This window comes from Burkholderia sp. MSMB2157WGS (assembly GCF_001532755.1).
Classification (GTDB): domain Bacteria; phylum Pseudomonadota; class Gammaproteobacteria; order Burkholderiales; family Burkholderiaceae; genus Burkholderia.
The window spans coordinates 1032085-1089129 of sequence record NZ_LPJG01000030.1 but is presented as its reverse complement, the minus strand read 5'-3'; the positions used below and the strand labels follow the sequence as shown (position 1 = coordinate 1089129).

Genomic DNA, 57045 nt, shown 5'->3' with positions numbered 1-57045 from the left:
GTCGCCACGAACCAGAAAGATCGCTTGCAGTTGTCTGTCGCGCACGAGCGCCGCGATCCCACGGCCTGTTGCCGAATTGCCAGCCGTCACGATGACACCCTTGTGCCCATCCCTTTCGGCTTCGTCGAGAAATGCGAAAGCCGTCATCGCGTTCACGAGCGAGCCGCAATAATCTCGCGCACAAACGTGCTCCGGCAAAATCAGGCACGTGCTGTAGGGCACGTGTGCGCGCTCGGACCACAAGCCGACGCTGCGCGGGCTTCGAGCCAGCGAGCGATAAATCGCCACCTGTTTGCCGAGGTATTTTTGCGGCACACCGTCGCCGACGGAGACGACTCTTCCGGCACCGGATGCGCCCCAGACAGCGTGTTCGCTCAACGGCAACGCAAGACCCGCCGCTGCCGGCCTTGTGAGGAACGTCTTGTCGCCGTGGTTGATGGCTGACGCATCCATGTCGATCAACACATGCTCGGGTGCGGCGTCGAGTGGCGTGGGAATGTCGCGCAGTTCGAGTTCGCGGTCGGGCGTCACACTGAGTGCTTTCATGGTCGGTCGTGTCGGTTGGCTGAACAACCGTGAATCTACGGCGATTTCGATATTGCCGAAACGGCGTGTTCCGACATACCATCAATTCCATTTTGGAATCGCCGGGAAGCCCGCTGATGGATCGTCTGGATGCAATTCGGCTGTTTGTCCGCCTTGTCGAATGCGGCAATTTCTCGGCCGTGGGGCGCGAACATGGAATAGGACAGCCTGCCGTCAGCAAGAAAATCGGTGCGCTCGAAACTCACCTTGGCGCGCAGCTTCTGATGCGCACGTCGCGCAAGGTCATCGTCACCGATGCGGGGCTCGCGTTCTACGAGTCAGCCAAGCAACTCATTGACGATTTTGACGTGCTCGAAGCGTCAGTGGGCGACCGTCAGCGCGCCCCCAAGGGCGTCGTCAGGGTCAACACGGCGCCGGCACACGGACGGCTGTGCATTACCCCGTTGTTGCCGGAATTCTTCAAGCGCTACCCGGACATAAGCGTCGAATTATCGGTTTCCGAGCGGCTGGTCGATCTGGTTGGCGATGGCGTCGATCTTGGCATCCGGCACGGGCAGTTGATGGATTCGTCACTCACCGCCAAAAAACTGACCGACGCGGATTTCCTGCTCGTCGCCAGTTCGGACTACGTTGCCGCACGTGGCGAGCCACAGCGACTTTCCGACCTCGATCGGCACGCGTGCGTGGTATTTTCGAAAGATCGCGAGCCGAAACCGTGGGCGTTCAAGGTCAAAAAGGAAACCGTCTCCTACGTGCCGCACGGCTCGCTGATGACGGGCGACGCCGAACACATCCGGGCGTCCGTTCTATGCGGCCTTGGCATTGCGCAAGCGCCGTCCTGGTTGTTCGAGGAAGACATTCGATCCGGCAAGGTTCGCGTCCTGCTGCCGCAGTTGCAGCCTGAACGCTTCCCCATCCATCTCGTGTACCCCGCAGGCCGACGCCTTCCGATGCGGGTCCGGGTGCTCGTCGAATTTCTGGTTGCGGCCTTCAAGAACGGCAAGCCTTGACTGGTCGGAGCGCCACGGACGAATAAGCCTGCGTTCCCACGCGACATACCGTGGCACGCAGGTCATCGACCTTTACTGCTTCGGCAGCCGCGCGACGTTGCGCGCCAGCAGTTCCTCGATATCGATGCCTTTTTCCGCCAGCAGCGCGGTGACGACGCCGTTCAATTCGCCGAGCGTTTCCTTGACCGATTCCCGGATCGTATCGACGACGACCTGGGTGCTGCGCTCGATCTCGATGTTGACCTTGTCGTTGACGCCCTTCGCATCGAACGTGGTCGCGCGGCGCGTTTCGGGAATCAGCCAGACGTCGAACCAGCCTTCGTCGCGATTGACGTCCGACACGGTGAGGCTGCAGCCGTTGATCGCGATGTAGCCCTTCGCGAACACATAGCGCTTGAATTCGGCCGGCACGCCGATGCGGATCATCCGGTTGTGCTCGGAAGACGCGATGTGCGCGATGGTCCCCGTGAAATCGACATGGCCGGACAGCGGATGCCCGCCGATCTCCGCGCCGTCCTTCGCGGCCCGCTCGACGTTGACGCGCGCGCCGGTCGGGAGGTCGGCCAGCGTCGTGATCCGCAGGCTCGGCAACATCACGTCGAAGTCGATCAGCTCCGGCGAATGGATGGTCGTCACCGTCAGGCAGACGCCGTCGACCGACACGCTCGCGCCGATCTCGATATCGTCGGTGAACCGCTCGGGGAATGCGATGCTGAAGGTCCTCAGCTCGCCGTGATCCTTGATGGCGTCGATGGTGCCGACGCCCTGAACAATGCCTGTAAACATGGTCTGCCTTTCGTCGCGAATTGCCTGGCCGACATGATAAGTGATCCCGGCGGCGAACACGCCGCGGCGCGCGGTCCGGCACCGCCGAGCCAACGCCGCGGACACGAAAAAAGGCCGTGCGCATGGCACGGCCTCGATCCGGAACCGATTGCCGCCGCGTGGCCCCGGCGGCGATGACCGCGCCGCCGGGCCAGGTCGCGACGCGCTTGCATCAAACCTCCGCCGGCTCTCCCAGCGGCCCGGCATTGCGATCCGCCGTGCATCGCGGCGAATCGGCGAGCCCCTTCGCCAGCTCCAGCGCCTGCCGTTCGAACAGCCGGCGATAGATGCCGCCGTCGATGCGGATCAGCGCGTCGTGGTTGCCTTCCTCGATCACCTTGCCGCGATCGAGCACCAGCAGCCGGTCGAGCGCGCGCACGGTCGACAGCCGGTGCGCGACGACGAGCGTCGTGCGGCCGACCATCAGCCGCTCCATCGCCTGCTGGATCAGCAGCTCGCTTTCGCTGTCGAGGCTCGACGTCGCTTCGTCGAGGATCAGGATCGGCGCATCCGCGAGGAACGCGCGCGCGATCGCGACGCGCTGGCGCTCGCCGCCCGACAGCTTGATCCCGCGTTCGCCGACGAGCGTGTCATAGCCGTCCGGCAGCGCGGCGATGAAGTCGTGCGCGCTGGCCAGGCGCGCGGCGCGCTCGATGTCGGCGCGGCTCGCGTCGGGGCGCGCATACGCGATGTTCTCCGCGAGCGTGCGGTGGAACAGCACGGGCTCCTGCTGGACGATCGCGATCTGGCTGCGCAGCGAATCCTGCCGCACCTGCGCGATGTCCTGGCCGTCGATCGTGATGCGGCCGCCCGATACGTCGTACAGGCGCTGGATCAGCTTGATGAACGTCGTCTTGCCCGATCCCGAATGGCCGACGAGGCCCACGCGTTCGCCGGGCGCGATCCGCATCGAGAAATCGTCGTACAGCGGCACCGGATGGTTGCCGTAGCGGAACGTCACGTGCTCGAAGCGGATCTCGCCTTGCCCGATCCGGATGGCCGGCGCGCCGGGGCGATCGTCGATGCCGAGCGGCTGGCGTTCGAGCGCGACGAGTTCTTCCATGTCGTTCACCGAGCGCTGCAGGTTGCGGATGTGCATGCCGACGTCGCGCAGGTAACCCTGCAGCATGAAGAACATCGTCAGCGCGAACGCGATGTCGCCGACGCTCGCCTCGTCGTTCATCCACAGCCGCAGGGCGACGCCGATCATCGCGGCCTGCATCGCGACGAGCATCGCGCCCTGCAACCCGCCGTTGAACGTGCCGCGCACCCACGTGCGGCGCGTGCGCTGCCGCCACTTGCCGATCACGCGTGCGAGCCGCGCTTCCTCGCGCGTTTCCGCGCCGAACGCCTTGACCACCGCGTTGCAGCTCACCGCATCGGCGAGCGCGCCGCCCATGCGCGTGTCCCACAGGTTGCCGAGCCGGGCGGCCGGCGCGACGATGCCGAGCGACACCGCGACCGTCACCGCGATGTACAGCAGCGACCCCGCGCCGACGACGAGCCCCATCACGGGCCAGTGCGTGCCGAGCAGCACGGTCGCGCCGACCAGCATCGCGACCGACGGCAGCAGCGCGATCAGCACGGTGTCGTTGAGCAGGTCGAGCGCCCAGATGCCGCGCGTGATCTTGCGCACGGTCGAGCCCGCGAAGCTGTTCGCATGCCAGTCGGTCGAGAAGCGCTGCACGCGGTGGAACGACGCGGCGGCGATCTCGCTCATCATCTTCAGCGTGAGCGTGATGATGTTCAGGTAGACGCCCTGGCGCAGCACCGTCGCGCCGATGCCGAGCGCGGCGAGCGTGCCGAACGCGACGAGGGCCGAATGCCACGCGGCGGCGCGGTCGGTCAGGCTGCTCGACAGCGCGTCGACGAGGCGGCCGGCGAACAGCGGCGTGAGGACGTCGGCGAGCGCGGCGAGCAGCGCGAGGCTCGCGACCGCGGCGATGCGCGCCGGCTGCTTGCGCCAGTAACGGATGGTGAAGCCGAAGACGGCCTGGAATGCATGGCCGCCCAGATGGGAGGTTTTTCTGGTCATGTATCGTTGCCCGGCGCGTCGCGCGACGGGACTTTCCGGTTCGGAGAACGTCGAAAACGCAACAGCCGGGCCGCGCGAAACACGCGGGCGAAACGAAACGGGCTGTCGGGAAAAGCGCGGCTGACGGGTCAGCGGAAAACTCGGGAGCCGGCGCGGACGGCGGGCTGGATCAGCTGCGCCGCGAGACCACGTTCGGGAAGGCTGCTGGCATTCGGAACATCTGCACCTCCCTGAAGTGAACGGTTGAAAGGACGCCGAAAAGACGTGCAGCGATTTTATCAGGAGTGTCGCGCGCGCCGCAATGTCTGACGAATGCGGCGTTGCAGCGTCGATACGGTTAGTATTCAGGGTTTTGGCCCCTTTTCGCGTACGTTGCGCGATGGCGGGCACGGGCCGCGGCGGACGCATCGATTACACTTCGGCGTCCGCGGCGCGCGACGACGCGCGCCCGCCCGGATCCACTCCGAACCCTTCCCGAGGAAACGATGAGCGACGTTCAGCAAGGCATCCTGGCTCCGATCGATACGGCAGCGCGATACCTCACTTTCACGATGTCGAATGACGGCAATATCGCCGCGGCGCTGGCCGCGCTGCGCGAGATCGTCGACGGACGCGACACGGTCGTCGGCTTCGGGCACGCGCTGGCTGCCTATCTCGGACATCCGGTGCCGGGCCTGACCGACTATCCGGCGTTCGCGGTGAACGACCGGACGCTGCCGGCGACGCCGGCCGACGTGTGGGTCTGGCTGCGCTCGGACGACCGCGGCGAGATCGTGCTGCGCGCACGGGCGATCGAACGCGCGCTCGCGCCGGCGTTCGCGCTGCAGGACGCCGTCGACGGCTTCCGCTATTCGAACGATCGCGACCTGTCCGGCTACGAGGACGGCACCGAGAACCCGGAAGGCGACGACGCGATCGCCGCGGCGATCGTGACGGGGCAGGGCGCGGGGCTCGACGGTTCGAGCTTCGTCGCGGTGCAGCAGTGGGTGCACGATTTCGACCAGATGGAGCGCATTCCGTCGGGTGAGATGGATCACATCATCGGGCGCCGCCGTTCGGACAACGAGGAACTCGACGACGCGCCCGAATTCGCGCACGTGAAGCGCACCGCGCAAGAGAGCTTCGAGCCCGAGGCGTTCATGCTGCGCCGTTCGTCGCCGTGGTCGGACGCGCGCCGCGCGGGCCTCTATTTCGTCGCGTTCGGCTGCTCGTTCCGCGCGTTCGACGTGCAGATGCGCCGGATGAGCGGCGCGGAAGACGGGATCGTCGACGGCCTGTTCCGCTTCACGCGGCCGCTGACGGGCGCGTATTTCTGGTGCCCGCCGATGAAGGACGGCAAGCTGGACCTGTCCGCGCTCGGACTGTAAGCGGCGGGCGGGATCGACGAACGGGCGGGTCGCGCCGGATGCGCGGCCCGCCCGTTTCGTTTTTCAGGCGGCCGGCCATACGGCCTGCCGCGTGCGTCAGTTCAACGTCGTGTCGATCCGCGTGCCGCGCTTGATGAACTGCGTGACCGGCGTCTTCTCGCAGATTTCCGCGAGACGCTGGCGTTGCGCGTCGTCGAGCGGGCCGTCGAGCGTCACGACGCGGCGCACGTACTGCACGCCGTCGCGATCGGCATGCAGCTCGGTGCGCACCGTGATGCGCGCGGCCGGCCACGTCTTGCGCTGCATGTACATGCGCAGCGTCGCGGCCGTGCATTGCGCGAGCCCGGCCAGCACGAACTCGTATGGCGCCGGCCCGCGATCCCGGCCGCCTTCGCGCGGCGCTTCGTCGCCGGTCAGCGCATGCGTGCCGGCCTGCAGCTGGACGACGTAGTCGGGCGCGTCGGCATCGAGGACGGCGGCGGCGTGGATGAGGGACATGGCAAATCTCCGGTAGCGGATCGAGGAAAGAGGGCGCCGTGTAGCGGCGCGCAGCCGCCAGCATACCGTCGCGCTCGCGTGGGCGCGTGCCGCGCCGCTACGTGTCGGCGATACCGGCGCTGCTGCGCACGAGCGCGGCGATGCGTTCGCGCACCCACCGATGCGCGCGGTCGGTGTCGCGCGATTCGTGCCAGTACGCGAGCAGCGGGAACGGCTTGAGCCGCAGCGGCAGCGGCCGCACGGCGATCGGCAGCAGCGCGGCCATGCGCCGCGCATAGGTGTGCGGCAGCGTGACGAGCAGATGGCCGGCCGCGGCGATCTGGCAGGCGGCGAAATAGTGCTGGCAGGTGAGCCGGATGTCGCGCAAGCGCCCGTCGTTGCCGAGCAGGACGTCGAGCGATTGCGGCGCGCCGAGCGACGACACGGCGATATGCTGCGCCGCGAAATAGTCGCCGCGTCGCAGCGGGTCGCGCGCCAGCGGATGATCGCGGCGCATCGCGACGACGAGCGAATCGTCGAGCAGGTGTTCGGTGGCGATGCGCGCGCCGGTCGGCACGCGGCGATCGACGACGAGATCGAGGTTGCCCGACGCCAGTTCGCGTTCGATGTCGGGCACCGCGATGCGGCGGCTGACGAGCCGCAAGCCCGGCGCTTCGTCGGCGAACGCGGCGACGATGCGCGGCAATGCGATGGATTCGAGCACGTCGCGAATGCCGACCGCGATGCTCAGGTCGAGCGTCGCGGGATCGAAGGCGGACGGATCGCGCGCGGTGCCTTGCAGGCCCTTCAGGTGCCGCTGCACGTCCGCGATGATCGACCGCGTGCGCTCGGTCGGCACGACGCGATTGCCCTGGCGCACGAACAGCGGATCGTCGAAATGCGCACGCAGCCGGTTGAGCGCATGCGTGACGGCCGGTTGCGTCAGATGCAGCGCGCGGGCGGCCGCGCCGATGCCGCCATGCACGTAGACGGCGTCGAGCACGCGAAACAGGTTCAGGTCGAGACGGTGATCGGCGGGCACGGAGCGCGGGCGGCGTGGTGAAGGACGGATCGATTCTAAAGGATGCGCAGGCAACGGATGGGCGGCTCGGCATACGCGCCGATCGTGCGCGTTCGATGCGTGTCGACGCCGTTCGCGCCGATACGCGAGCGGCCGCTCGACCGCTGCGCGACGCCATCGAACACGCACGTCGTCACGCATGACGGCCGCGATGGTCGGCCGTATCGTATGCGCGATTCCGTGCCGGCTTACCGGCGGCGCACGGCAGCCTGTAGTAATCCGCCATCATGCTGTCCCCGTCGGCCATTTAGCGCCAAAGGCACTACCCGTTCGGCTAAGATGCCGTCGCTTCATATTTCGGGATAGCCGTCCTGTCGCACGCATTCAAACCAAATATAAGCCTGACAGTTCGACGGTATTAGAAGAAGTCGAACAAGTCGGGGGCTTGGCCAGTGAATGCAGCAGATCAGCGGTGGGTCGTTATCTATTTGAGTACGGGGTTTTCGTTGGCCCAGGCCGCGCGTCTCGGCGAAGCCTTCAACCTGGCGAATCGCCTGCATGGGTACGGCGCGGATTATCAGCTCAAGTACGTATCCGAAAGCGGGGGACTGTTGCAGTCGTCGTCCGGCGTGAGAATCGCGGCCGATCCGCTCGGCGACGAACACAGCCGCCGTGCGCTCGCGTTCTTTCATCTTCATGGCGACCGGGCGGCCGTCAATTGGGACGACGCATTGCAACGGCGCCTGACCGACATTCGCCGGCATGCGCGCTGGATCGTCGACGCGATGGATCTGCCCGCGCTCGCCGCGACGCGGCGGCCGTCGTCGTCGATCGACGGGCGGCCGGGCCGGGCGGGGCGCCGGGCCGCCACGACGATCGAATCGCGGGTCGGCGAAACCGACGTGTTTGCCGCCGCGCTCGACATGTTCCGCGCCGACCTCGGCGACAGCGCCGCGCAGGAGATCGCCAGCAACATGATGCGGCCGGTCGAGCAGCGCTATGTGCAGTCGATGTGGGCGTTCCGCGAACTGAGCGCGAGCCCGTCGATCCGGATGTCCGCGCAGCGGCTGCGCGCGCAGAGCGTGAACCGCGTCTCGATCGCGAACGCCGCGCAGGCGGCCGCGATGAGCGAGCGCAATTTCCTGCGGCGCTTCAAGAAGGAAATCGGCGTGACGCCGACCGAGTTCGTCCAGCACGTGCGGCTCGAACGTGCGTGCCACATGCTGATCCATACGACGCTGCCGGCCGACAAGGTCGCGCGGCGCACCGGGTTCGGCAGCGGCGAGCGGCTCGCGAAGCTGTTTCGCCAGCGCCTGTTGATGTCGCCGACCGAATTCCGCGTCGCCGAGCGGGAAAAGATCCTCGCGCACGGCGCGGCGTCGCCCGGTTCGGACGACGGTCGCGCCGCCGCGTGTTGCGACCACGACGGCGACGGCGACGGGGCGGGTTGCGACGCATGCGCGGCCGAGCGCGGGAAAACGGGCCGGATACCCGTAGAATCGTCGTGTCGCGATCTCGATTCCCGGTTTCCATGCCCTTTCTCCCCACTACCGCCACCGCCCCTTTCTGCCCGTCGGAAGTAAAGGGCAGCATCACGATCGACGCCGCCGCGCCGCGCTGGCGCAAGCTCAGGCGTTTTTTCGGCCCCGGCCTGCTGGTCGCGATCGGCTACATGGATCCCGGCAACTGGGCGACCGATATCCAGGCCGGCTCGCAGTTCGGCTATGCGTTGCTGTGGGTCGTCGCGTTCTCGAGCCTCGCGGCGATCTTCCTGCAGATGCTCGCGGCTCGGCTCGGCCTCGTCGCGGGCAAGGATCTCGCGCAAGCCAGCTACGACCGCTACGGGCGCGTCGGCCGCGTCGTGCAGTGGATCACCGCCGAAGTGTCGATCATCGCGTGCGACATCGCGGAAGTGCTCGGCTGCGCGCTCGCGTTCAAGCTGCTGCTCGGCGTGCCGCTCGCGTGGGGCGTCGTGCTGACCGCGCTCGACACGGTGATCGTGCTCGGCCTGCAGGGCAAGGGGTTCCGGCAGATCGAGGCGATCGTGCTCGGGCTGATCGCGACGATGGCGTTCTGCTTCGTCGCGCAGGTGGCGATCACGCCGCCCGACTGGCATGCGGTGGTCGGCGGGCTCGTGCCGGGCGATCCCGGCCACGACCGCAAGGACGCGATCGTGCTCGCGCTCGGCATCGTCGGCGCGACGATCATGCCGCACAACCTGTATCTGCATTCGTCGGTCGTGCAGACGCGGCACGTCGTCGGCGGCGCGCGCGGCGTGATCCGCGACACGCTCGCGCTCGTGCGCATCGATACCTGCGTGTCGCTGTTCGTCGCGATGCTCGTCAATGCGGCGATCCTCGTCGTCGCGGGTGCGGCATTTCATGCGACCGGCCAGCACAACGTGACCGACATCGAGCAGGCGTACCGGCTGATCACGCCGATCGCGGGCGGCGCGGCCGCGCTGTTGTTCGGCATCGCGCTGCTCGCGTCGGGGCAGAGCTCGACGCTCACCGGCACGATCGCCGGCCAGGTCATCATGGATGGCTTCCTGCATACGAAGATCCCGTGCTACCAGCGCCGGCTGATCACGCGCGGGCTCGCGCTCGTGCCGGCGCTGATCGGCGTGCTGTGGCTCGGCGACGGCTCGGTCGGGCAACTGCTCGTATGGAGCCAGGTGCTGCTGAGCCTGCAGTTGCCGTTCGCGATGTGGCCGCTGATCCGCTCGGTCAGCGACCGCGGCACGATGGGCGAGCATGCGATCGGCCGCGGGATGCAGGTGGCCGCATGGGCGCTGTTCGCCGTGATCACCGGCACGAACCTGCTGTTGATTACCGGTGTCGCGGGCTGATACAGCCTGTCACAGGCTGACACAGGTGCGCTGCGCGCTTGCGGTAAACTGCGGCCTTTCGATCGTCCCCGAAGTTCGTCATGTGGAGTGAAATCAGCAACATCGGCGATGCCGCGCTGACCTTGCCGATCGCGCTGACCTGCGCGGCATGGCTCGCGCTGACCGACTGGCGTCTCGCCGCCCGCTGGGGCGTGCTGCTGGCCGCCGGCATGGGCGTCGTCGGCGCCACGAAAATCCTCTATGCGGGATGCGGCATCGAGCTGCCGCAATTCGATTTCCGCGTGATCAGCGGCCATACGATGCTGTCGACGTCGGTGTGGACGGTCGCGCTGTCGATGCTGTGGCAGGCGTTCCGGCCGGGCAAGGCGCCCGGCATCGCGGCCGGGCTGGCCGTCGGCGCGGTCACGGCCGTCGCGCGCGTGTTCGATCATTCGCACACCGTGCCGGAAGTCGTCGTAGGCTGGATGCTCGGCGCGCTGGTCGCGCTGGTGTTCCTGCGCGGCTACGACGGCGCGCGGCAGCGTGCGTTTTCGCCGCGCGTCGCGGCGGTGTGCCTGCTGCTCGTGTCGGGCATCGCGTACGGGCACCGTGCGCCGTTCCAGCGGATGATCGACACGCACTCGCCGCAGCTCTGCGCGTTCGTGCGCGCGCCGTCGGGCGACGGGTTCTGACGGTCGCCGACGGCGGGCGCTCCGGCGCCGCCTGCTTGGCGCGTTCTCGCCGCCGGCGTTCGTCCGGCGTTTTCCCGCGCATGGCACGATGCCGCGCCGGCTCGTCTTCCCGATTGCATTCTTCTCCGTGCGCAACGCAACGCCCGTCTCCCGTCGATCGGCTGGCCGATGCAATCCATCCGAGCGGCCGCACCGGGCGGTTCGCGCACGGGCGCCGGTACGTGCAAGTCATGAACGACGCCTATGACCGGGCATAACGAAGATTCATTTCATCGATCGGCAGCATTCGCGTACGCTGGCTGTCGTTTCATCGCGGGCAAGCTGCGCGGCCGGTCCGGCGTGCGTCGCGGCCATCTCGATATACTCGCGGGAACCGTGCGTTGCGGCGCCGTGTCGGCGCACCGGCGACCGGCCCAGGTCGGCTGGACCATGCACGCAAACCCCGTCGCGGCAGCGTTGCGCGACGACGATTCACGACAGGAGCAGGTCACATGACAATCGTTTCTCCGCGCCTCGCCGGCAAGTGCGCATACATCACGGGCGTCGCGGGCGGCCTCGGCCGTGCGATCGCGCGCCGGATGGTCGAGCAGGGTGCGCGCGTGTTCCTGACCGACATCGCGGAAGCGGCGGTGCTCGATGCGTTCGCGCAGGAACTCAATGCGGGCCGTACGACGCCGGTCGCGTTCTCCGCGACCCAGGACGTGCGCGACGAAGCGCGCTGGCAGGCGCTGCTCGCGCAGGCGACCGACGCGATGGGCGGGCTGTCGGTGCTCGTCAACAACGCGGGCGTCGGCTCGATCGGTTCGCCCGCGCAAATCGAGCTGGACGAATGGCGGCGCGTGATGGCGATCAATGTCGAGAGCATCGTGCTCGGCTGCAAGCATGCGCTGTCGTACCTGGCCGAGAGCCATCCCGCGTCGATCGTCAACATCTCGTCGGTCGCGGCGTTCAAGGTCGAGCCGGACTTCACCGCGTACAACGCGTCGAAGGCGGCGGTCGCGTCGCTGACGAAGTCGGTCGCGATCGATTGCGCGCGCCGCGAGATCGACGTGCGCTGCAATTCGATTCACCCGGCGTTCATCCGCACGGGGATCGTCGAGCCGCTGTTCCAGTCGCTCGGCGAACGCGACGCGACGCGCAAGCTCGCGCGCGGCATTCCGCTGCGCCGGCTCGGCGAGCCGGACGACGTCGCGCACGCGGCCGTGTATCTCGCATCCGACGAGAGCCGCTTCGTGACGGCCGCCGAACTCGTGATCGACGGCGGCATGTGCGCGGTCTGACACGCATCCCGAACCACGACGATTGGAGGAGAACATCATGTCGACAACCGTGAACCGCCAGCTGCTGCTGAAGACGCGCCCCGAAGGGCGGGTCGGCCGCGAACACTTCTCGCTCGTCGAGACGCCGGTGCCGGCGCTTGCCGACGGCGAGGTGCTCGTGCGCGTGCTGTATCTGTCGATGGACCCGACCAACCGCGTGTGGATGAGCGACGTGCCGCAGTACCTGCCGCCCGTCGCGATCGGCGAGGTGATGCGCGCGCTCGGTATCGGCCGCGTGGTCGCGTCGCGCCATGCGGGTTTCGCGGAAGGCGAGCTCGTGCAGGGGCTCGTCGGCTGGCAGGACTATGCGGTCGTGCCGGCCGAGCAGGCCGCGCAGCTCGTGAAGCTGCCCGCGCAGTCCGGCCTGCCGCTGCCGACGCTGCTCGGCGCGTGCGGGATGAGCGGGCTGACCGCGTACTACGGGCTGACCGACATCGCGCCGGTGCAGCCGGGCGAAACGCTCGTCGTGTCGGCGGCGGCCGGCTCGGTCGGCTCGATCGCCGGGCAGATCGGCAAGATTCACGGCGCACGGGTGGTCGGCATCGCGGGCGGCGCGGACAAGTGCCGCTACCTGACCGAGACGCTCGGCTTCGACGCGGCCGTCGACTACAAGGCCGACGATTTCCGCCAGCAACTGAAGGCGGCGACGCCGGACGGCGTGCACGTGAACTTCGAGAACGTCGGCGGCGAGGTGATGCGCGCGGTGCTGTCGCGGATGGTGATCGGCGGGCGCGTCGCGCTGTGCGGCGTGATCTCGAACTACAACAGCGGCCGCGCGGCCGACGACGTCGGCGTGCTGATCTCGAAGCGGCTGACGATGCGCGGCTTCCTGATCCTCGATTACCGCAAGAGCCGCGAAGCCGTGCAGACGCTCGCGGGCTGGCTGCGCGACGGCCGGCTCAAGGCCGAGGAAACCGTGGCCGACGGTCTCGAAAACGCGCCCGACGTGCTGAACCGCCTGTTCGACGGCGACCATCGCGGCAAGCTCGTGCTGCGCGTCGATCCGAACGCGTGACGGGCGTGCGACTTCGGTCGCATCGGGCCGCGGGGCCGTGTCGACTACGCTGAGTTCGATCGATTCGGCTTCAGTTTCGGACTTGCCCCATATATTGTCCGGGCCGCTCTCCTTACAGTAATTGCCAGCACACGGGCGGCGTGACCGATGCGTCACGCCGCCCGTTTTTTCGGTCACGCGGCAGAGGAGAGGGAACATGCGCAACAACGCGAAGCGATCGGCATCGGCGACGGCAGTGGGCGCCGGCGTCGTGCGGACGATGGTGTTCGGGCTCGGTGTCGTGTTCGCGATGTCGATTGCCATGCCGAACGCGATGGCGGCCGGACAGCCCGCGTCGGATGGCGTCGTGCGGTTCGCCGGTTCGCTCGTCGACCTCTACGACGTGACGCTCGATGCCCCGGCGGGCGTGCAGGTCGACGCGCGGGACGCGGCCGGCGGCGCGGCAACGGCCACGCTCCGGTTCGATGCGCATGGCCGGCGCCTGGCCGGTGCGCAGGTAGCGCTGGTCGGGCCCGACGGCGCGCCGCTCGCGTCGGACGGTGGCGCGGCGGTGCGGGTGACGTGGCGCGATGCGCGCGACGAACGAAGCGTGCCGCTGGCGCCGGGCCGGGCTCATCGCGTCGGCCCGTACGGCGGCGTGATGACGGTCGCGGCGGATGAAGCAACGGGCGCCGTGGCGCCCGTCTTGATCCATATCCGTCATCCGTGACCGGCGATTGCCGCACGCGTGCGGCGCGCCGGCGGCCGGACGCGCGTCATTCGCCCTGTTCGGCGCGCGCGTAGATGTCCCAGCTCGCCATGAACAGCGCGGCGACGAGCGGCCCGATCACGAAGCCGTTGATGCCGAACAACGCCATCCCGCCGAGCGTCGAGATCAGCACGACCCAGTCGGGCATCTTCGTGTCCTTGCCGACGAGGATCGGGCGCAGCAGGTTGTCGACGAGGCCGATCACGCCGACGCAGAACACGACGAGAATTACGCACTTCCAGACCGAGCCGATCATCAGCAGGTAGAGTGCGGCCGGCACCCACACGAGGCCCGCGCCGATCGCGGGCAGCAGCGACAGGAACGCCATCAGCGCGCCCCACAGCACGACGCCCTCGATCCCGAGGATCCAGAAGATCAGGCCGCCGAGCGCGCCCTGCACGAGCGCGACCGCGATGTTGCCCTTCACGGTCGCGCGCACGACCGTCGTGAACTTCGCGAGCAGCAGGTTCTTGTGCTCGTCGTCGAGCGGCAGCGCGCGGCGCACGCGGCGGCCGATCTCGCCGCCGTCGCGCAGCAGGAAGAACACCATGTACAGCATCACGCCGAAGCTCACGATGAACTGGAACGTGTTCTGGCCGATGCTGAGCGCCTGGGTCGCCGCGAACTGGCTGATCTGCGCGGCGCCGTCGGTCAGCTTCTTCTGGATGCCCGGGATGTTGGTCAGCCCGTATTTCTGCAGCAGATGCTGGATCGACGACGGCAGTGCGTGAACGATGTCCTGGAAGTACTGCGAATAGTTCGGCTGCGCGGTCTTGATTTCCTGGTACACGTACGCGATTTCCTGCACGAGCGTGCCCGCCACGAACACGAGCGGCAGGATCACGATCAGGATGATCAACGACAACGTGACGAGCGCGGCCAGGTTGCGCCGCTTGCCGAAGCGCGCGGCCAGCCAGCGCTGCACGGGCTGGAACAGGATCGCGAGAATGGTGCCCCAGAACACGGCGCCGAAGAACGGTGCGAGGATCCAGCAGAGTCCGACGGTGACCGCGAACAGCAGGAAATAGAAGAATTTTTGGTGATCTTGTCCGCTATCCATGGGTGACATTCGCGCAGATTGATGCGTGGTTTGATTGAATTTCGTCGCCCCGTGCGCGATCGATTCGCGAACGTCACGGGTTCGCGGCGAAACGCGTTGCGGGGCGGCCCACGCGGAGTATGCCCGCAAAGGTGCCGCCATCATAGCCGCTGCGTGGGAGACATGCGAAAACGCCGCGGCCGGGGCCGCGGCGCTGCCGGGAAGCGAACGCGGTGCGAGGCCGCGTGCCGCGTCGTCAGATGTGGAGCTTGGTGACCTTCGTGCCGTTCACCGACAGGTCGCCCATCAGGCCCGCGTTGGTCAGGACCAGCACTTCCACCGGTGCGGTGGCCGTGTTGGTGTCGACCGCGCCGTTCGCGCCGACCTTCACGACCGCGACCGACGCGTCGGCGCCGGCCGACCAGCCTTCCGACTTGCGGAACGAGTCGAGCGCATCCTGCGTCATGAACAGGAACACGACCGCCTTCGACTGCGCGCCGGCCTGCAGCCCGACCGACAGCGACGACGTGTTGTAGTAGCCGACGGTACTGCCGCCGACGCGCAGCGCGCCGTTGCCGGACTGGGCGCCGACGATGAAGCCGGCTTGCAGCACGTTCGGGAACACGAGGACGCCGCGTGCTTTCGAGACCAGATCGCGCGAGCCCGGCACCGTCGAATACAGGCGCGACAGCGTGGCATTCACGCTGGCGTCGATCGACTGGCGTTTCGACGCGCTGGCCGCCGCGCTATCGGGTTTGTCGGACGTGGTCGTGCAGCCGGCGAGGGCGAGGCTGCCGAGCATCACGGCAGCGGCGGCTTTCATGGCGAGGGATTTCTGCATGGCGGTTTCTCCTTCGTTGTCTGATTGAGAGCGGACGGTGCGGGCGACGGTGCGGGCAGCCCCGTTCAACGGCGGGAAAGGAGCAGCCCCGCGACGAACGCGAGGCCCGCGACGACGCCGGCGGTCTGCCACGGATTCTCGTGCACGACCTGCGACATGCGTTCGGCCGAATCGCGCAGCCGGGCGGCCGCGCTGCCCGACGCGTAGTCGAGCGCGCCGCGCGCTTCGTCGATCCGGGACTGGATGCGTTTGCGCAAGGCGGCGATATCGCCATCGCCGTCGTTTTTCAACAAATCTTCCAGTTCGTCGACCAGCCCACGCAGATCGTCGCTCACGTCGGCTTGCAGGTCGCGGGCGGCGGAGCGGGTCGTACGGCCAACGCGTCGGCCGGTGCGGCGGATATCGGACAGGCCGCGGTCCAGCTTGTGTTCGATCGAGTCGGTAAGCGCCATGGTGTTTATCCTCCTTCGATTCCAGGCTAATTTGAAGATAAGACGAATCGCAGCAACTAGTGTGATTCACTTGATCCGCTCGAGTTTCGAGACAAATTTTCAATTCGTCGGCGGGATTGCCCGGGCGCCCCGTCACGCGGGGCGGAGCGGCGGTTGAAAAAATTTCGCGTCTCGGCCGACGCAGCGTGTCGAACAGCGGATCGCAGTGAAAGCCCGGTAAATATGGCGTTGCCGGGCCATCAGGTAAATAGTGCCGTTGCAGGTCGCGTACTGATGCAATTGCACTAATCGACGCCAGATCGAGGCGCACGATTCGTGCCCGGTGCCGATCGCCCACCGCTGCCGTCCAGCGCGACGTCGATGACGACGGGATCGTGGTCGGACGAGCGGTAGGCGTCGGGCGCGTAATAAGCAGCCCGTCGCGCGGACGTTTTGTAATCGGGCACGGGTTGCAGGACGAGCGGTTCGTCCGCGTTGATGTGCCAGAACTGCACGGCCTTCACGCGCGCGGCGAGCGGCGGCGTGGCAAGTGCGTGGTCGAGATTGCCGGCTTCGCCGCGAAATACGTAGCTGTACGCAGCATCGCCGACGAAGCGGGCAACCAGGTTCGCATAGCCGCGCGCTTCGAGCGTGCGAATCGGGTCTTCCTTCGCATAACTGTTCAGATCGCCGATCAGCAGCACGCCGTCGGCCGCGACGCCCGTCGGCGACGTGGCGAGCCAGTCGGCGACGCGCGCGGCCGCCTGGGTACGCGCCGCGTTCCAGCAGCCCTGGCCGTCGGACTGGTCGAGATTGGCGCCGCTCGCATGCGGGCAGTTCTTCGACTTCAGGTGATTGACCGCGACCGTGAACGCGCGCGTGCCGCCGATGCGCCGGAACGTCTGCGCGAGCGGCGGGCGGTGCCGGCCGCCGAGTGCGACGGTGGCGGCGCGCCCGACCGGCTCGACCGTGCGGCTGTCGTACAGCAGCGCGACCGCGATCGCGTCGCGGCCCAGCCGCGCGGTGCCGGGATCGACCGCGCGCCAGCCGGCGCCGAGTTGCGCGGCCAGACGCCTCGCGGCGCTCGCGTCGCCGTAGCCGTTGTTCGCGATTTCCATCAGCCCGATCACGTCGGCGCGCAGCGCGCGCAACGCCGCGACGATCTTCGCTTCCTGCCGCGCGAACGCGGCAGGCGTTTTCGCGCCGCGGTCGGCCGGCGCGTCGAATCCGCCGCCGCGGCCGTCGCCGTTGAAATAGTTGAAGACGTTGAACGATACGACGCGCACGTCGGCGTCGGGATGCCGGGCCGGTGCCGCGGTACGCGGGTTCGCGGCGGCCTCGAACACCGGCGCCGTGCCGGCCACCGGTTGCAGCCGCCATGCGCCGTAGCGCCACTCGAGCACGCCTTCTATGCCGCGTACCGTGTAGCCCGCGCGCAGCGTGTTGGCGGCGCTCAGCGCGGGCGGCGGATAGCGGACGGTCGCCGGGTCGCGGCGGCTCGAACCGTCGTCGAGCACGATGCGGTTCAGTGCGTTGGCTGCGGCCTGGGCGGCAGCATCGGCCGGCAATGCGACCTGGGTCGGTATGCGCAGCCGGCCGTTGCTCAGCACGATGCTGCCGTAGCGGCCGAGTTCGTAGGTATCGCTGACCGTCAGCGTTTGCGGCAGGCGTACGCGCATGGCTTCGTGCGCGGCCAGGACGGCGGGCGACGCGACCGGCAGCGCGAGCGTGGCCGGCGTGACCGTCTGCCCGCGTGCGCAGACGGTCACGCGGCCCGACAGGGTGAACTGCGTCCGGCCGTATTGCTCGTCGACCTTGCCGGTCAGATGCACGAGATCGCCGGGCTCGGCGCGCGCGTTCGGCGCGTGGACGAACAGGCCCTCGGGGACGCCCGGCCGGCGCTGCCGTTGCGCGTCGGCCTGCTGGACGAAGAAGCCGCCCAGGCCGCCGGCGCCGCCGAACGCCGCGGTGACGACCGCTTCGATCGACGTCGTTTGCCCGGCGAGCGGCGACGGCCGGCCGGCGCGGCGGATCTCGGCAATCGCCGTGGTCGCGCCGCCGCAGCCGCTGCTGACCGGCAGCGCGGCGACGGCCGGCCAGGCGAAGAGCGGTGCGCAGAGCATGGCGGACAACGCCGCGAACGGCGCAACGGCGAACAGGGGGAGCGGGCGTGACATGAGACGGTCCACAGGATGAAAATCCGACGGTTCGGGACCGCATCTTGAAGGCAAACTGTCAGGCTGCGACCGAAATGGCCGTCCGGCCAGTGCCGGTTGGCCAACGATGCGGCAAGCCGCCCCGCGGCTGTTACGCTTTCGCATCGGCCGTCGCATGCCGCTCGCCCGGCGCATGCCGCGGCGCCCCGTCCCCACAGGAGAAATCCATGTCTTACATGCTGTTGATTGTCGAACCGACCGAGCAGCGCGCCGAGCGCACGCTCGACGAAGGTCAGGCGCTTTATGCGCGCATGGTCGATTTCGCCGAGTCGCTGAAGGCGCGCGGCGTGCTGCGCGGCGTCGAGTCGCTGGAGCGGTCCGAGCGCGGCACGCGCGTGCAGGTGCGCGACGGCGAGACGCGCCTGCTCGACGGCCCGTTCGCGGAGGCGAAGGAGATGATCGGAGGCTTCTTCCTCGTCGACGTCGACACGCGCGAGGAAGCGATCGAGATCGCGCGCCAGTGCCCGGCTGCGCAATGGTGCACGGTCGAGGTGCGCGCGGTCGGCCCGTGCTTCCTGTGAGCGTCGCGACTCGGTATTTACCCTGATATGTCGTGGCGCGTGTCGATCCGGCCGTCTTCCGCCCGTCGTCCGGGTAAGGCGCCGCGGAACGGGCGCCGCTTTCCACCGACGACGAGGAGTAAACGATGCGATTCATGATCATGATCCGGGCGAACGCCGTCAGCGAATCCGACGCGTTGCCGGACAACCGGCTGGTCGAGGCCATGACGGTCTATCACGAGGAACTGGCGAAGGCCGGCGTGCTGCTCGACGCCAACGGCCTGAGGTCGAGCGCCCATGGTTGGCGCGTGCGCTACACGGGCGGCAAGGGCACGGTGATCGACGGCCCGTTCGCCGAAACGAAGGAACTGATCGCCGGCTATACGCTGATCCAGGTGCGTTCGCGCGACGAAGCGCTCGAATGGACGCGCCGGTTTCCCGCGCCGTTCGGCGCCGAGCTCGATTGCGAGATCGAGGTGCGGCCGCTGTTCGAGCTCGACGACCTGACGCCGAGCGACGCGGTCGAGCGGTTCCGCGATCTCCACGTCGGCCGTCGCCACGCCTGAACCAACCTCACAGGGAGCACCCGTCATGCACAAGATGGTTTTCATCAATCTGCCGGTAGCCGACCTGCCGCGCGCGAAGACGTTCTACCAGGCGCTCGGCTTCGAGGTCGTGCCGGCCTATACCAACGATCAGGCCGCCTGCATCCGGATCAGCGACGCGATCTTCGCGATGCTGCTCGTGCGGCCGTTCTTCCAGACCTTCACCGACAAGACCATCATCGATCCGGCGACGCACATCCAGGTGTTGTCGTGCCTGTCGTGCGACAGCCGCGCCGAAGTCGACGCGATCGTCGCGAAGGCGCTGGCGGCGGGCGGGGCCGCGCCGCAGGCGCCGCGCGAGTACCCGAACATGTACGGCCACGGGTTCACCGATCCGGACGGCCACACGTGGGAACTGATGGCCATGCCGCTGGACGCGTCCGCCCAGGGGCAGGCGTCGTGACGCGTGAGGCGACTCATCGTGCGATCGAAGCGGTCTGGCGAATCGAGGCGCCGAAGATCATCGCGCGCGCCGCGCGCGTGGTGCGCGACGTCGGCGTGGCCGAGGAGCTGGCGCAGGACACGCTCGTCGCGGCGCTCGAGCACTGGCCCGTCGACGGCGTGCCCGACAACCCGGCCGCCTGGCTGATGACGGCCGTGAAGCGCCGCGCGCTCGACCGGGTCCGGCAGGAGTCGCTTCATGCGGCGAAGCGCGACCAGCTCGGTCACGAGATGGACGCGCTCGAAGCGCATGTCGTCCCCGATATCGCGGACGCACTCGCCGACGCGCGCGACGACGACATCGGCGACGACCTGCTGCGGCTGATCTTCACGTCGTGCCACCCGGTGCTGTCGACCGACGCGCGCGTCGCGCTGACGCTGCGGCTGCTCGGCGGGCTGACGACGGGCGAGATCGCGCGCGCGTTCCTGACGCCCGAGCCGACGATCGCGCAGCGGATCGTGCGCGCGAAGCGCACGCTCGCGGCGGCGCACGTGCCGTTCGAGGTGCCGCCCGCCGATGCGCGGCCCGCGCGGCTCGCGTCGGTGCTCGAAGTGATCTATCTCGTGTTCAACGAAGGCCACGCGGCGACGGCGGGCGACGACTGGATGCGTCCGGCGCTATGCGACGAGGCGTTGCGGCTCGGTCGCGTGCTGGCCGGGCTCGCGCCGGACGAAAGCGAAGTATTCGGGCTCGTCGCGCTGATGGAGCTGCAGGCGTCGCGCATGCATGCGCGCATCGACGCGCAGGGTCGGCCCGTGCTGCTGCTCGACCAGGACCGCAGCCGCTGGGATCCGTTGCTGATCCGGCGCGGCCTCGCCGCGCTGGAGCGGGCGACGAAGCTCGGCGGCGTGCGCGGGCCGTATGCGCTGCAGGCGGCGCTTGCAGCGTGCCACGCGCGCGCACGGCAGGCTTCGGACACGGACTGGGCACAGATCGTCGCGCTGTACGACGCGCTCGCCGAAGTCGCGCCGTCGCCGGTCGTCGAGCTGAATCGCGCGGTCGCGGTAGGGATGGCGTTCGGGCCGGCCGCGGCGCTCGAACTCGTCGACGTGCTGCGCGACGATCCGGCGCTGGCACGCTATCACTGGCTGCCGAGCGTGCGCGGCGATCTGCTCGCGAAGCTCGGCCGCGCCGACGAGGCCAAGCGGGAGTTCCGCCGTGCGGCGGAACTGACGCGCAACGAGCGTGAGCGCGAATTGCTGCTCAAGCGCGCGATGGATGCGTGACGCATCGCGCATGACGCGCGTGGCGCCGCGGCAGCGCCCATCTTCGCGGCCATCCGCCGCGTTCGCCCCCGACACTATCGCCCGCATTGAAAAAGCCTATTGGGGGATGCGAACGCGAGCGCCTAGATTGAAGAGCACGATGCGCGCCCGGCGCACGCATCGTTCCCCACATATCTGATCGGCCCGGCGTCGCACGCGGCCGCGCCGACTCGAACGGAGGCGCAAATGGCTCAACTCAAGGGCAGCAAAACCGAAGAGAACCTGAAGGCCGCATTCGCGGGCGAATCGCAGGCGAATCGGCGCTATCTGTATTTCGCTTCGAAGGCCGACGTCGAGGGGCAGAACGACGTCGCCGCGCTATTCCGCTCGACGGCCGAAGGCGAAACCGGCCATGCGCACGGCCATCTCGAATACCTGGAAGCTGTCGGCGATCCCGCCACGGGTTTGCCGTTCGGTTCGTCGCGGCTGAATCTCGAATCGGCGATCGCCGGCGAAACGCACGAATACACCGACATGTATCCGGGCATGGCGAAGACCGCGCGCGACGAAGGGTTCGACGAAATCGCGAACTGGTTCGAGACGCTCGCGAAGGCCGAACGCAGCCACGCGAACCGCTACACGAAGGCGCTGGACAGTCTCGTCGACTGACGGGCCGTCGCAGGTCGCGCTGCAACGCCGCGCGGCCGGCACCGGCCGGCGGTTCGTTCATCGCCGCCCGCACCGCGCGGGCGGTGCGCTTGCGCACATGCGCGCCACGCGGGAGCGCCCCATGCCCCACAAGGAAGGCAGTCTCGAAGCCCCGACCCGGCATCCGCTCGACTGGCAGTCCGAAGCGTTCTACGACCAGGCCGCGATCGATGCGGAAATGACGCGCGTATTCGACATCTGCGCCGGATGCCGGCGCTGCGTGTCGCTGTGCGGCGCGTTTCCGGCGCTGTTCGACCTCGTCGACGACACGCCGACGGGCGACATCGACGAAGTGCCGAAGGCCGCATTCGGCAAGGTCGTCGACCAGTGCTATCTGTGCGACCTCTGCTACATGACGAAATGCCCGTACGTGCCGCCGCACGCATGGAACGTCGATTTCCCGCACCTGATGCTGCGCGGCAAGGCTGCGCGTTACAAGCGCGGCGAAGCGCCGCTGCGCGACAAGGTGCTGTCGAATACCGATGCGCTCGGCCATTTCGCGGGCATTCCGGTCGTCACGCAGACGGTCAACGCGGTGAACCGCACGCCGCCTGCGCGCCACGCGCTCGAAGCGCTGCTGGGTGTCGACCGCGACGCGTGGCTGCCGGAGTTCGCGCCGCGCAAGTTCCGCCGCGCCGCGAAGCGCTCGGATGGCCCGCCGGTACGCGACGGCGAACGCACGCCCGGCAAGGTCGCGATCTACGCGACGTGCTACGTGAATTTCAACGAGCCGGGGATCGGCCACGACCTGCTCGCGATTCTCGCGCACAACGAGATCCCGTACGAGCTCGTCACGCGCGAAGCGTGCTGCGGGATGCCGTTGCTCGAGCAGGGCAATCTCGACGGCGTCGCCGCGAAGCAGGCCATCAACATCCCGGTGCTCGAACGCTATGCACGCGAAGGCTACGCGCTGATCGGCGCGATCCCGAGCTGCGTGCTGATGTACAAGAGCGAACTGCCGCTGATGTTCCCCGGCGACGCGGCCGTGCGTGCGGTGGCCGACGCGTTCTGGGATCCGTTCGAGTACGTGATCGCGCGGCATCGCGACGGGCTGCTGAAGACCGATTTCAAGATCGGCCTCGGCACCGTGTCGTATCACGTGCCGTGCCATGCGCGCGTGCAGAACATCGGCCGCAAGACGGCCGATGCGCTGTCGCTCGTGCCCGATACGCGCGTGAACGTCGTCGAGCGTTGCTCCGGCCACGCGGGCACGTTCGGCGTGAAGAAGGCATTTCATGCGGATGCGATGCGGATCGGCGCGCCCGTGTTCAAGGCGATGGCCGAGCCGCAGCCGGACGTCGTGTCGTCCGACTGCGCGCTCGCCGGCCATCACATCGTGCAGGGCATCGGCGAGAAGGGGCTGCCGCAAGCGCCGCTCGCGCATCCGCTGACGCTGCTGCGCCGCGCGTACGGCATCTGACGCGTCCGAACCCGCTTCGTTGTGAACACATCGACGACATCCGACGATACCCAAGGACATCCATGACGCTGACCCGCGACTCCCTGCTGACGCTCGAAGCGTACGCGAAGATCCGCAAGGCCGAGCACGCGCGGCTCGTCGCGTACAAGCGCCGCCGCGCGGTGGCGCTCGGCAATCACCTGCGTTTCCTGTTCGAGGACGAGACGACGATCCGCTATCAGATCCACGAGATGCTGCACATCGAGAAGATCTTCGACGAAGCCGGCATCGCAGCGGAGCTCGACGCGTATCTGCCGCTGGTGCCCGACGGCACCAACCTGAAGGCGACGATGCAGATCGAGTACGAGCACGAGGTCGAACGGCGCGCGGCGCTCGCGCGGCTGATCGGGGTCGAGGATCGCGTGTACCTGCGGGTCGACGGGCACGCGAGCGTCTACGCGATCGCCGACGAGGATCTCGAGCGCGACAACGCCCAGAAAACGTCGGCCGTGCACTTCGTCCGTTTCGAGTTCGATGCGCCGATGCGCGCCGCGCTCAAGGGCGGGGCGGCGCTGTCGATCGGCTGCGATCATCCGGCCTATACGATGCCGCCGCAGCGTATCGACACGGACGTGGCCGCGGCGCTGGCCGGCGATCTGCGCTGAGCCGGCGCCCACGGCGCTTGGCGGCGCCGCTTTTCCGTTCCGACCCGAAACGGCGCGCCGCAACGCCGCGGCGCGGCCGCTCGCCCGTTGCCCCGGAAATGTAACAACCGTGACGGATTTGCATGCGGGGACACAGTGGGCGCGCCGCGTCAGCGTATTTTCATTACTCGCAGAGAAACAATAAAAAGATTGTGCATGGAGATAATTCGATTCCCTGTAAATCGAATGATTTACCGATTCGTGAATATCTTGTTACGAATTTTTCCCTGATTTACCGATTTCGGGAAGCCATTCCGCGGAGTGTCGCGGATGGGGCCGGAGCAGACCGCAACGGCCCGTTTCACGGCATTCTTCAGACGCTGCGGAGCCCCGCCAGACGGGCCTTTGCAGCCGCCGGCATAAAGATCTCGCAAAAAAATTCAAGCGTAAATGGATTGCTCGCCCATGGCAGGTTGTTTCAGTGCGTAACATTAAGTCATTGTCATATTGAGATAAACCCTGAGGATGGTATGCTTCGTGCACAAAAATTCCCACATTGGAGTGAGACCGCGATTTGTGCGCCATTGCCGGGAATCGCGGCACCGTGAAAGTGCGGTGTCGCCCGGTATGCACAACGCCGGATAACCATAATGTGCAACCTGGCCGCCCCGCGACGTGTCGCGACGGCGCCGCCAATCGCAGCCCCGGCCTGGCTGCGTGGAGAGATCGACTATGTTCTTCGATGAGCTTAACGATGAAGAGTGGTTTCGCCTTTCAGCGCTGATCGCCGATGAACCCATCCGGCTGAACCGTCGCGGGCGTCCGCGCGCCGAACCGCGCGTCGTCGCCAACGCGGTGCTCTGGATCCTGACGACCGGGGAAGCCTGGTCAAAGCTGCCCGGTCGCTATCCATCCGGGCCGACGTGCCGCCGCCGCTACGAAGAGTGGCTCGCGAACGGCACGCTGCTGAAGATGATCGACGTGCTGACCCAGTTCAGCGGGCGCACGTTCGCGTATATCCCGCCGCCGCCCGTCGCGGTCGCGCCGGCCCGCCGCGCGGAGCCCGTGCCCGACAACGACCGTTTGCGCGGCGTGTTCTGGCAAAACCCCGAGTCGTGGCAATTGCCGGTTGCGCAGGCAAACGTTTGGCCGGGCGAGGGTGCGTCGCTGAGCACGATGCGGGACGACCAGGTGGACGGCCGCTCCGGCGTGTCGTTCACGGTGCCCGGCGCGCCGGCCACGGAGCTGCGCCATGTGCGGGCGTCGGCGGCGAGCTTCGCCGCGGCCGAGCCGCAGGTCGACGAGTATCGCGGCTATACGATCAGCGGGATCGCGCAGCCCGTGCAGAACCTGATGTATCGCGCGTGGGCCGAGATCTCGCAGGACGACCGGCGCGTCGAGCGCTCGGGCCTGATCGGCCCGCGCTTCACCGACGCCGAGGAAGCCGAGCAGTACGCGCTCGACTGGGCACGCCAGTGGATCGATCGCCACGGTGCGAGCGACGCGCCGGCGCGCGAGCCGCAGGGCGAAGTGTTGGCCGGCTTGTCGGCGCTGGCGCGCGCGGAGTCGGACATCAAGCGCTTCATCGCCGAGCGTCGCGCGGGCGCGTTGTCGGAAAGCCGCAACGATCCCGTGCAGTCGGAACGTCGCGAATACGAGTACCGCGTGGGCTGATCGCCGTTTCCGTGCCACGCGCGGGCCGTCGTGCGCCACGACGCCCGCGCGCCAGTCCGGTGTCTCCTTCGGTGTCTCCATGTCTGCCTCGCTCGGGCGCCGCTGTCGAGGCGGCGCCCTTTCGTGCATGACGGCGCCGCGTTACTGTCTGCCGTAGGTATCGTCGAAGCGGACGATGTCGTCCTCGCCGAGATACGCGCCCGACTGCACTTCGATCAGCTCGAGCGGCATCTTGCCCGGGTTCTCCAGGCGATGCGATACGCCGAGCGGAATGTACGTCGATTCGTTTTCGGACAGCAGGAACGTTTCGTCGCCGCGCGTGATGCGCGCGGTGCCGCGCACGACGATCCAGTGCTCGGCGCGGTGGTGGTGCATCTGCAGCGACAGTTGCGCGCCCGGCTTCACGACGATGCGTTTCACCTGGAAGCGCTCGCCCATGTCGACCGAGTCGTAGTGGCCCCACGGACGATGCACCTTGCGGTGGTCGGTCGCTTCGGAGCCCTGTCGCGCCTTGATGTGCCCGACGATCTTCTTCACGTCCTGCACGCGCGATTTGTCCGCGACGAGCACGGCGTCGGGCGTTTCGACGACGACCAGGTTCTGCGTGCCGACGCAGGCGACGAGCCGGCTTTCCGAGTGCGCGAACGTCGATTCGGCGCCTTCGAACAGCACGTGGCCGCGGCCGACGTTGCCGGTTTCGTCCTTCGGCGAGATCTGCCAGATCGCATCCCACGAGCCGACGTCCGACCAGCCCGCGTCGAGCGGCACGACGACGCTCTCGCACAGTTGCGGCTGGCTCGCGAGCGGTTCCATCACCGCGTAGTCGATCGAGTTCGACGGCGACGCGGCGAATGCGTCGCGATCGACGCGGAAGAAGTCGCCGTCTTCCTTGCCCTGCGCGACGGCCTGTTCGCAGGCCGCGTAGATCGCGGGCTCGAGCTGCCGGATCGCCTTCAGCCAGACCGACGCGCGCACGATGAAGATCCCGCTGTTCCACCAGTATTCGCCCGACGCGACGTACTGCTGCGCGAGTTCGAGGTGCGGCTTCTCGACGAAACGGTCGAGGCGGCGTACGTCGAGGGGGCCGGTTGCGGCGTCGCCGAGCGGCGCGCCGACGCGGATGTAGCCGTAGCCGGTTTCCGCGTGCTTCGGCACGATGCCCATCGTCGCGATCTTGCCTTGCGCGGCGCAGTGCACGCCGGCCGCGACGGCCGCGTGAAAGCGCGGCACGTCCGCGACCGCATGGTCGGCAGGCATCACGGTCATCACCGCGTCGTTGCCGCCGGCGACGAGCCGCAGCGCGGCGAGCGTCAGCGCGGGCGCAGTGTCGCGACCGAGCGGCTCGAGCATGATCGTCGCGTGCTTGGCCGTCAGGCGCAGTTGCTCGGCGGTCGTGAAGCGGTGATCTTCCCCGCAGACGATCAGCACGTCGTCGTTGAGCGGATGATCGGCCGTCAGGCCGTCGAGGCGCAGCGCGGTGGACTGCAGCAGCGAGTGATCGCCGAGCAGGCCGATCAGCTGTTTCGGAAAACGCTCGCGCGACATCGGCCACAGGCGCGTGCCGGAACCGCCGGCGAGAATCACGGGCTGCACGGCGAGACGCGTGCCGGCCGCGGGGGCGGCGGAAGTAGAAGGGCGCGTTTCGGCGGCCACTGCCGGAGCATTCATGATGACACTCTCCACGGTTGAAGTCGGTGCCTGTCGTTGTAGCATGAAGTAAATCGACAATAAAACCGGACCCAATGCCGGATATCCGTCAGGCATGCGTACGGAAGAATTTTCCGCGATAGCACCGGCCGGAAATAAAAAAATAAAAAATAATTCCGGGCGCCGGCCGGACACGACCGCCCGCAAAGGGCGGCCGGGAAGCGTAAAGATTCCGAAAAAATCTCCGTTCCCGACCGATTCGGGAAAACCTGCCGATTTAATTAAAAAAGATCGCGGCAAGAATTTCCGATTATTTTTCGAAATACTTGTGCGCTTGAGGAGGAATTTTCTTGTCGCTTCAATAGCGTCATGCAACGTTTGAATCGAATGCGCGGCATGGGCTGCGCAAGGCGCTGTTCGGCAAACGCCTGTTCAAAGAAGAGGAAACAGACATGTTGAGCGTGCTGGCGAGAGTCATCGATATCGCGATGGTCGTGACGGGTGCGCTGATCGCGGCCGCGTTGCACGACGGCAGCATCGGGCTCAGCGACCTGCAGCGCACGACGGTGCTGTTCGATTGCCTGCTGGTCGTCGTGTTCTTTCCGGCCGTCGGCATCTACCAGTCGTGGCGCGGCAAGCGTCTCGTCGGGCTGGTGGTCCGCGTTGCGTTCGCGTGGCTCGCCGTGGAGCTCGCGGGCATCCTGCTGAGTTTCAGCTTTCACCAGTCGGGCGACCTGTCGCGGCTGTGGCTGGGTTACTGGGCGCTCGCGACGACGGCGCTGCTCGCGGGCTCGAAAGCCTGCGTGCACGTGGTGCTGCGGCAATTGCGCCGCGGCGGCTACAACCTGAAGGCGGTCGCGATCGTCGGCGGCACGCCGGCGGCACGGCGGCTGATCGCGCAGATGCGGGCGCGGCCGGAAGCCGGCTTCAACCCGGTGTGCGTGTACGACGAAAGCGAGGCGCCGGGCGAAGTTGCGCTCGACGACGTGCGTATCGAGCGGCAGTTCGAATCGCTGGTGTGGCTGGTGCGCAGCCGCGCGATCAGCGAGCTGTGGCTCACGCTGCCGATCACGGAGGAGCGTCGGATTCACGAGATCGTGACGGTGTTCCGCCACGACTTCGTGAACATCCGCTTCATTCCGGACGTGCGCACGCTGTCGTTCTTCAACCAGGAAGTGGTCGAGGTGCTCGGCGTGCCGGCGATCAATCTCGCGGCGTCGCCGATCACCGACGTGCGGATCCTGCCGAAGTTCGTGTTCGACCGGCTGTTCGCGCTGGCGGCGCTCACGGCGCTCGCGCCGGTGATGGTGCTGATCGCGGCCCTGATCAAGCTGACCTCGCGCGGGCCGGTGTTCTTTCGGCAAAAGCGTAAGGGCATCGACGGGCACGAGTTCGAGATCTACAAGTTTCGCTCGATGAAGGTGCATCAGGAAGTGGCCGGGCAGGTCACGCAGGCAACGAAGAACGACTCGCGCGTGACGCCGGTCGGCCGGTTCCTGCGGCGCACGAGCCTCGACGAGCTGCCGCAGTTCATCAACGTGCTGAAGGGCGAGATGTCGGTGGTGGGCCCGCGCCCGCATGCGCTCGCGCACGACGACATCTACAAGGATCTGGTCAAGGGCTACATGTTCCGCTACCGGATCAAGCCGGGCATCACCGGGTGGGCGCAGATCAACGGCTTTCGCGGCGAGACCGACCAGATCGAGAAGATGATGGGCCGCGTGAAGCTCGACCTGTACTACATGCAGAACTGGTCGTTCTGGCTCGACATCAAGATCGTCGTGCTGACGCTGTGGAAAGGCTTCACCGGCAGCAACGCGTACTGACACCGACGCGCCGCGTCACGCAGGCATTCCGGTTTTCCGAATTTCGAATCATTGGTCAAGGGGTCCGACACATCATGAATCTGACTATCATCGGCAGCGGTTACGTAGGGCTTGTCACCGGCGCCTGTCTCGCCGACATCGGGCACGACGTGTTCTGTCTCGACGTCGACCAGGCAAAGATCGACATCCTGAACGGCGGCGGCGTGCCGATCCACGAGCCGGGCCTGAAGGAAGTGATCGCGCGCAACCGTTCGGCCGGCCGCCTGCGCTTCTCGACCGACGTCGAGGCCGCGGTCGCGCACGGCGACGTGCAGTTCATCGCGGTCGGCACGCCGCCCGACGAGGACGGCTCGGCCGACCTGCAATACGTGCTCGCGGCGGCGCGCAACATCGGCCGCTACATGACCGGCTTCAAGGTGATCGTCGACAAGTCGACGGTGCCGGTCGGCACGGCCGAGCGCGTGCGCGCGGCGGTCGCCGAGGAGCTCGCGAAGCGCGGCGGCGACCAGATGTTCTCGGTCGTGTCGAATCCGGAATTCCTGAAGGAAGGCGCGGCCGTCGACGATTTCACGCGGCCGGACCGCATCGTGATCGGCTGCGACGACGACGTGCCGGGCGAGCGCGCCCGCGAGCTGATGAAGAAGCTCTACGCGCCGTTCAACCGCAATCACGAGCGCACGCTGTACATGGACGTGCGTTCGGCCGAGTTCACGAAATACGCGGCGAACGCGATGCTCGCGACGCGCATCTCGTTCATGAACGAACTGGCGAACCTCGCCGACCGCTTCGGCGCGGACATCGAGGCCGTGCGCCGCGGGATCGGCTCCGATCCGCGCATCGGCTACCACTTCCTGTATGCCGGCTGCGGCTACGGCGGCTCGTGCTTCCCGAAGGACGTCGAGGCGCTGATCCGCACCGCCGACGAGCACGGCCAGTCGCTGCAGATCCTGAAGGCGGTGTCGTCGGTCAACGCGACGCAAAAGCGCGTGCTCGCCGACAAGATCGTCGCGCGTTTCGGCGAGGACCTGACCGGCCGCACGTTGGCGCTGTGGGGCCTCGCGTTCAAGCCGAACACCGACGACATGCGCGAGGCGCCAAGCCGCGAGCTGATCGCCGAGCTGCTGTCGCGCGGCGCGCGCGTCGCCGCCTACGACCCGGTCGCACAGCAGGAAGCGCGCCGCGTGATCGCGCTCGATCTCGCAGATCACCCGAGCTGGCTCGAGCGCCTGACCTTCGTCGACGACGAGGCGCAGGCCGCGCGAGACGCCGACGCGCTCGTGATCGTCACCGAATGGAAGGCGTTCAAGAGCCCCGACTTCGTCGCGCTCGGCCGCCTGTGGAAGACGCCCGTGATCTTCGACGGCCGCAACCTGTACGAGCCGGAGACGATGAGCGAGCAGGGCATCGAGTACCACCCGATCGGCCGGCCGGGCTCGCGCCAGGCCGTCGCCGCCCGCGTGCCGGGCGCCGTGCGCGCCGGCGCGTAACCCGTTTTCCGTCACTCGTTACGAGACGCCATGTTCCGGAACATCCTGATCGTCTGCCACGCGAACGTCTGCCGCAGCCCGGCGGCGGAAATGCTGTTCAAGTCGCACGCCGCGTCGCGCGGCGGCCCGCGCCCGACGTTCCATTCGGCCGGCGTGCACGCGAACGACGGCGACGGCATCGATCCGGTGATGCGGAAACTGCTGGCCGAGCGGGGCGTCGATGCGACGACCCATCGCTCGCGGCGGCTGTCGCGCCGGATCGTGCGCGACGCCGACCTGATTCTCGTCAGCGAGCGCGATCAGATCAAGGCCGTCGAATCGGTCGATCCGTTCGCGCGCGGCAAGGTCCACCTGCTGGGCAAGTGGGAGGACGCCGAAATCGCGGACCCGCATGGCGGCCCCGAGGCCGACTATCGCGAGAGCTACTCATTGATCGAACGTCTGGTTCAAGGATGGCTGCAAAAACTATGCTGAAACGTCCCATGCGCCCGCTGGCGCTCGCCGTCGCGCTGACGACCTTCCTGTCGGCCTGTGCAACCGCGCCCGGCAACTACCTCGACTCGTCGAACCTGAAGGACGACGGCCGGCAGGAAGCGGCCGAGACCTATCCGGTTCATTACATCGACGCCAAAGTGGTGATGGATCAGCTGCAGAAAGCGCAGGTCGACCATCCGCTGCCGCCCGGGCGCTTTACCGATCCGTCGCAGTACACGTATCGCGTCGGTCCGCAGGACATTCTCGGCGTCACCGTGTGGGATCACCCGGAGCTGACGACGCCGCAGGGCCAGTCGTTCTCGAGCGGCGGCAACACGACGCAATCGGTCGCGGGCGCGCTGCAGCAGCCGTATACGACCGCGCTGCCGGGTCAGGCCGATCCGTACGGCCAGACCGTGGCCGCCGACGGCACGATCTTCTTCCCGTTCGTCGGCCGCATCCGCGTGGCGGGCAAGACGGTCGCGCAGATCCGCGACGAGATGGCGTCCAGCCTGGCGCGCTACGTGAAGAACCCGCAGCTCGACGTGCGCGTGCTGTCGTTCCGCAGCCAGAAGGTGCAGGTGACGGGCGAGGTGAAGCAGCCGGGCCCGCTCGCGGTGAGCGACGTGCCGCTGACGCTGGTCGACGCGATCTCGCGTTCGGGCGGCTCGACCGCCGAGGCCGACCTGCAGCGCGTGCGGCTCACGCGCGACGGCAAGCTGTACACGCTCGATGCGAACGGTGTGCTCGATCGCGGCGAGGTGAGGCAGAACGTGATGCTGCAGCCGGGCGACATCGTCAACGTGCCGGACCGCAGCGACAGCCGCGTGTTCATCATGGGCGAGGTCAAGACGCCGGTCACGGTGCCGATGCTCAAGGGCAAGCTGACCATCGCCGATGCGCTGACGGCCGGCGGCGGCATCCTCGACACCGACGCGAACCCGCGCAAGATCTACGTGATGCGCGGGATGCGCGACAACCCGACGAAGCCCGAAGTGTTCCGTCTCGACATGACGCAGCCCGACGCGCTGATGCTGTCGAGCCGCTTCCCGCTTCAACCGCTCGACGTCGTCTACGTCAGCACGGCCGGCTCGGTGCAGTTCAACCGCGTGCTGCAGCAGGTGCTGCCGACGATCCAGACGATCTTCTACATGCGGCAAATCACGCGCTGATAGCCCGCCGGGGCGGCGTCCGCTCCCCGGCACCACTCAAGCGGGAACGAATGGTGAACACGCAAGCGAAACACTCCTACGCGGACCTGACCGCGAAAACCGAGGAAGAGGACGTCGTTCTCGGCCAGTTGCTCCAGGTCATCATGGACGACATCTGGCTGCTGCTCGGCATCGCGGTGACGGTCGTCGCGCTCGCCGGCCTCTATTGCTTCATCGCGAAGCCGGTCTACCAGGCGGACGTGCACGTGCGGGTCGAGGGCAACGACAACACGTCGCAGGCGCTCACGCAGACGCAAACGGGCGCGTCGATCAACAGCGGCCCGCAGCAGGCGCCGACCGATGCGGAAATCGAGATCATCAAGAGCCGCGGCGTCGTCACGCCGGTCGTCGAGCAGTTCAAGCTGAACTTCTCGGTCGCGCCGAAGACGCTGCCGGTGATCGGCAGCCTCGCCGCGCGCCTCGCGACGCCGGGCCAGCCGTCGCGGCCGTGGCTCGGCCTGAAGTCGTATGCATGGGGCGGCGAAGTCGCCGACGTCGACTCGATCAGCGTCGTGCCGGCGCTCGAAGGCAAGAAGCTGACGCTGACGGCCGGCCCGAACGGCACCTATTCGCTGGTCGACGCGAACGGTACGCGACTGCTGGCGGGCCGCGTCGGGGAATCGGCGCAGGGCGGCGGCGTGACGCTGTTCGTGCAGAAGCTCGTCGCGCGTCCCGGCACGCAGTTCACGGTGGTCCGCTACAACGATCTCGACGCGATCACCGGGTTCCAGTCGGGCATCCAGGTGACCGAGCAGGGCAAGCAGACGGGCGTCGTGCAGATCTCGCTCGAAGGCAAGGACCCGGACCAGACCGCCGCGATCGCGAACGCGCTCGCGCAGTCGTACCTGAACCAGCACGTGATCGCGAAGCAGGCGGAAGCGACCAAGATGCTCGACTTCCTGAAGGGCGAGGAGCCGCGCCTGAAGGCCGATCTCGAACGCGCGGAAGCCGCGTTGACGCAGTACCAGCGCACGTCGGGCTCGATCAACGCGAGCGACGAGGCGAAGGTCTACCTCGAAGGCAGCGTGCAGTACGAACAGCAGATCGCCGCGCAGCGCCTGCAGCTCGCGTCGCTCGCGCAGCGCTTCACCGATTCGCACCCGATGGTGATCGCGGCGAAGCAGCAGCTCGCGGAGCTGCAGGGCGAGAAGGACAAGTTCAGCAACCGCTTCCGCAGCCTGCCGGCGACCGAAGTGAAGGCGGTCCAGCTCCAGCGCGACGCGAAGGTCGCCGAGGACATCTACGTCCTGCTGCTGAACCGCGTGCAGGAGCTGTCGGTGCAGAAGGCCGGCACGGGCGGCAACATCCACCTCGTCGATTCGGCGCTGCGCCCGGGCGATCCGATCAAGCCGAAGAAGGCGCTGATCCTGTCGGCCGCCGTGTTCCTGGGGCTGATCCTCGGCACCGGCGTCGTGTTCCTGCGCCGCAACCTGTTCCAGGGCATCGAGGATCCGGACCGCGTCGAGCGTACGTTCAACCTGCCGCTGTACGGGCTCGTCCCGCAGAGCGCCGAGCAGGTGAAGCTCGATGCCGCGGCCGAGAAGGGCGGCACTCGTGCACGGCCGATCCTCGCGAGCCTGCGTCCGAAGGACCTGAGCGTCGAAAGCATGCGCAGCCTGCGCACCGCGATGCAGTTCGCGATGATGGACGCGAAGAACCGCGTGATCGTGCTGACCGGCCCGACGCCGGGCATCGGCAAGAGCTTCCTGACGGTCAACCTCGCGGTGCTGCTCGCCCATTCGGGCAAGCGCGTGCTGCTGATCGACGCCGACATGCGCCGCGGGATGCTCGACCGCTACTTCGGCCTCACCTCGCAGCCGGGGCTGTCGGAGCTGCTGAGCGACCAGTCCTCGCTCGAGGACGCGATCCGGGAGACGCCGGTGCAGGGCCTGTCGTTCATCGCGGCCGGCACGCGCCCGCCGAACCCGTCGGAGCTGCTGATGTCGACGCGCCTGCCGCAATACCTCGAAGGCCTCGGCAAGCGCTACGACGTCGTGCTGATCGATTCGCCGCCGGTGCTCGCGGTGACCGACGCGACCATCATCGGCCGCATGGCCGGCGCCACCTTCCTGGTACTGCGCTCGGGCATGCATACGGAAGGCGAGATCGCCGACGCGATCAAGCGCCTGCGCACCGCGGGCGTCGATCTGGAAGGCGGGATCTTCAATGGCGTGCCGCCGAAGGCGCGCGGCTACGGCCGCGGCTATGCGGCCGTGCACGAATACCTGAGCGCTTGATCGCATTGCACGACACCGGGCCGGCGCGCGCCGCATCGGTCCGGCCGAATGGAGAACCCTCGATGAAAATTTCCGTGCTCGTTCCGACCTACCGGCGTCCCGCCGACCTCGCGCGCTGCCTGCTGGCGCTGCAGCGGCAGCAGCGGCTGCCCGACGAGGTGATCGTCGTCGCGCGCCCGGAGGACGACGCCACGCACGAACGGCTCGCCGATCCGGCGGTCGGCGGCGCGCTGCCGCTGCGCATCGTGCCGGTCGACGTGGCGGGGCAGGTCGCCGCGCTGAACAAGGGGCTCGACGCGTCGACCGGCGACATCGTCGCGATCACCGACGACGATGCGGCGCCGCGCCCCGACTGGCTCGCGCGCATCGAAGCCGCGTTCCTGTCCAACCCGCGCGTGGGCGCGGTCGGCGGCCGCGACTGGGTGCACGAAAAAGGCCGCCTGCTCGACGAATCGCGCGAGCAGGTCGGCCAGCTCACGCTGTCGGGCAAGATCATCGGCAATCATCACCTCGGCGTCGGCGGCGCACGCGAAGTCGACATGCTGAAAGGCGCGAACATGAGCTACCGCCGCGCGGCGATCGAACGGCTGCGCTTCGACACGCGGCTGCGCGGCGCCGGCGCGCAGGTGCACAACGACATGGCGTTCAGCATGGAAGTGCAGCGCGCGGGCTGGACGCTGCTGTACGACCCGGCGATCGCCGTCGATCATTTCCCGGCCGAGCGCTTCGACGACGACCGTCGCGATGCGGCCTCGCTGAACGCGATCAGCAACGGCGCGTACAACCTGCAACTGACGCTGCGCGAGCATCTGCCGCCGCTACGGCGCGAGATCGCGTGGTGGTGGTGGACGCTGATCGGCACGCGCGTCTATCCGGGCTTCGCGCACGTGCTGCTGTCGTTGCCTACCGCGCGGCGCGCCCGCGTGCTCGCGCACTGGCGCGCGGTGCGCCGCGGCGCGCGCGATGCGCGCCGCACGAACCTCGCCCCCCACCGCGCGGCGATGCCGCCGGTGACGTCTTGAACGGCCCGCGCGCAGTGCGCGCGGCCACGCCCGGAGGGCTCGCATGACCATGAAGGATGCAACGAAAGTTCACGTCCATTTGTTCTATGGCGCCGATCCGCGTACCTACCGGAAAGGCGACGACATCGGCTGCCTGTACGGCTACCACCACGCCGAATCCGACGAATTCCGGCTGACCTATTCGCAGGACGGCCGCGAGAACCGCGTCGTGAGCATCGCGCGCCGCGCGCTGAAGGCGGCGCTCGGCTTCGACGTCGTGCATGCGTGGCGCAACCGCGCGGCGCTGCTCGATACCGACGTGATCTGGACCCACACCGAACAGGAGCATCTGGCCGCCGCGCTGATCCTGAAGCTCGCCGGCGCGCAGGGCAAGCGCCCGCTGCTGCTTGCGCAGAGCGTGTGGCTGTTCGACAAATGGAACAGCTTCGGCGGCCCGCGCCGCTGGCTGTACCGCAAGCTGCTCGCGCGCGCCGACGCGCTGACCACGCTGGCTCGCGACAACGCCGACCTGTGCCGCCGCTACCTCGGGCGCGAAGCCGAGTTCGTCTATTACGGGCTGAACACGCAGGATTTTCCGCCGGTCGAGCCGCAGCAATGGAAGCCGAACCGGCCGCTGCGGATCGCGGCGATCGGCAACGACCGCGACCGCGACTGGCGCACGTTCCTCGCCGCGTTCGGCGGCGACGCGCGTTACGACGTGCGGCTCGCGACGCGCCGCCGCGTGCCTCGCGAGTGGCATGCGCCGAACGTGAAGATCGGCCCGGCGGCGGGGCTCGCGAAGCAGCACGAGCTGTACGCGTGGGCCGACGTGATCGTCGTGCCGCTGCGGCCGAATTTCCACGCGTCGGGCATCACGGTGATGCTCGAGGCGGCGGCCGTCGGCAAGCCGATGATCGTGTCCGACGTGGGCGGCCTGAGCGATTACTTTCCGCACGATACGGCCGCCTATGTGCCGGCGTTCGACGCGCAGGCGATGCGCCAGGCCGCCGATCGCTTCGTCGCCGACCCGGTGGCGGCGCTCGACTGCGCGCGGGCGGCCGCCGCGTGCCTGCGCGAACGCGACCTGACCACGCAGGCGTTCGCCGAGCAGCACGTGCGGATTACGCGCGACATGCTGCGCCGGCGCCGCACACCCGCGGCGGCCGGCGTGGCGATGCCGCTCGCCGATTCGCGTCCTTCGTCGCAGTGAGCTCGGATCGATGAGTACGATTGCCGCCGAACGCGCACCGTCGCGCCCCCGCAGCCGGTTCGCCGAGCCGAAGCACTGGGCCGGGCAGGCCGGGCTGTGGACGTTCACCGCCGCGCTGATCGCCGTCCACCAGGGCAAGGTGCTGACGCTCGCGTTCCCGGTGCTGGCCATCGGGGTGGGCGTCTGGCTGTATTTCAAGAGCCCGGCGCGCTATGTCGGCTTCATGTGGTGGGTGTGGTTCCTGAGCCCGGAAGTGCGGCGCCTGGCCGACTGGTCGAAGGGCGCGTTCACGCCGACGAGCCTGATCCAGGTCGCGCCGCTCGCGGTGACGATGATCGCCGGCTTCGGGCTGCTCAGGCATTACCGCGTGCTCGCGCAGCGGCGCGGGATTCCGGTGCTGCTGATCCTGTTCGGGCTCGTGTATGCGTATCTCGTCGGGATCGTGTCGAGCGGCGTGATGGCCGCGACCTACGACCTCGCGAACTGGCTGTACCCGATCCTGATCGGCTTTCACATCATGGTGAACGCGCGCAACTATCCGGAGTACCGCGACGTGCTGCTGTCCACCTTCATGTGGGGCATGCTCGTGATGGGCGTGTACGGCGTCGTGCAGTATTTCGTGATGCCGCAGTGGGACGTGCTGTGGATGGTCGGCTCGCAGATGGGTTCGCAGGGCGAGCCGGTGCCGTACGGCGTGCGCGTGTTCAGCACGATGAATTCGTCCGGACCGTTCGCGTTCGCGATGATGGGCGCGCTGGTGTTCGTGCTGGTCGCGCCGCAGAGGATCCGCTGGTTCGCGGGCGCGGCGGGCTTCGTGTCGTTCGCGCTGTGTCTCGTGCGCTCGACCTGGGGTGGCTGGGTGATCGCGCTCGCGATCCAGCTCGTGCAATCGAGCAACCGCGTGCGGATGCGGATTCTGATCAGCGGCGTCGTGCTGGTCGGGCTGTGCGTGCCGCTCCTGACGGTCGGGCCGGTGGCCGACCGGCTCGGCCAGCGCCTGCAGTCGATCGCGAACCTGAAGGACGACCGCAGCTACGACGATCGCAACAAGTTCTACGCGACCTTCGCGCAGACGGCGTTCACCGACGTCGCCGGCGAAGGGATGGGCGCGACCGGCGCGTCCACGAAGCTGTCGAGCGACAGCGGCGAGCTCGGCAAGTACGGCAGCTTCGACAGCGGCGTGATGAACGTGCCGTTCGTGCTCGGCTGGCCCGGCACGCTGCTGTATCTCGCGGGCGTCGTGATGTTGTTCGGCCGCACGCTGCGCGCGGCGTTCAAGCTGCGCAAGGACAAGTTCGTCGGCGCGTGCCTGAGCCTGTGCCTGTCGACCTTCGCGATGCTCGTGTTCACGAACTCGCTGATCGGCACCGGCGGCCTGCTGATGTTCACGGCCATTTTTTCGATACTTGCCGCGGCGCACTGGCAGAAGGCGCAACGCCTGCTGGTCGCCGCGCGTTCACGGGGAGGCGACCATTGAGAATCGCGATCGTCACGCACGTCGTGCGACATAACGACGGGCAGGGCCGCGTCAATTACGAAATCGCGCGCGCGGCGCTGGCCGAAAACTACGAGGTCACACTGGTCGCGTCGCACGTCGCGCCCGAGCTGCTGGCCGACCCGCGCGTGCGCTGGGTGCCGGTGAAGGTCGGCGGCTTCTGGCCGTCGAATCTCGTCAAGCAGCAGGTGTTCGCGCTGAAAAGCGCGGCGTGGCTGCGCGCGCACCGCGGCGAATACGACGTGCTGCACGTGAACGGCTTCATCTCGTGGATCAAGGCCGACGTGAATACCGCGCACTTCGTGCACGGCGGCTGGTTCAAGAGTCCGTACTATCCGTTCGGGCTGACGAAGGGGCTGTGGTCGGCCTACCAGTACGTCTATACGCGCGTGAACACCGCGCTCGAGCGCTGGGCCTACCGGCGCTCGCGCGCGATCACGGCCGTGTCGCAGAAGGTGGCCGACGAAATCGCCGGGCTCGGCATCGACAGCCGCAAGATCAGCGTGATCTACAACGGCGTCGACGGCAGCGCGTTCGCGGGCGCCCAGGCCGACCGTGCGGCGTTCAAGCTGCCGGACGACGCGTTCCTGCTGCTGTTCGTCGGCGACCTGCGCACGCCGCGCAAGAATCTCGGCACCGTGCTGAAGGCGCTGACGAAGCTGCCGCCCAACGTTCATCTCGCGGTGGCCGGCTACTTGCCCGGCAGCCCGTATCCCGACGAAGCGCGCGCGCTCGGCATCGATTCGCGCGTGCATTTCCTCGGGCTCGTGAAGAACATGCCGACGCTGATGCGCTCGGTCGACGCGTATGTCTTTCCGTCGCGCTACGAAGCGATGAGCCTGTCGCTGCTGGAGGCGATGGCGGCCGGGCTGCCGGTCGTCACCGCGCGCACGGCGGGCGGCGCGGAAATCATCACGCGCGAATGCGGGATCGTTCTGGAAGACCCGGACGACCCGGCCGCGCTCGCGCAGGCGATCGGCTCGCTCGCGGCGTCGCGCGACACCTGTCGCGCGATGGGCGACGCGGCCCGCGAACTGATGACCCGTTTCGGCTGGGCGCACATGGGCGCCCAGTACGTCGCGCTTTACCGGCGCATCGGCCAACCCACGCAGCCGTCCGCCTTCGCGCGGGCCGAGCATGCGATCACGCAGGAGCAACCGTGATGTCCCACTCTTCCCGGCCGATCAAATCGTTGCAGATCGGCATGCACTGGTTCCCCGAACGCGCGGGCGGCCTCGACCGGATGTACTACTCGCTGGTCGGCGCGCTGCCCGGCGCGGGCGTCGAGGTGCGCGGGCTCGTCGCCGGCTCGCCGAAGGTCGCCGACGACACGGGCGGGGCGATCCAGGGCTTCGGGCCTGCGTCGCAGCCGCTCGCGCGCCGGATGCTCGCCGCGCGGCGCGCGCTGCGCGACGAGATCCGCAGCGAGCGGCCGGACGTGATTTCGTCGCACTTCGCGCTGTACACGTTTCCGGGCCTCGACGTGACGCGCGGGATTCCGCAGGTTTCGCACTTCCAGGGGCCGTGGGCCGACGAAAGCCAGGTCGAGGGCGCCGCGTCGCTCGGGCAGCGCGCGAAGCGCTATCTCGAACAGGCCGTCTATACGCGTTCGTCGCGGCTGATCGTGCTGTCGCAGGCGTTCGGCCAGATCCTGACGAACCGCTACGGGATCGATCCGTCGCGCGTGCGCGTGATTCCCGGCTGCGTCGATACCGCGCAGTTCGACACGCCGCTCACGCCGGCCGAGGCGCGGCACAAGCTGCAACTGCCGCAGGACCGGCCGATCGTGCTGGCCGTGCGCCGGCTCGTGCGGCGCATGGGGCTGGAGGACCTGATCGACGCGATCGGCCTCGTCAAGCGCCGTCATCCGGACGTCCTGCTGCTGATCGCCGGCAAGGGCAAGATCGGCGAGGAACTGCAGCAGCGCATCGACGCAGCCGGGCTGCAGGACAACGTGAAGCTGCTCGGCTTCGTGCCCGACCACCATCTCGCGGCGCTGTACCGCGCGGCGACGGTCAGCGTCGTGCCGACGGTCGCGCTCGAGGGCTTCGGCTTGATCACCGTCGAATCGCTGGCGTCCGGCACGCCGGTGCTGGTCACGCCGGTCGGCGGATTGCCGGAGGCGGTCGCCGGGCTGTCGAACGATCTCGTGCTGCCGTCGACGGGCGCGGATGCGATCGCCGAAGGGCTCGGCGGTGCGCTGTCGGGCGCGATCGCGCTGCCCGACGAGGCCGCGTGCAAGCGCTATGCGCGCGATCATTTCGACAACGCGGTGATCGCGCGGCGCGTGGCCGGCGTCTACGAAGAGGCGATCCGGGCGGCAGGCTGAACGCCTGCGGCGCGCAGCGCGCGCCGAACCGAACGCCCGGCCGGCGCGCGTGCGTGGCCGGTTCGCGTGCCGGCCGCCCGCCGAGGGCGCGCCGGCTTTCCCGTTCGATCCGCATGGCTCGCGCGCATCATGCGCGCCGCAGCGTCGCGGCCCATGCGCCGAGCGCGGCCATGCTCACCGCCGCGCCGAGCCCGCAGACGCCGGTCCATCCGGCGCGTGCATACGTCATCGTCGCCGCAATCGCACCGAGCCCGCTGCCGGCCGAATAGAACAGCATGTAGCAGCCGACGAGCCGCGCATGCGCGTCGGGCCGTGCGCCGAGAATCATGCTCTGATTGACGACGTGCACAGCCTGTCCGCCGACGTCGAGCAGCACGATGCCGACGATCAGCAGCGCAATCGACGTATTGCCGAACGCGAGCGGCAGCCACGAGCAGGCGAGCAGCGCAAGGGCGACGCCGGTCGCCGCTTCGCCGCGCCCGCGATCCGCGAGCCGGCCCGCGCGGGCGGCGGCCGCCGCACCCAGTGCGCCGACGAGGCCGAATGCGCCGATCTGCGTGTGCGACATCGCGTGCGGCGGCGCGCTCAGCGGCAGCACGAGCGCGCTCCAGAAGATGCTGAACGCGGCGAACATCAGCAGCGCGATCGCGCCGCGCACGCGCAGCACGCGTTCGTCGCGCAGCAGCGACACCATCGAGCGCAGCAGCGCCGCATAACCGATGCGTTCGCGCGGTTCGTGCCGATCCGGCAGCAGCCGCGACAGCACGACCAGCATCGCGATCGCGAGCGCGCCCGACACGAGATAGACCGCCCGCCACCCCGCGATGTCGGTGACGACGCCCGCCAGCGAGCGCGCGGCCAGCAGCCCGACCACGACGCCGCCCTGCGCGGCGCCCACCACGCGCCCGCGTTCGCCGGCGCCGGCGAGGGTGGCCGAGCATGCGATCAGCCCTTGCGTCATCGCGGTGCCGAGCAGCCCGACCGCGACCATCCCGGCCAGCAGCGCGACGCGTGTCGACGTCACGGCCACGCCGATGCAGGCGGCGCTCAGCAGCACAAGCTGCACGGCGATCAGGCGCTTGCGGTTCAGCAGGTCGCCGAGCGGCACGACGAACAGCAGCGCGAGCGCGCAGCCGAGCTGCGTCGCGGTGACGACGCCGCCGACCGCGGCCTGCGACACGCCGAAATCCCGCGCGATCGAATCGAGCAGCGGCTGCGCGTAGTAGACGTTCGCGACGCTCGCCGCGCAGCAGACGGCCAGGAGCGCGACGCGCGCCGACGACAGGCGGCCGCCCTCGGCCGGATGGACCGCGCCGGTTGGCGCGTTCGATGCAACGGTGCCGGAATGGCAGGACGATTCCATGGGTTTCCTCATGCAATGTAGTTGCAATTTGAAACTGGCTTGGAGTGTAGGGAAAGTAGTTTTAAAATGCAACCTGTTTGACGGCGGGCGTGGGGCCCGTGCACGGACGGTCGGCCTGCCCGCGAAGGCGGCCGGCGCGATTGCGGAGAGGAACATGGCCAGGCAGAAAAGTCTTGCGGATTCGCCGTGCCCGGTGGCGCGCGCGACCGATATCGTCGGCGATCGCTGGGCGTTGCTGATCGTGCGCGACGCGTTCGACGGCGTGCGCCGCTTCGGCGATTTCCGCGCGAGCCTCGGCGTCGCGAGCAACATCCTGTCCGATCGGCTGAAGATGCTGGTGGACGCGGGCGTGTTCGACGTCGTGCCAGCCTCCGACGGCACCGCGTATCAGGAGTACGTGCTGACCAGGAAAGGCGAAGGGCTGTTTCCGGTCATCGTGATGCTGCGGCAGTGGGGCGAGGCCTACCTGTTCGCGCGCGGCGAGCCGCATTCGGTGCTGGTCGACCGCGGCACCGGGCGCGCGATTCGCAAGCTCGCGCTGCGGCACGACGACGGCCGGCCTTTGAAGGCGGCCGACACGGTCGTCAGGAAGATCGACGATGAAGCGGGTGCGGCACGGCGATGAGCGCGAGGCGCGATGGCTGCACCGTCGGCTAGACTGTCGCGATCGTCGTCCGGAGCCGCATCGCCATGACTCATCCACTGGATTCCGCCGGTTATCGGCGCTTGCTCGAGTTGCAGCGCCGTATCCACGATCATTGCGCAAGCGAAGGTGCCGAGGAAGGCCACGACCATGCGGATCCGGCGGAGCCGCTGTGGCTGTCCGATTTCAATCATCTCGACGTCGCGCCGCTGCGGGCCGGGCTGCATGTCCGATACTTCGGCGAGGCATGGGGCGAACCGCTCGACTGGACGCTGGCATGTCTGGCGGAGCCGGAGGTGGCGAGCCTCGTGACCGATCTGGTGTTCAGCGGGCCGGACGAAGGCGCGAACGGCACGCGCGAATGGGATTTCGGTCCGCTGCTCGATTCGGATGCGCACTTTCCGATACTGCGGTCGCTGTATGTGCGGCCGACCGAGCCGGCCGATCACAACATGTCGATGATCGTGCGCCGGGATCGGATCATGCAGGAGGGCGGCGAGATTGCCCGCTTCGTCGCGAAGGCGCCGTTTCTCGCCGAGCTGACGGTGCCGAACGCACCCGATGCACGCTTCTTCGACGTGCCGTTGCCGTATCTGAGCCGGCTGCGCATCGGCGGCTGTTACGACACGCAGCAGTTCATCGACCGTCTTGCCGGCAGCGACAACCTGCCGTCGCTCGGCCGGCTCGATTTCTCCGAGTCGACGGAATTGCATTCGGCGTGGAAGCACGAGCGTGGCGCGGGCTGCATCACGCCGTTCGACGCCTACGAGCGCTTGCTGAAGAGCCGGGCCGGCCAGCGGCTCCACGCGCTGTATCTGAGAAATACCTGTCTCGACCTCGACGCGCTCGAAGCGCTGCAGGCGCTGCATCCGGCGTTGCAGCTGATGGTGATCCAGGCCGGCAGAGGCGGCTATGTGAGCCACTTCAGGAAGAACTTCTTTCCGTGGCGTCACCTGATCCAGCCCGACCCCGGCGACGCGTGACCGCCAGCGCTCGATCGTGCGCCGGCACCGCCCGACGCGAACGCGGTACGTCGCGACGCGCAGCGGCCCGCACACGGGTCGCGAGCAGCGCGGCCGCGAGCAGCAGCATGACCGACACGGCGGTTTCGATCCGCAATCCGCCGACGACCTGCGATGCACCGCCGCTGCCGCCGGCGAGCGCACCGAACGCCGCGACGCCGATCGCGCCGCCGGCCTGCCGCGCGGTATTCAACACGGCCGACGCGATGCCGGCGCGGTCGGGCGCGACCGATGCGAGCACGGCCGTCGTCATCGCGGGCACCGCGAACCCCATGCCCGACGGTATCAGCAGGAACGGCGCCAGCAGCATGCCGAGCGGCGTCGACGCGTCGACGAAATGCAGCGACCCGTAGCCGAGCGCGGCGACGAGCGCGCCGACCAGCATCGGCACGCGCGGGCCGTGGCGCGCGACGACGCGGCCGCTCGCGAGATTCGACAGCAGGAACCCGCCCGTGAGCGGCAGGAACGCGAGCCCCGCCTGCAGCGCCGATTCGCCGCGCGCGCGTTGCAGGTACAGCGCGAGCACGAACAGGGTGCCGTAGTACGTGAGGTTCACGCAGATGCCGAACAGCACGGCCGCGCTGAACGTGCGGTGGCGGAACAGCGACAGCGGCAGCATCGGCGTGGCCGTGCGCGACTCGATCGCGACGAACGCGAGCGCGGCCAGCGCCGCCAGCACGCAGCCGCCGGCCACGACCGGATGCGTGAAGCCGAGCGGCCGCCATTCGATCACCGCGCCGGTCAGCGCGGTCAGCATCGCGATCGCGACGAACTGGCCGTGCAGGTCGAGCGAGCGGGGCGGCGCCGCGCGTTCGTGGCGCGCGGGCACCCACGCGAACGTGGCCGCGAGTCCCGCCGCAGAGAGCGGCAGGTTCACGAGGAAGATGCCGCGCCAGCCCCATGCGGCGATCAGCAGGCCGCCGACGATCGGGCCGGCCGCGATCGCGATCGACCCGGCCGCCGTCCACGCGGCGACCGCGCGGGCGCGCAGGCGCGGGTCGTGCCGGCACGCGTCGTTCAGCAGCGCGAGCGAATTCGGCAGCATGGCCGCGGCGCCGACGCCTTGCAGCGCGCGGGCCGCGACCAGCATCGCGGGCGCGACGGCGGCGCCGCATGCGAGCGACGCGAGCGCGAACAGCAGGAGGCCTGCGATATACAGGCGGCGTGCGCCGAAACGGTCGCCGAGCGCGCCGGCCGACAGCATCAGCACCGCGAACGCGAGCGTGTACGCATCGACGACCCACTGCAGGCCTGCGACCGGCAGGTGCAGGTCGGCGGCGAGATGCGCGAGCGCGATGTTGACGATCGTCACGTCGAGCTGCGTGACGACGAAGCCGATGCTGACGGTGGCGACGACGCGCGCCAGCGCGGGCGGGAAAGCGGAGGGTGTGGTCGTATCCATGCGCCCATCGTAGGCGGCGACGGATAGGCGACGTTTCAGCGAGACGCGAAGCGTCGATACGGATGCCGATCCGCGTGCTGCCGGCTACGTGCGTCGATGCGTATTCAGCGCGCCATTGCGCTCAATGCCGTTCGCCGCGCCAGCGTCCGGGCGCCACGCCGAAGCGCTTCGTGAACGCATGCGTGAACGTGCTTTGATCCGCGAAGCCGACGCTGCCCGCGATGTCGACGAGCGAATGCCGGCCGTCGGCGAGCAGCACGACCGCGGCGTCGAGCCGCAGCCGCTGCAGGTAGCGATGCGGCGTTTCGCCGAACGCCTCGACGAACAGTTGATGAAACCGGCGCATTCCGTAGCCGCAGTGCGCGGCGAGATCGGCGATGCGCAGCGGCTCGGCGAGCCGCGCGCGCAGCCAGCGGTCGATGCGCGCGAAATCGAGGCCCGACGCCGGCGCGGCGATGCCCGCATCGTCGAGCAGCGCGTCGCACAGGCGCGCGGCGGCCTGCCACTGAAAGCGGTGCGCGGCAGCCTGTCGTGCGTCGCCGGCCGGCGCATCGTGCTGCGCGGCGGCCGCCGCGACCTGCGCGACGAGCGACGTGAGCGCCGGGTCGATCGACACGGCGCGCGCATGGTCGAACAGCCGCTGCGGTACCGCGAGCGACGCGGCGGGCAGGTCGATCACGAGCTGGCGATTCTCGCCGAGGCCCGCGTAGTCGTGGCGCGCGCCGGCCGGAATCAGCCAGGCCGCGTGCCGGTCGACGCGCCGGCCGATTCCGTCCACCGCCATCACCATCGCGCCGTCGACGCCGAGCACGACCTGGTGGAAGTCGTGCACGTCCGACGCTTCGCACGTGGCGTAGCGGCGCAGCGCGATGGCGGGCGAGGCGATGCGTTCCATCGGAAGGGAAACGGCCGGCGGCGGGGTCAGACGTCGAGCAGTTCGACTTCGAACACGAGCGTCGCATTCGGCGGAATCACGCCGCCTGCGCCGCGCGGGCCGTAGCCGAGCTGCGGCGGGATCGTCAGGCGACGCACGCCGCCGACCTTCATGCCCTGCACGCCTTCGTCCCAGCCCTTGATGACCATGCCGCCGCCGAGCACGAACGCGAACGGGTCGTTGCGATCCTTGCTCGAATCGAATTTCTGACCGTCGGTCAGCCAGCCGGTGTAATGGACGCTGACGGTCTTGCCGGCTTGCGCTTCCGCGCCGGTGCCTTCGGTCAGGTCCTCGATCTTGAGGCCCGATGCGGTCGTGGTGACAGACATGACTTCTCCTGAAAGAACGTTGCGTGAAACCGCTATTGTAGGCGAGCGCGCAGCGGCCCGGCGCGCGTGGATTTCGTGCCGTCGTACGCGTGTCGGCGAAGGTGGCGGGGCGCCGCGCGCGGAATCGGCCGATCCGCTATTGGAACGCGCGTTTGAATTTTCGGCGAGCCGCGGGCCGCGGTTGCACCACGGCAGTGCGCCACGCGTATGAATCGACGTTCTCGGCACGTCTTGCCGCATGCTGGGCGACCGTTGCCGGACGCGGCGAGATGCCCGGCGCACGGGGCTGTCGGGCCGATGGCGACGCGCTGCGCCACACCCGCCACCTCGCCCGTTCGCGCGCCGGCGCGTTCGAATCGCTACCCGGCCGGGCGTCGTTCGAACGCCGTTTTTTCCGCCTGTCCGACCGTGCCCTGTTTGGAAGTGCGCATCTACCGCACGGCTTGCGTGCGCCGGCGCGAGCGGCCTATCGTTACATCTGTCGATGTCAGGATTTTGGCGGCGCGCGACGCGTCGCCCGGGCTTGCGCCGGCCGCGTCCGACGATGCGCCGGGCCGCTCGGCAACAGGAGAACGATGCACATGAAGTCAGCCGCTTCCGTCACCGCAGCCGGGATCATGCCGGTGCGCCGCGACCTGCGCTTCGACCTGCCGGTCGAACGTGCGAAGGACTGGCATGGCCTGGGGTCGCACGTGACCCATTTCTTCAACGCGCTGTCGCTGCTGTTTCCGGCCGGCGAGCGCTTCTTCATGGATTCGGTGCGCAACTACCGCGACCGGATCGACGATCCCGTGCTGAAGCAGCAGGTGCTGGGCTTCATCGGCCAGGAGGCGATGCACACGCGCGAGCACGTCGAATACAACGAGCTGATGCAGGCGAACCGGCTGCCCGCGCGCAAGCTCGACCGGCGCGTGTGGGCGGTGCTCGGCTACATGAAGCGCACGCTGCCGCATTCGGTGCAGCTCGCGCACACGGTGGCGGCCGAGCACTACACGGCGATGCTCGCCGACTGGCTGCTGCGCGACCCGACGCGGCTCGACGGCTCGGTCGAAGGCTACCGGCAGATGTGGATCTGGCACGCGCTGGAGGAAACCGAGCACAAGGCCGTGTCGTTCGACGTGTGGAACGCCGCGATGAAGCCGGGGCTGCGCCGCTACCTGATCCGCATCGGCGTGTATCTGCTGACGACGCTGACGTTCTGGCCGACCGTGTTCCTGATGCATGCGACGTTGCTGTGGCGCGATCGCGGCGCCGGCCATCACGTGCGCGGCCTGCTGCGGACGATCGCGTTCCTGTACGGGCCGCGCCGCGGGCTGTTCCCGCGCATCGCCGGCGAATGGCTGAGCTTTTTCCGGCCGGGCTTCCACCCGTGGGACCACGACAATCGCCACCATCTCGCGCGGGTCGACGCACTGGCCGCCACCTACGGCGAACACGGCGGCACGCCGGCCGGCCGCGGTCGCGCGAACGCGCCGGCGCCGCTCGCGTCGGGCCGCTGATCCGGGCCGCAGGCCGCCCGTCGCCCGTCGCCCGTCGCCCGTCGCGCGGCGCGCGGCGGGGCATCGTGCCTGTTGCGTTCGCGCATCGGCCGGCTCGTTCCGACGATTGACGAAATCAACCGGAACCGGTTGCACTGCGTTCGCATGCCCGCCACACCGGTTGCACACGCATGCGCCGGTGCGCCGATCGGGCGTGCGCCCGTCCCATACCCATGCCTCGCGCCAGCACCGGCGCGGCTTTGCGCGTGCGGCACCGGTTCTTTCCGGCCGTGTGCGGCGCCCGCCACAGGGATAACACCCATCTAGCCGGCGGCCGGCCGCATCGATATACCGTTCATGGCGACGTCGACTCCCGCGCGATTCATGCGCAGGGGGATTTTATTCGGACGGAAATACGCCCAATATGTCGGTTCGATCGTGTCCGTCGTACGCGGCGGTGAGCCGGCGCGCGATACCAAAGCCAAGCGGGGAACAACGATGGTTGCAAGGTCACCCGACGCAAACGGGCACGCGGCGCCCGAGATGACGGACGTGTCCGTCACCGCTCCCGAGGCCGGCCGCAAGCTGTTCGTGATCATGCGCACGCCCGACGAGCCGTTGCTGGCGCAACTGCGCGGGCTCGGCTGGGAGATCGCGGTCGCGAAGACGGCCGGCGCCGCGCAGAACATGACCTCCGGCGTGAGCGTGGCCGCCGGGCTGGTCGATTTCACCGGGTTCACGTCGCGCGACTATCCCGCGCTGAAGATGTGTCTGAGCCAGCCGGCGATCGGCTGGATTTCCATCGCGCAGGCCGGCATCACGATCGGCCCCGCCGTGCGCGAGCTGATCCGCAGCTATTGTTTCGATTACGTGACGCTGCCGCTGCCGTCCGAATGGATTTCGCACGTGCTGGGCCATGCGCGCGGGATGGCCGCGCTCGATCGCGTCGACGGCGCCGCCTACGCGGCGTCGATCGGCGAACACGGGATGATCGGCAACTGCGAGGCGATGCAGCAACTGTTCAGCACGATCCGCAAGGTCGCGAAGACCGACGCGAGCGTGTTCATCTCGGGCGAGTCGGGCACCGGCAAGGAACTGACGGCGCTCGCGATTCACGAGCGCTCCGGCCGCGGCAAGGGGCCGTTCGTCGCGATCAATTGCGGAGCGATTCCGCATCATCTGCTGCAGTCCGAGCTGTTCGGCTATGAACGCGGCGCGTTCACCGGCGCGAACCAGCGGCGCGCGGGCCGGATCGAATCGGCGAACGGCGGCACGCTGTTTCTCGACGAGATCGGCGACATGCCGGTCGAAAGCCAGGCAAGCCTGCTGCGCTTTCTGCAGGAAGGCAGGATCGAGCGGCTCGGCGGACACGAGTCGATCGCGGTCGACGTGCGGATCATCTCGGCCACGCACGTCGATCTCGACGGCGCGGTCGAGGCCGGGCGCTTCCGCGCGGATCTCTATCACCGGCTGTGCGTGCTGCGCATCCACGAGCCGCCGCTGCGCGCACGCGGCAAGGACATCGACATCCTCGCGCACTACGTGCTGCAGAAATTCAAGGCCGACAGCGGCCGCAAGATCAGCGGCTTCACGTCGGCCGCGCTCGACGCGATGCGGCGCTACGAGTGGCCCGGCAACGTGCGCGAGCTGATCAACCGCGTGCGGCGCGCGATCGTGATGGCCGAGAGCCGGTTGCTGACGCCGCACGATCTCGGGCTCGACACGCCCGGCGAAACCGAACCGGTGACGCTCGAACAGGCGCGGGCGCTGGCCGAGCGCACCGCAATCGAGAATGCGCTGCTGCGCAACGACCACCGGATCAACAAGGCCGCCGCCGAACTCGGCATTTCACGCGTGACGCTCTATCGGATGATGATCGAGCACGGGCTGAACGATCGCGACCACAACGGCGACAACGGCGGCAACGACGGCGGCCACGACGGCGCGCCGTCGGACGACGCCGGGCATCAGCGGGTCGGCTGAGCGGCGCGCGAACCGGCTCGGCGAGCGGTCCGCAGCCGCTGCGGCACGAACGTGACGGGCGGCGCGCACGGCCCGACCGCGACGACGCGCCACGCGCGGGCGAGCCTTGGCCCGACACGCCGAAGCGGGTCAGCGTGGCGAGCTCGGCGGGTCGTCGTGGGCGGTCGCCCGGGCGGCGCGAGGTCGCGTGCGGCGCCGCCGCAGGAAAGCCATGCGATCGGCCGCGTTCGGCGTCCGGCCGCGGCGTGCGGCGCACCTCGCCGCCGGCGGCATGTAAAGCGCATGAAACATTTCGCGTCGGCCGCCGGGCGAATTCCCGCGTCGAATCGGGCCGATCGGCCGGTTCGTCGCCGGTAAAAATTCCGCGCTCCATTGTTCAGCCTTATTCCGCAAGGCCCCGCCGTGCCGCCGCCGGCGCGTGCCGCGGCACCGATGTTTCAATTGCGTAACTTCCGGCATCCCACGCCGGTTCCGGCCGCGAGCCGGCCCGATCGCCCCCTTGTCCGGCCGGGCTCGCGCCGCGCTGGCCCGGTCCTTGCGAAGAAGGGCGTGCGAGAGTCGACGACGCGAGGTCCGTCCGGTCAGGCAGCCAAAGCCTTCAGTACCGGCCAGGACGCAGTCCGCGGGGATGCGGCGGCCGCGCGCGGTGCAGCGGCCGCGTCGCGGCGAGCACGGAGCGTCGTCGCCTGATCGCCGGGGCATCGGCATCGTCCGGTTGCCGGAACAAACATCAGACAGCAAACGGGGTAGAAAAATGATCGATCGTCACACGCCGCGGCCCGCAGGCCGCGATCGCCGTGATTCGGGACATCGCCGCTCGAACGTCGCGCTAGCGGCCGACCGGCATGCCTCGACAGGCCATCTCTCCGCGCCCGGCGCGAGGCGGATCCGGCTGGTTGCCGGTCATCCGCGCCGGGTCGGTACTTTCCTGCACGCGAACCCGATCCGCATGGGCATGTGCACACGGGCGCCGGTACCGCGACGCCCGGTTTTCGCCTATTGATTCGAACCGCACGACGTTCGCTCGCGTGGCCCGCCGTTGCCGCACGCGATTGATTGGTGATCCGAACGATAGACGAAACGTCGTGCCGCAGGCCGCGTACGACGCAACACGACAAACGACGCAACACGACGCGCATTCGATGCAACGGCGAGCCGCTCGATGTCGTTGCCATCCGGTTGAAGGGGAGGGGCGGTCGGACGCGCGCGACGGAAGCGGTCATCCGTACGCGCGCGACGCCGTTTTTTCAGCCGCCGTAGATGTCGAAGTCGAAGTACTTCGATGCGAGCCGCTTGTAGGTGCCGTCCTTGACCATGTCGACGATCGCGCGGTCGATCTTCGCCTTCAGGTCGGTGTCCTCCTGTCGCAAGCCGATGCCGGCGCCGATGCCGAGCACCTTTTCGTCGACGAGTTCGGGTCCGACGAACGTATAGTTCGCGCCGCGCGGCGATTTCAGGAATCCGATCGCGGCCTGCACTTCATCCTGGAGCGCTGCGTCGAGGCGACCGGCGATCAGGTCGGCATACACGCCGTCCTGGTTCTGGTACGACACGACGTTCGCGCCTTGCTTGCCCCAGTACGCCTTCGCATACGTCTCCTGTGTCGTGCCCTGCTCGACGCCGATCGATTTGCCCTTCAGCGATTCGGCGGTCGGCAGCAGCGGCGAGCCTTTCTTCACGACGAGCCGCGTCGGCTGGTTGTAGATCTTCGTCGTGAAGCCGATCTGCTGCGCGCGCTGCGGCGTGATCGACATCGACGACAGCACCGCATCGAACTTCTTCGCCTTCAGCGCCGGAATCATCCCGTCGAAGTCGTTCTCGAGCCACACGCATTTCGCCTTCAGGCGCGCGCAGATCTCGTTGCCGAGGTCGATGTCGAAGCCGACGAGCTTGCCGTCGGGCGTCTTCGACTCGAACGGTGCATAGCTGGCGTCGGTGCCGAAGCGGATCGTGGTCCAGTCCTTCGCGACGGCGGGGCCTGCGGATACCGCGAGCAGGGCGATCGAAACGGCGGCAATCAGTCTCTTCATCGTGCATTCCTTGGCGTGGTGCATCCGGTTTCTGGGCGACACGGTCTCCACGGACACGACCCGCGCCGTGACGCGGTGTCCGCACGGCCATTAACGCAGAAAATAAAATCGGAGTCCAGAATGGACAAAAAATATCGTTTCGCTGGATGCTGCACGCGATCGATGGGTGCGACCCTTGCAAAAATACGAGAATGGACTAATCTTGTTAGTGAATTCGTTTCGAGACTAACGATCATGTCACAGCCCGCGTACGATTCGCATTCCGCCGTGCCGCACGCTTCGGTCGCGCAGATGTCGGCGGCCGGCCTGCGTGCGTTTTTCAACATCGCGCGCGATTGGGAGCTGACGATTGACGAGCAGATCGTGCTGCTCGGATCGCCGGGCCGCTCGACGTTCTTCAAGTGGAAGGCCGCGCCCGAATCGGCGCGCCTGCCGCGCGATACGCTCGAGCGGCTATCGCTGCTACTCGGCATCTACAAGGGGTTGCAGATCCTGCTGCCCCAACCCGCCGCGGCCGATGCATGGGTCAAGCGGCCGAACGATGCGGCGCCGTTCGGCGGCAAGCGCGCACTCGACCGGATGCTGGCCGGCAACGTCGGCGATCTGGTGGCGGTCCGGCAATATCTCGACGCGATGCGGGGTGGCTGGGCGTGACGACACCGATCGAAGTCAGCCGGTGGCCCACGACCACCGTCGATTGGGCGCCCGCCTATCGCGTGATTCCCACCCGTTTTCCGGCCATCAACCTGTTCGACCGCGTCGCTTCGGCGGACGACTTCGACGCGCTCTACGCACTCGAATCGCTGACCAACGACCGCATCCGCAACGAAGTCGGCACGCTCGATCTCGTGCCGCCCGCCGAGCGCCGCTACGGGCAGGGCTGGGGGCCGATCATGGCCGCGTTCACGCACCTGAATCCGCTGGGCAGCCGCTTTTCGGACGGCAGCTACGGCGTGTTCTACTGCACGCGCACGCGCGACACGGCGATCGCCGAAACGCGCTATCACAGCGGGCTGTTCCTCGCCGCGACGAAGGAGCCGCCGATGCGTCAGCAGATGCGGCTCTACACCGTGTTCGCGCACGGCGACGTCGCCGACGTACGCACGTGGCCGCAGCGCGATCCCGCGTTGCTGGACCCGGTCGACTACAGCGCGGGACAGGCGTTCGGCCGCGCGGTGCGCCATGCGGGCGGCGCCGGGATCGTCTATCCGTCGGTGCGCGACCCGCGCGGCGAGTGTCTCGCCGCGTTCCGCACGACGCTGCTGCGCGACTGCCAGCATGCGGCCTATCTCGAATACAACTGGAACGGGTCGGCCGTCGATGCGGTGTTCGAACTGAATCAGGTCGGCTAGCGTTCGCCTGGCCGGCGCGGCGGGCCGTTGCGTTGCGCGGCGCGGGCGCCGGCCCGGCGCGTCAGGGCAGCGGCCAGTCGCCCGCGTGGCGTTCGCGCGCTTCGGCCTGCGTCATCGACCAGGTGCGGCCGGTGCGCGGCTCGGCGAGCGTAAGCCGGCCGGCGGGCGCGAACGCACCCGTATCGATGAACCATTGCGCACCGACTCGTTGCGGCGCACGCACCGGCGTGTGACCGGTGCAGGTCAGCGACAACCCGGCCTGCCGCGCCGGATCCGCGAGCCCCTGGACGAGATCGCGGCCCCACATCAGCCGCTCGCGTACGTCGTGCGAATAACTGCCCGTATCGAGATCCGCGTCCGAGCCGAAGAATTCCGCATGCAGCACGTTGAAGCGCGTCGGGCCGTCGCCGATCACGCGCACGAGCGGCAATGCGTCGACGCGCGCCGCATGCGCGCGCAGCCGCTCCGGCGGCAGGTCGGCGCCCCAGTCGCCGCCGATGCCGCGCCACGCGTCGGGCGGCAGCTTGCCGCGCGCGACGAGGCTCAGCACTTCCTCGTGATTGCCGCGCACGACGTGGCACCACGGCCGCTCGAGCAGGTCGAGCGCGGTGTCGGAGGCCGGGCCGCGATCGACGAGATCGCCGACCGAGAACAGCCGGTCGCGGGCCGGGTCGAAGCGGACGTCGTGCAGCAGCGCGCGCAGGACGTCGACGCAGCCGTGCAGGTCGCCGACGACGAAGTCGCGGCCGGTCGTATTCTCGGGATGGCGGCAGAGCAGGGCGGTGGCGGTCATCTCCTTATCTTAGGCGCTCGCGCCCATCGCCACGCCGCGATGGAATGGCGATAATCGGGGCGCGTTGGCCGCCGATGCGGTGCACCGCCCGAACCCTTTCCATCTGCTTTCGGGAATCGCACGATGACGTTTTATCCGCAGGTATTACGCAACCGGCCGCGCATGGTCGCGGCGTTCGTCGCCGGCTTGCTGTGCGCGGTGCTGCTGCCGTTTCCGCTGCGCCCGACCGTGCGGGCGCTGATCGGCTGGGATTGCGCGGTCTGGTTGTATCTGGTGCTGATGTGGGTGCGCATGGTCACCGCGCATCATCACAAGGTGCGCGAAGTCGCGATCCGCGAGGATGAAAACGCGACGACCGTGCTGACCGTCGTGTGCCTCGCGACCGTCGCGAGCGTCGCGGCGATCGCGATCGAACTCGCGACCGCGAAGAGCGTCGGCTTCCGCGCGGGACTCAGCCACTACGCGATTACGGGCGCGACGCTGTTCGGCGCGTGGTTCCTGATTCCGACGATCTTCACGCTGCACTATGCGCGGCTCTACTACGGCTCGCCGAGCGGCGATCGCGCGCTCCGTTTCCCGGACCGGAACCCGGAGCCCGATTACTGGGATTTCCTGTATTTCGCGTTCACGCTCGCGGTCGCGTCGCAGACGGCCGACGTGTCGCTCGCGAACCGCTCCGCGCGGCGCTCGGTGCTCGCGCAGTCGATCCTGTCGTTCTACTTCAACATGGCCGTGCTCGGCTTGTCGATCAACGTCGCGGCGGGGCTGCTGAGCTGACGCCGGTTACGCCGGTCACTTGAGCAGGTCGTACCGGCCGCCGCGCTCCAGCGCGCGCTGGTATGCAGGCCGGGCATGAATCGTGTCGAGAAAGCGCGCGATCGCGGGATACCGGCTGCCGCCGCCGCGCGCGGTCGCGGCTTCGAGCGGAAAGCTCATCTGGATGTCGGCCGCGCTGAAGCGGTCGCCGACGAACCAGCCGGTGCGTGCCAGCGCGCCGTCGACATGGCCGAGATGCAGCGCGATCTGCGGATCGACGAAGCCCGACTGCAGCGTCGCGGCGATCTTGCGTGCGATCGGCCGCGCGAAGAACGGCATCGGCGCCTGCGCGATCCGCAGCGCGACGAGCTTGAGCAGCAGCGGCGGCATCGCGGACCCTTCCGCATAGTGAAGCCAGTACGTGTAGTCGTGCCGCTCGGGCGAGCCGGGCGGCGGCGCGAGGCGCCCGTCGGCGTAGCGTTCGACCAGGTATTCGACGATCGCGCCCGATTCGGCGAACGTGCGGCCGTCGTCGGTCACGACGGGCGACTTGCCGAGCGGATGGATCGCGCGCAATTCGGCCGGCGCGAGCATCGTCTTCGGATCGCGTTCGTAGCGCACGATCTCGTACGGCACATCCAGTTCTTCGAGCAGCCAGAGCACGCGCTGCGAACGCGAGTTGTTCAGGTGATGGACGGTGAGCATGTCGAGGCCGAAAAGGGGGGCGGGAACGACATCATACCGAGCGCATGCGGCGCGTTCGCGAATCGCACGGCGCGTGTCGTGGCGCGCCGCATCGAGCCGTCATGCGCGCCGCACCGCGATCCATGCACCCCAGAACAGGCTCGCGAAAAAACGCAGCGGCGCGTCGAAGCCCGCTTCGCGCAGCAGCGCGAACACGGCGTCCTCGGACGCGGGCGGATCGGCGCCCTGCAGGATCTTCGCGAGCTGCGCGCGCACGGCGTCGGGCGTGGCGCCTTTCATGCGCCAGCGCTGCTGCCAGGCGTCGAGCAGACGCGGGTGGTCCGCGTAGCGGCGATGGTTGCCGGCGAGCACGAGCGGTGCGCCGGGCTTCAGGCGTCGTGCGATCGCGTGCAGCAATGCGGCTTTCGCGTCGTCGCCCGGCACGTGATGCAGCACGCCGATCAGCGTCGCGCCGTCGAACGCGGGCGCGTCGGGTAACGCGTCGACGCCGGCCTCGACGAACGTCGTACGCGCGCCGAAACCCGCGGCTTCGACGTTCGAGCGCGCGAGCGCGAGCATCGGCGCGGACGGGTCGACGGCCGTGAACTGCCAGCCCGGTTCGAGCGCGGCCGCGACGCAGATTTCCTGCCCCGTGCCGCCCGCGCCCGCGACGAGCATCCGCGCATCGGGCACGCCGATCGCCGACGCGAGCAGGCATGCGGCGAGTTCGTGGCACGCATCGTAGCCGGCGAGCGCGATGCGCGATTGCTCGGCGTATTCGTGTGCGCGCGGCGGATCGAATTTCGCGGCGCTGGCGGGAAGCGACATGGCGGAGTTCCTCGGAGTGGGGCGGACGGCGTGTCCGCGGGCATGACGCAGAGCGTAGGGGCGCGCGGCCGGCGCAACAAGGCGAGCGATCATTCCGGTATGCCGACTACCCGACTCGTCGGCCCGCACCGGCCGGTTTCCCCGGGGTCGATTCGCATTTAAAAATGTCCGATCACGATGCATCGAGATGGCGAATCCGGCGCATACTCGTTTCTCTCCCCCGCCTGGCCGTCGCATGCCGGGCCCCGATGCGCTGCGCCATCGGCGCGGCCATGCCGCTCGGTACGCACGAGGAGCGCATGATGTCCGATTGTCCGCACGATCCGTACGCGCAGCACTATATCCATTGCCTGCCGTTTGGCGCGCAGCCCTGCGGCGCGCTCAGCACGGCGCCGCGCACGCATTTTCGCGTGTGGGCGCCCGGCAGCACTCACGTCCAGCTCGAACTCGATACCGGCTACGGCCCGACGCTCGTCCCGATGACGCGCGCCGGCCCGAACTGGTTCGAAGTCTTCGTCGACTGCGGCGCGGGTGCGCGTTACCGCTATCGTCTCGACGATACGGTGTCGATTCCCGATCCCGCGTCGCGCTCGCAACCCGAGGGGCTCAACGGCCCGAGCGAGGTCGTCGATCCGCGCGCGTTCAAATGGCGCAATACGTTCTGGCACGGGCGCGCGTGGGAGGACATCGCGCTGTATGCGATCCGCCCGCACGCGGTGGGCGGCTTCGACGGCGTGCGCCGCCGCCTGCCGCAGCTCGCGCGCCTCGGCGTGACCGCGCTGGAGTTGCTCGCGTCGCCGCACGACAGCCTGCCGTTCGCGCCGCTCGCGGCCGAAGGCGGCCCCGACGCGCTGAAGGCGCTGATCGACGATGCGCACGGCTACGGTCTCGCAGTGCTGCTGGAGCTCGACTACGCGCGCTTCGGCAGCGGCACCGATGCGCTGC

53 protein-coding genes (2 of these 53 cut by a window edge) are annotated in these 57045 nt (G+C 68.4%); 35 read left to right on the top strand and 18 right to left on the bottom strand.

All coding sequences use genetic code 11. From position 1 onward, the window contains the following. Window positions 1-546: the 5' portion of an alcohol dehydrogenase catalytic domain-containing protein gene (locus WT53_RS23335; RefSeq protein ID WP_060261759.1), read on the bottom strand. It extends 468 nt beyond the left edge of the window; the window shows 546 of its 1014 coding nt (coding positions 1-546); its start codon is at window positions 544-546; its stop codon lies beyond the left edge, outside the window. A 116-nt stretch (window positions 547-662) separates the two neighbouring features. Here WT53_RS23335 and WT53_RS23330 point away from each other — a divergent pair, with 116 nt between their 5' ends. Further along, complete coding sequence (locus tag WT53_RS23330; protein WP_060261756.1) at window positions 663-1556, top strand: LysR family transcriptional regulator; 894 nt, start codon at window positions 663-665, stop codon at window positions 1554-1556. Window positions 1557-1628: 72 nt separating this feature from the next. On the opposite strand, the gene WT53_RS23325 is transcribed toward WT53_RS23330, so the two are convergent. Both WT53_RS23325 and WT53_RS23320 read right to left on the bottom strand, forming a co-directional pair. After that, a complete protein-coding gene (locus WT53_RS23325; protein WP_060261753.1) occupies window positions 1629-2342 on the bottom strand; it encodes a riboflavin synthase in 714 nt (237 codons plus the stop codon). Between the two features lie 211 nt (window positions 2343-2553). After that, entirely contained in the window at window positions 2554-4416 is a 1863-nt protein-coding gene (locus tag WT53_RS23320) for an ABC transporter ATP-binding protein (RefSeq protein WP_060261749.1), read from the bottom strand. A 485-nt stretch (window positions 4417-4901) separates the two neighbouring features. Between WT53_RS23320 and WT53_RS23315 the strand changes: the two genes are divergently transcribed. Then, window positions 4902-5783: a Dyp-type peroxidase gene (locus WT53_RS23315; RefSeq protein ID WP_060261744.1), complete on the top strand. Its 882-nt coding sequence runs from the start codon at window positions 4902-4904 to the stop codon at window positions 5781-5783. A 96-nt stretch (window positions 5784-5879) separates the two neighbouring features. Here the strand turns inward: WT53_RS23315 and WT53_RS23310 are convergent, their stop codons facing one another. Both WT53_RS23310 and WT53_RS23305 read right to left on the bottom strand, forming a co-directional pair. Continuing rightward, complete coding sequence (locus WT53_RS23310) at window positions 5880-6281, bottom strand: OsmC family protein (RefSeq protein ID WP_060261741.1); 402 nt, start codon at window positions 6279-6281, stop codon at window positions 5880-5882. 97 nt (window positions 6282-6378) lie between these two features. Beyond that, entirely contained in the window at window positions 6379-7302 is a 924-nt protein-coding gene (locus WT53_RS23305; protein WP_059784168.1) for a LysR family transcriptional regulator, read from the bottom strand. A 485-nt stretch (window positions 7303-7787) separates the two neighbouring features. Here WT53_RS23305 and WT53_RS23300 point away from each other — a divergent pair, with 485 nt between their 5' ends. The 6 genes from WT53_RS23300 to WT53_RS23275 all read left to right on the top strand — a co-directional run bounded on the left by WT53_RS23300 (window position 7788) and on the right by WT53_RS23275 (window position 13843). Next, on the top strand, window positions 7788-8864 hold the full coding sequence (locus WT53_RS23300) for a helix-turn-helix domain-containing protein (protein WP_060261736.1): 1077 nt from the start codon (window positions 7788-7790) through the stop codon (window positions 8862-8864). Next, complete coding sequence (locus WT53_RS23295) at window positions 8813-10129, top strand: Nramp family divalent metal transporter (RefSeq protein WP_059784164.1); 1317 nt, start codon at window positions 8813-8815, stop codon at window positions 10127-10129. Before WT53_RS23300 ends, WT53_RS23295 begins: the two co-directional genes overlap by 52 nt. A gap of 80 nt (window positions 10130-10209) precedes the next feature. Continuing rightward, window positions 10210-10800, top strand: coding sequence for a phosphatase PAP2 family protein (locus WT53_RS23290; RefSeq protein WP_059825401.1), 591 nt, complete (start codon window positions 10210-10212; stop codon window positions 10798-10800). Between the two features lie 491 nt (window positions 10801-11291). After that, a complete protein-coding gene (locus WT53_RS23285; RefSeq protein ID WP_060261733.1) occupies window positions 11292-12080 on the top strand; it encodes an SDR family oxidoreductase in 789 nt (262 codons plus the stop codon). A 37-nt stretch (window positions 12081-12117) separates the two neighbouring features. Continuing rightward, window positions 12118-13134, top strand: a complete 1017-nt coding sequence (locus tag WT53_RS23280) for an NADP-dependent oxidoreductase (protein ID WP_059825655.1) — start codon at window positions 12118-12120, stop codon at window positions 13132-13134. 196 nt (window positions 13135-13330) lie between these two features. After that, on the top strand, window positions 13331-13843 hold the full coding sequence (locus tag WT53_RS23275) for a hypothetical protein (RefSeq protein WP_059784159.1): 513 nt from the start codon (window positions 13331-13333) through the stop codon (window positions 13841-13843). A gap of 46 nt (window positions 13844-13889) precedes the next feature. On the opposite strand, the gene WT53_RS23270 is transcribed toward WT53_RS23275, so the two are convergent. The 4 genes from WT53_RS23270 to WT53_RS23255 form a co-directional block, all read right to left on the bottom strand. Beyond that, on the bottom strand, window positions 13890-14942 hold the full coding sequence (locus WT53_RS23270; protein ID WP_034205290.1) for an AI-2E family transporter: 1053 nt from the start codon (window positions 14940-14942) through the stop codon (window positions 13890-13892). A 235-nt stretch (window positions 14943-15177) separates the two neighbouring features. After that, window positions 15178-15762, bottom strand: coding sequence for a YSC84-related protein (locus WT53_RS23265; protein WP_034205289.1), 585 nt, complete (start codon window positions 15760-15762; stop codon window positions 15178-15180). 65 nt (window positions 15763-15827) lie between these two features. After that, window positions 15828-16214: a YqjD family protein gene (locus tag WT53_RS23260; protein WP_034205288.1), complete on the bottom strand. Its 387-nt coding sequence runs from the start codon at window positions 16212-16214 to the stop codon at window positions 15828-15830. 284 nt (window positions 16215-16498) lie between these two features. Next, window positions 16499-18370 (bottom strand): ExeM/NucH family extracellular endonuclease, encoded by a 1872-nt coding sequence (locus tag WT53_RS23255; RefSeq protein ID WP_060261729.1) that lies wholly within the window; start codon window positions 18368-18370, stop codon window positions 16499-16501. Between the two features lie 206 nt (window positions 18371-18576). On the opposite strand from WT53_RS23255, the gene WT53_RS23250 reads away from it, so the two are divergent. The 8 genes from WT53_RS23250 (at window position 18577) to WT53_RS23215 (ending at window position 25586) form a co-directional block, all read left to right on the top strand. Further along, window positions 18577-18930 carry a YciI family protein gene (locus WT53_RS23250; protein WP_027782496.1) on the top strand — a complete coding sequence of 118 codons (354 nt, stop codon included), beginning with the start codon at window positions 18577-18579 and terminating at the stop codon, window positions 18928-18930. Window positions 18931-19055: 125 nt separating this feature from the next. Continuing rightward, window positions 19056-19475, top strand: coding sequence for a YciI family protein (locus tag WT53_RS23245; protein ID WP_060261726.1), 420 nt, complete (start codon window positions 19056-19058; stop codon window positions 19473-19475). Window positions 19476-19500: 25 nt separating this feature from the next. Beyond that, window positions 19501-19917, top strand: coding sequence for a VOC family protein (locus WT53_RS23240; protein ID WP_034205286.1), 417 nt, complete (start codon window positions 19501-19503; stop codon window positions 19915-19917). Next, window positions 19914-21182: an RNA polymerase sigma factor gene (locus WT53_RS23235; protein ID WP_034205285.1), complete on the top strand. Its 1269-nt coding sequence runs from the start codon at window positions 19914-19916 to the stop codon at window positions 21180-21182. Before WT53_RS23240 ends, WT53_RS23235 begins: the two co-directional genes overlap by 4 nt. A 225-nt stretch (window positions 21183-21407) precedes the next feature. After that, window positions 21408-21830 (top strand): rubrerythrin family protein, encoded by a 423-nt coding sequence (locus tag WT53_RS23230; RefSeq protein ID WP_006497294.1) that lies wholly within the window; start codon window positions 21408-21410, stop codon window positions 21828-21830. A gap of 121 nt (window positions 21831-21951) precedes the next feature. Then, on the top strand, window positions 21952-23289 hold the full coding sequence (locus WT53_RS23225; protein WP_060262132.1) for a heterodisulfide reductase-related iron-sulfur binding cluster: 1338 nt from the start codon (window positions 21952-21954) through the stop codon (window positions 23287-23289). A gap of 62 nt (window positions 23290-23351) precedes the next feature. Continuing rightward, a complete protein-coding gene (locus WT53_RS23220; RefSeq protein ID WP_060261723.1) occupies window positions 23352-23933 on the top strand; it encodes a DUF3501 family protein in 582 nt (193 codons plus the stop codon). A 711-nt stretch (window positions 23934-24644) separates the two neighbouring features. Beyond that, window positions 24645-25586, top strand: a complete 942-nt coding sequence (locus tag WT53_RS23215; RefSeq protein ID WP_059825415.1) for a transposase — start codon at window positions 24645-24647, stop codon at window positions 25584-25586. A 141-nt stretch (window positions 25587-25727) separates the two neighbouring features. Here WT53_RS23215 and WT53_RS23210 read toward each other — a convergent pair whose 3' ends face one another. Continuing rightward, complete coding sequence (locus WT53_RS23210) at window positions 25728-27254, bottom strand: mannose-1-phosphate guanylyltransferase/mannose-6-phosphate isomerase (RefSeq protein WP_059784143.1); 1527 nt, start codon at window positions 27252-27254, stop codon at window positions 25728-25730. A gap of 94 nt (window positions 27255-27348) precedes the next feature. On the opposite strand from WT53_RS23210, the gene WT53_RS33625 reads away from it, so the two are divergent. The 11 genes from WT53_RS33625 (at window position 27349) to WT53_RS23160 (ending at window position 40503) form a co-directional block, all read left to right on the top strand. Further along, window positions 27349-27615 (top strand): hypothetical protein, encoded by a 267-nt coding sequence (locus WT53_RS33625; protein ID WP_155294385.1) that lies wholly within the window; start codon window positions 27349-27351, stop codon window positions 27613-27615. A 70-nt stretch (window positions 27616-27685) separates the two neighbouring features. Further along, window positions 27686-29059 carry an undecaprenyl-phosphate glucose phosphotransferase gene (locus WT53_RS23205; protein ID WP_034205281.1) on the top strand — a complete coding sequence of 458 codons (1374 nt, stop codon included), beginning with the start codon at window positions 27686-27688 and terminating at the stop codon, window positions 29057-29059. Between the two features lie 74 nt (window positions 29060-29133). Further along, complete coding sequence (locus WT53_RS23200; RefSeq protein WP_060261718.1) at window positions 29134-30546, top strand: UDP-glucose/GDP-mannose dehydrogenase family protein; 1413 nt, start codon at window positions 29134-29136, stop codon at window positions 30544-30546. Window positions 30547-30576: 30 nt separating this feature from the next. Then, window positions 30577-31020, top strand: a complete 444-nt coding sequence (locus WT53_RS23195) for a low molecular weight protein-tyrosine-phosphatase (RefSeq protein ID WP_034205279.1) — start codon at window positions 30577-30579, stop codon at window positions 31018-31020. Then, window positions 31014-32192, top strand: a complete 1179-nt coding sequence (locus WT53_RS23190) for a polysaccharide biosynthesis/export family protein (RefSeq protein WP_060261713.1) — start codon at window positions 31014-31016, stop codon at window positions 32190-32192. The genes WT53_RS23195 and WT53_RS23190 overlap by 7 nt, the downstream gene beginning before the upstream one ends. 50 nt (window positions 32193-32242) lie before the next feature. Further along, window positions 32243-34468 (top strand): polysaccharide biosynthesis tyrosine autokinase, encoded by a 2226-nt coding sequence (locus WT53_RS23185; protein ID WP_060261709.1) that lies wholly within the window; start codon window positions 32243-32245, stop codon window positions 34466-34468. Window positions 34469-34530: 62 nt separating this feature from the next. Further along, window positions 34531-35490, top strand: a complete 960-nt coding sequence (locus WT53_RS23180; RefSeq protein WP_034205276.1) for a glycosyltransferase family 2 protein — start codon at window positions 34531-34533, stop codon at window positions 35488-35490. A gap of 43 nt (window positions 35491-35533) precedes the next feature. Continuing rightward, the gene (locus tag WT53_RS23175; protein WP_034205275.1) at window positions 35534-36679 is read left to right on the top strand and encodes a glycosyltransferase family 4 protein; all 1146 of its coding nucleotides are present in this window, start codon (window positions 35534-35536) and stop codon (window positions 36677-36679) included. Window positions 36680-36689: 10 nt separating this feature from the next. After that, window positions 36690-38156: an O-antigen ligase gene (locus WT53_RS23170; RefSeq protein ID WP_060261706.1), complete on the top strand. Its 1467-nt coding sequence runs from the start codon at window positions 36690-36692 to the stop codon at window positions 38154-38156. Next, window positions 38153-39337 (top strand): glycosyltransferase family 4 protein, encoded by a 1185-nt coding sequence (locus WT53_RS23165; protein WP_034205273.1) that lies wholly within the window; start codon window positions 38153-38155, stop codon window positions 39335-39337. The genes WT53_RS23170 and WT53_RS23165 overlap by 4 nt, the downstream gene beginning before the upstream one ends. Further along, window positions 39337-40503 (top strand): glycosyltransferase family 4 protein, encoded by a 1167-nt coding sequence (locus tag WT53_RS23160; RefSeq protein ID WP_060261702.1) that lies wholly within the window; start codon window positions 39337-39339, stop codon window positions 40501-40503. Before WT53_RS23165 ends, WT53_RS23160 begins: the two co-directional genes overlap by 1 nt. Window positions 40504-40630: 127 nt before the next feature. Here the strand turns inward: WT53_RS23160 and WT53_RS23155 are convergent, their stop codons facing one another. Beyond that, on the bottom strand, window positions 40631-41866 hold the full coding sequence (locus WT53_RS23155) for an MFS transporter (RefSeq protein ID WP_060261697.1): 1236 nt from the start codon (window positions 41864-41866) through the stop codon (window positions 40631-40633). A 154-nt stretch (window positions 41867-42020) separates the two neighbouring features. On the opposite strand from WT53_RS23155, the gene WT53_RS23150 reads away from it, so the two are divergent. Together WT53_RS23150 and WT53_RS23145 are read left to right on the top strand one after the other, a co-directional pair. Then, entirely contained in the window at window positions 42021-42491 is a 471-nt protein-coding gene (locus WT53_RS23150) for a helix-turn-helix domain-containing protein (RefSeq protein WP_052100131.1), read from the top strand. Window positions 42492-42556: 65 nt separating this feature from the next. Then, a complete protein-coding gene (locus WT53_RS23145) occupies window positions 42557-43492 on the top strand; it encodes a hypothetical protein (RefSeq protein WP_060261694.1) in 936 nt (311 codons plus the stop codon). Here WT53_RS23145 and WT53_RS23140 read toward each other — a convergent pair. From WT53_RS23140 to WT53_RS23130, 3 genes are all read right to left on the bottom strand, one after another. Next, window positions 43434-44933: an MFS transporter gene (locus tag WT53_RS23140; RefSeq protein ID WP_060261689.1), complete on the bottom strand. Its 1500-nt coding sequence runs from the start codon at window positions 44931-44933 to the stop codon at window positions 43434-43436. The genes WT53_RS23145 and WT53_RS23140 overlap by 59 nt on opposite strands. 121 nt (window positions 44934-45054) lie before the next feature. Continuing rightward, window positions 45055-45828 carry an AraC family transcriptional regulator gene (locus WT53_RS23135; RefSeq protein WP_060261685.1) on the bottom strand — a complete coding sequence of 258 codons (774 nt, stop codon included), beginning with the start codon at window positions 45826-45828 and terminating at the stop codon, window positions 45055-45057. Between the two features lie 26 nt (window positions 45829-45854). Then, window positions 45855-46196: an FKBP-type peptidyl-prolyl cis-trans isomerase gene (locus WT53_RS23130; protein ID WP_059466723.1), complete on the bottom strand. Its 342-nt coding sequence runs from the start codon at window positions 46194-46196 to the stop codon at window positions 45855-45857. 581 nt (window positions 46197-46777) lie between these two features. Between WT53_RS23130 and WT53_RS23125 the strand changes: the two genes are divergently transcribed. After that, on the top strand, window positions 46778-47695 hold the full coding sequence (locus tag WT53_RS23125) for a metal-dependent hydrolase (protein WP_034205266.1): 918 nt from the start codon (window positions 46778-46780) through the stop codon (window positions 47693-47695). Window positions 47696-48172: 477 nt separating this feature from the next. Continuing rightward, window positions 48173-49657, top strand: a complete 1485-nt coding sequence (locus WT53_RS23120; RefSeq protein ID WP_059825435.1) for a sigma-54 dependent transcriptional regulator — start codon at window positions 48173-48175, stop codon at window positions 49655-49657. 1247 nt (window positions 49658-50904) lie between these two features. Here WT53_RS23120 and WT53_RS23115 read toward each other — a convergent pair. Further along, complete coding sequence (locus tag WT53_RS23115; RefSeq protein WP_034206232.1) at window positions 50905-51687, bottom strand: ABC transporter substrate-binding protein; 783 nt, start codon at window positions 51685-51687, stop codon at window positions 50905-50907. Window positions 51688-51921: 234 nt separating this feature from the next. Between WT53_RS23115 and WT53_RS23110 the strand changes: the two genes are divergently transcribed. Then, the gene (locus WT53_RS23110; RefSeq protein ID WP_027782522.1) at window positions 51922-52341 is read left to right on the top strand and encodes an MbcA/ParS/Xre antitoxin family protein; all 420 of its coding nucleotides are present in this window, start codon (window positions 51922-51924) and stop codon (window positions 52339-52341) included. Continuing rightward, window positions 52338-53039, top strand: coding sequence for an RES family NAD+ phosphorylase (locus WT53_RS23105; RefSeq protein WP_060261681.1), 702 nt, complete (start codon window positions 52338-52340; stop codon window positions 53037-53039). Before WT53_RS23110 ends, WT53_RS23105 begins: the two co-directional genes overlap by 4 nt. Before the next feature lie 61 nt (window positions 53040-53100). On the opposite strand, the gene WT53_RS23100 is transcribed toward WT53_RS23105, so the two are convergent. Then, window positions 53101-53832 carry a metallophosphoesterase gene (locus tag WT53_RS23100; protein ID WP_060261679.1) on the bottom strand — a complete coding sequence of 244 codons (732 nt, stop codon included), beginning with the start codon at window positions 53830-53832 and terminating at the stop codon, window positions 53101-53103. A gap of 123 nt (window positions 53833-53955) precedes the next feature. On the opposite strand from WT53_RS23100, the gene WT53_RS23095 reads away from it, so the two are divergent. Then, the gene (locus WT53_RS23095; protein WP_034205262.1) at window positions 53956-54609 is read left to right on the top strand and encodes a DUF1345 domain-containing protein; all 654 of its coding nucleotides are present in this window, start codon (window positions 53956-53958) and stop codon (window positions 54607-54609) included. Window positions 54610-54624: 15 nt separating this feature from the next. Here WT53_RS23095 and WT53_RS23090 read toward each other — a convergent pair whose 3' ends face one another. Beyond that, window positions 54625-55293, bottom strand: a complete 669-nt coding sequence (locus WT53_RS23090) for a glutathione S-transferase (protein ID WP_034205261.1) — start codon at window positions 55291-55293, stop codon at window positions 54625-54627. A gap of 99 nt (window positions 55294-55392) precedes the next feature. Beyond that, window positions 55393-56100 (bottom strand): class I SAM-dependent methyltransferase, encoded by a 708-nt coding sequence (locus tag WT53_RS23085; protein ID WP_060261677.1) that lies wholly within the window; start codon window positions 56098-56100, stop codon window positions 55393-55395. A gap of 302 nt (window positions 56101-56402) precedes the next feature. Here WT53_RS23085 and WT53_RS23080 point away from each other — a divergent pair, with 302 nt between their 5' ends. Next, window positions 56403-57045, top strand: the start of a protein-coding gene (locus WT53_RS23080; protein WP_034206231.1) for a DUF3459 domain-containing protein. It continues 1013 nt past the right edge of the window; the window shows 643 of its 1656 coding nt (coding positions 1-643); it begins with the start codon at window positions 56403-56405; its stop codon lies beyond the right edge, outside the window.

Coding starts and splice junctions, on each gene's coding strand:
- WT53_RS23330 (WP_060261756.1), top strand. CDS start 663: ATGGATCGTCTGGATGCAATTCGGCTGTTTGTCCGCCTTGTCGAATGC.
- WT53_RS23325 (WP_060261753.1), bottom strand. CDS start 2,342: ATGTTTACAGGCATTGTTCAGGGCGTCGGCACCATCGACGCCATCAAG.
- WT53_RS23320 (WP_060261749.1), bottom strand. CDS start 4,416: ATGACCAGAAAAACCTCCCATCTGGGCGGCCATGCATTCCAGGCCGTC.
- WT53_RS23315 (WP_060261744.1), top strand. CDS start 4,902: ATGAGCGACGTTCAGCAAGGCATCCTGGCTCCGATCGATACGGCAGCG.
- WT53_RS23310 (WP_060261741.1), bottom strand. CDS start 6,281: ATGTCCCTCATCCACGCCGCCGCCGTCCTCGATGCCGACGCGCCCGAC.
- WT53_RS23295 (WP_059784164.1), top strand. CDS start 8,813: ATGCCCTTTCTCCCCACTACCGCCACCGCCCCTTTCTGCCCGTCGGAA.
- WT53_RS23290 (WP_059825401.1), top strand. CDS start 10,210: ATGTGGAGTGAAATCAGCAACATCGGCGATGCCGCGCTGACCTTGCCG.
- WT53_RS23285 (WP_060261733.1), top strand. CDS start 11,292: ATGACAATCGTTTCTCCGCGCCTCGCCGGCAAGTGCGCATACATCACG.
- WT53_RS23280 (WP_059825655.1), top strand. CDS start 12,118: ATGTCGACAACCGTGAACCGCCAGCTGCTGCTGAAGACGCGCCCCGAA.
- WT53_RS23275 (WP_059784159.1), top strand. CDS start 13,331: ATGCGCAACAACGCGAAGCGATCGGCATCGGCGACGGCAGTGGGCGCC.
- WT53_RS23270 (WP_034205290.1), bottom strand. CDS start 14,942: ATGGATAGCGGACAAGATCACCAAAAATTCTTCTATTTCCTGCTGTTC.
- WT53_RS23265 (WP_034205289.1), bottom strand. CDS start 15,762: ATGCAGAAATCCCTCGCCATGAAAGCCGCCGCTGCCGTGATGCTCGGC.
- WT53_RS23260 (WP_034205288.1), bottom strand. CDS start 16,214: ATGGCGCTTACCGACTCGATCGAACACAAGCTGGACCGCGGCCTGTCC.
- WT53_RS23255 (WP_060261729.1), bottom strand. CDS start 18,370: ATGTCACGCCCGCTCCCCCTGTTCGCCGTTGCGCCGTTCGCGGCGTTG.
- WT53_RS23250 (WP_027782496.1), top strand. CDS start 18,577: ATGTCTTACATGCTGTTGATTGTCGAACCGACCGAGCAGCGCGCCGAG.
- WT53_RS23245 (WP_060261726.1), top strand. CDS start 19,056: ATGCGATTCATGATCATGATCCGGGCGAACGCCGTCAGCGAATCCGAC.
- WT53_RS23240 (WP_034205286.1), top strand. CDS start 19,501: ATGCACAAGATGGTTTTCATCAATCTGCCGGTAGCCGACCTGCCGCGC.
- WT53_RS23230 (WP_006497294.1), top strand. CDS start 21,408: ATGGCTCAACTCAAGGGCAGCAAAACCGAAGAGAACCTGAAGGCCGCA.
- WT53_RS23225 (WP_060262132.1), top strand. CDS start 21,952: ATGCCCCACAAGGAAGGCAGTCTCGAAGCCCCGACCCGGCATCCGCTC.
- WT53_RS23220 (WP_060261723.1), top strand. CDS start 23,352: ATGACGCTGACCCGCGACTCCCTGCTGACGCTCGAAGCGTACGCGAAG.
- WT53_RS23215 (WP_059825415.1), top strand. CDS start 24,645: ATGTTCTTCGATGAGCTTAACGATGAAGAGTGGTTTCGCCTTTCAGCG.
- WT53_RS23210 (WP_059784143.1), bottom strand. CDS start 27,254: ATGAATGCTCCGGCAGTGGCCGCCGAAACGCGCCCTTCTACTTCCGCC.
- WT53_RS33625 (WP_155294385.1), top strand. CDS start 27,349: ATGCGTACGGAAGAATTTTCCGCGATAGCACCGGCCGGAAATAAAAAA.
- WT53_RS23205 (WP_034205281.1), top strand. CDS start 27,686: ATGTTGAGCGTGCTGGCGAGAGTCATCGATATCGCGATGGTCGTGACG.
- WT53_RS23200 (WP_060261718.1), top strand. CDS start 29,134: ATGAATCTGACTATCATCGGCAGCGGTTACGTAGGGCTTGTCACCGGC.
- WT53_RS23195 (WP_034205279.1), top strand. CDS start 30,577: ATGTTCCGGAACATCCTGATCGTCTGCCACGCGAACGTCTGCCGCAGC.
- WT53_RS23190 (WP_060261713.1), top strand. CDS start 31,014: ATGCTGAAACGTCCCATGCGCCCGCTGGCGCTCGCCGTCGCGCTGACG.
- WT53_RS23185 (WP_060261709.1), top strand. CDS start 32,243: ATGGTGAACACGCAAGCGAAACACTCCTACGCGGACCTGACCGCGAAA.
- WT53_RS23180 (WP_034205276.1), top strand. CDS start 34,531: ATGAAAATTTCCGTGCTCGTTCCGACCTACCGGCGTCCCGCCGACCTC.
- WT53_RS23175 (WP_034205275.1), top strand. CDS start 35,534: ATGACCATGAAGGATGCAACGAAAGTTCACGTCCATTTGTTCTATGGC.
- WT53_RS23170 (WP_060261706.1), top strand. CDS start 36,690: ATGAGTACGATTGCCGCCGAACGCGCACCGTCGCGCCCCCGCAGCCGG.
- WT53_RS23160 (WP_060261702.1), top strand. CDS start 39,337: ATGTCCCACTCTTCCCGGCCGATCAAATCGTTGCAGATCGGCATGCAC.
- WT53_RS23155 (WP_060261697.1), bottom strand. CDS start 41,866: ATGGAATCGTCCTGCCATTCCGGCACCGTTGCATCGAACGCGCCAACC.
- WT53_RS23150 (WP_052100131.1), top strand. CDS start 42,021: ATGGCCAGGCAGAAAAGTCTTGCGGATTCGCCGTGCCCGGTGGCGCGC.
- WT53_RS23145 (WP_060261694.1), top strand. CDS start 42,557: ATGACTCATCCACTGGATTCCGCCGGTTATCGGCGCTTGCTCGAGTTG.
- WT53_RS23140 (WP_060261689.1), bottom strand. CDS start 44,933: ATGGATACGACCACACCCTCCGCTTTCCCGCCCGCGCTGGCGCGCGTC.
- WT53_RS23135 (WP_060261685.1), bottom strand. CDS start 45,828: ATGGAACGCATCGCCTCGCCCGCCATCGCGCTGCGCCGCTACGCCACG.
- WT53_RS23130 (WP_059466723.1), bottom strand. CDS start 46,196: ATGTCTGTCACCACGACCGCATCGGGCCTCAAGATCGAGGACCTGACC.
- WT53_RS23125 (WP_034205266.1), top strand. CDS start 46,778: ATGAAGTCAGCCGCTTCCGTCACCGCAGCCGGGATCATGCCGGTGCGC.
- WT53_RS23120 (WP_059825435.1), top strand. CDS start 48,173: ATGGTTGCAAGGTCACCCGACGCAAACGGGCACGCGGCGCCCGAGATG.
- WT53_RS23115 (WP_034206232.1), bottom strand. CDS start 51,687: ATGAAGAGACTGATTGCCGCCGTTTCGATCGCCCTGCTCGCGGTATCC.
- WT53_RS23110 (WP_027782522.1), top strand. CDS start 51,922: ATGTCACAGCCCGCGTACGATTCGCATTCCGCCGTGCCGCACGCTTCG.
- WT53_RS23100 (WP_060261679.1), bottom strand. CDS start 53,832: ATGACCGCCACCGCCCTGCTCTGCCGCCATCCCGAGAATACGACCGGC.
- WT53_RS23095 (WP_034205262.1), top strand. CDS start 53,956: ATGACGTTTTATCCGCAGGTATTACGCAACCGGCCGCGCATGGTCGCG.
- WT53_RS23090 (WP_034205261.1), bottom strand. CDS start 55,293: ATGCTCACCGTCCATCACCTGAACAACTCGCGTTCGCAGCGCGTGCTC.
- WT53_RS23085 (WP_060261677.1), bottom strand. CDS start 56,100: ATGTCGCTTCCCGCCAGCGCCGCGAAATTCGATCCGCCGCGCGCACAC.